The 57,671-nt window shown below is 57.4% G+C and carries 41 protein-coding genes and 8 pseudogenes (2 of these 49 only partly in view); 24 read left to right on the forward strand and 25 right to left on the reverse strand.

All coding sequences use genetic code 11. The annotated features are described in order from the left end of the window. From AU509_RS04000 to AU509_RS04015, 4 genes are all read left to right on the forward strand, one after another. Positions 1-592: the 3' portion of a heme/hemin ABC transporter substrate-binding protein gene (locus AU509_RS04000; protein ID WP_094117702.1), read on the forward strand. It extends 227 nt beyond the left edge of the window; only the last 592 of its 819 coding nucleotides appear in the window; its start codon lies off the left edge, out of view; the stop codon is at positions 590-592. A 14-nt stretch (positions 593-606) separates the two neighbouring features. Continuing rightward, positions 607-1,581, forward strand: coding sequence for a FecCD family ABC transporter permease (locus AU509_RS04005; protein ID WP_167444814.1), 975 nt, complete (start codon positions 607-609; stop codon positions 1,579-1,581). Then, the gene (locus AU509_RS04010; protein ID WP_094117703.1) at positions 1,574-2,365 is read left to right on the forward strand and encodes a heme ABC transporter ATP-binding protein; all 792 of its coding nucleotides are present in this window, start codon (positions 1,574-1,576) and stop codon (positions 2,363-2,365) included. Before AU509_RS04005 ends, AU509_RS04010 begins: the two co-directional genes overlap by 8 nt. A gap of 160 nt (positions 2,366-2,525) precedes the next feature. After that, positions 2,526-4,958, forward strand: a complete 2,433-nt coding sequence (locus tag AU509_RS04015; protein ID WP_094117704.1) for a TonB-dependent receptor domain-containing protein — start codon at positions 2,526-2,528, stop codon at positions 4,956-4,958. A 216-nt stretch (positions 4,959-5,174) separates the two neighbouring features. Here the strand turns inward: AU509_RS04015 and AU509_RS04020 are convergent, their stop codons facing one another. After that, positions 5,175-6,635, reverse strand: coding sequence for an AMP nucleosidase (locus AU509_RS04020; protein ID WP_094117705.1), 1,461 nt, complete (start codon positions 6,633-6,635; stop codon positions 5,175-5,177). A 287-nt stretch (positions 6,636-6,922) separates the two neighbouring features. Here AU509_RS04020 and AU509_RS04025 point away from each other — a divergent pair, with 287 nt between their 5' ends. Both AU509_RS04025 and AU509_RS04030 read left to right on the forward strand, forming a co-directional pair. Then, positions 6,923-8,491 (forward strand): sensor domain-containing diguanylate cyclase, encoded by a 1,569-nt coding sequence (locus AU509_RS04025; protein WP_094117706.1) that lies wholly within the window; start codon positions 6,923-6,925, stop codon positions 8,489-8,491. Between the two features lie 349 nt (positions 8,492-8,840). Next, positions 8,841-10,430 (forward strand): methyl-accepting chemotaxis protein, encoded by a 1,590-nt coding sequence (locus tag AU509_RS04030; RefSeq protein WP_094117707.1) that lies wholly within the window; start codon positions 8,841-8,843, stop codon positions 10,428-10,430. A gap of 136 nt (positions 10,431-10,566) precedes the next feature. Here AU509_RS04030 and AU509_RS04035 read toward each other — a convergent pair whose 3' ends face one another. Next, positions 10,567-11,487: a DMT family transporter gene (locus AU509_RS04035; protein ID WP_094117708.1), complete on the reverse strand. Its 921-nt coding sequence runs from the start codon at positions 11,485-11,487 to the stop codon at positions 10,567-10,569. 273 nt (positions 11,488-11,760) lie between these two features. Between AU509_RS04035 and AU509_RS04040 the strand changes: the two genes are divergently transcribed. After that, positions 11,761-12,258: an Lrp/AsnC family transcriptional regulator gene (locus tag AU509_RS04040; protein WP_085651920.1), complete on the forward strand. Its 498-nt coding sequence runs from the start codon at positions 11,761-11,763 to the stop codon at positions 12,256-12,258. 59 nt (positions 12,259-12,317) lie between these two features. On the opposite strand, the gene AU509_RS04045 is transcribed toward AU509_RS04040, so the two are convergent. The 5 genes and pseudogenes from AU509_RS04045 to AU509_RS04065 all read right to left on the reverse strand — a co-directional run bounded on the left by AU509_RS04045 (position 12,318) and on the right by AU509_RS04065 (position 17,152). After that, positions 12,318-13,097, reverse strand: coding sequence for an acetoin reductase (locus tag AU509_RS04045; RefSeq protein WP_085651919.1), 780 nt, complete (start codon positions 13,095-13,097; stop codon positions 12,318-12,320). A gap of 553 nt (positions 13,098-13,650) precedes the next feature. After that, complete coding sequence (locus AU509_RS04050) at positions 13,651-14,259, reverse strand: PqiC family protein (protein WP_085651918.1); 609 nt, start codon at positions 14,257-14,259, stop codon at positions 13,651-13,653. Further along, positions 14,256-15,910 (reverse strand): annotated as a pseudogene (locus AU509_RS04055) (PqiB family protein). The gene AU509_RS04050 and the pseudogene AU509_RS04055 overlap by 4 nt, the downstream one beginning before the upstream one ends. After that, positions 15,907-16,530 (reverse strand): paraquat-inducible protein A, encoded by a 624-nt coding sequence (locus tag AU509_RS04060; RefSeq protein ID WP_094117709.1) that lies wholly within the window; start codon positions 16,528-16,530, stop codon positions 15,907-15,909. Before AU509_RS04060 ends, AU509_RS04055 begins: the two are co-directional and overlap by 4 nt. Further along, positions 16,523-17,152: a paraquat-inducible protein A gene (locus AU509_RS04065; RefSeq protein ID WP_094117710.1), complete on the reverse strand. Its 630-nt coding sequence runs from the start codon at positions 17,150-17,152 to the stop codon at positions 16,523-16,525. Before AU509_RS04065 ends, AU509_RS04060 begins: the two co-directional genes overlap by 8 nt. 569 nt (positions 17,153-17,721) lie before the next feature. On the opposite strand from AU509_RS04065, the gene AU509_RS04075 reads away from it, so the two are divergent. The 3 genes from AU509_RS04075 (at position 17,722) to AU509_RS04085 (ending at position 21,919) form a co-directional block, all read left to right on the forward strand. Continuing rightward, positions 17,722-18,339, forward strand: a complete 618-nt coding sequence (locus tag AU509_RS04075; protein WP_085651913.1) for a TetR/AcrR family transcriptional regulator — start codon at positions 17,722-17,724, stop codon at positions 18,337-18,339. Positions 18,340-19,709: 1,370 nt separating this feature from the next. Beyond that, the gene (locus AU509_RS04080; protein WP_139824013.1) at positions 19,710-20,300 is read left to right on the forward strand and encodes a helix-turn-helix domain-containing protein; all 591 of its coding nucleotides are present in this window, start codon (positions 19,710-19,712) and stop codon (positions 20,298-20,300) included. A gap of 839 nt (positions 20,301-21,139) precedes the next feature. Next, entirely contained in the window at positions 21,140-21,919 is a 780-nt protein-coding gene (locus tag AU509_RS04085; protein ID WP_085651911.1) for an ABC transporter substrate-binding protein, read from the forward strand. A gap of 64 nt (positions 21,920-21,983) precedes the next feature. Here the strand turns inward: AU509_RS04085 and AU509_RS04090 are convergent, their stop codons facing one another. After that, positions 21,984-23,141 (reverse strand): methionine aminotransferase, encoded by a 1,158-nt coding sequence (locus AU509_RS04090; RefSeq protein ID WP_085651910.1) that lies wholly within the window; start codon positions 23,139-23,141, stop codon positions 21,984-21,986. A gap of 127 nt (positions 23,142-23,268) precedes the next feature. Between AU509_RS04090 and AU509_RS04095 the strand changes: the two genes are divergently transcribed. Further along, positions 23,269-24,195 carry a LysR substrate-binding domain-containing protein gene (locus tag AU509_RS04095; protein ID WP_085651909.1) on the forward strand — a complete coding sequence of 309 codons (927 nt, stop codon included), beginning with the start codon at positions 23,269-23,271 and terminating at the stop codon, positions 24,193-24,195. Here AU509_RS04095 and AU509_RS04100 read toward each other — a convergent pair. Beyond that, positions 24,192-26,123 carry a sigma-54-dependent Fis family transcriptional regulator gene (locus AU509_RS04100; RefSeq protein WP_094117712.1) on the reverse strand — a complete coding sequence of 644 codons (1,932 nt, stop codon included), beginning with the start codon at positions 26,121-26,123 and terminating at the stop codon, positions 24,192-24,194. The genes AU509_RS04095 and AU509_RS04100 overlap by 4 nt on opposite strands. 279 nt (positions 26,124-26,402) lie before the next feature. On the opposite strand from AU509_RS04100, the pseudogene ssuD reads away from it, so the two are divergent. The 9 genes and pseudogenes from ssuD to AU509_RS04145 all read left to right on the forward strand — a co-directional run bounded on the left by ssuD (position 26,403) and on the right by AU509_RS04145 (position 37,054). Continuing rightward, positions 26,403-27,574: pseudogene (ssuD, locus tag AU509_RS04105) on the forward strand (FMNH2-dependent alkanesulfonate monooxygenase). A 15-nt stretch (positions 27,575-27,589) separates the two neighbouring features. Continuing rightward, positions 27,590-28,693: a dimethylsulfone monooxygenase SfnG gene (sfnG, locus tag AU509_RS04110; RefSeq protein ID WP_094117713.1), complete on the forward strand. Its 1,104-nt coding sequence runs from the start codon at positions 27,590-27,592 to the stop codon at positions 28,691-28,693. After that, positions 28,686-30,095 carry an FAD/NAD(P)-binding protein gene (locus AU509_RS04115; RefSeq protein WP_085651905.1) on the forward strand — a complete coding sequence of 470 codons (1,410 nt, stop codon included), beginning with the start codon at positions 28,686-28,688 and terminating at the stop codon, positions 30,093-30,095. Before sfnG ends, AU509_RS04115 begins: the two co-directional genes overlap by 8 nt. A gap of 86 nt (positions 30,096-30,181) precedes the next feature. Then, a complete protein-coding gene (locus tag AU509_RS04120) occupies positions 30,182-31,588 on the forward strand; it encodes an LLM class flavin-dependent oxidoreductase (RefSeq protein ID WP_085651904.1) in 1,407 nt (468 codons plus the stop codon). Further along, positions 31,585-32,604 (forward strand): methionine ABC transporter ATP-binding protein, encoded by a 1,020-nt coding sequence (locus AU509_RS04125; RefSeq protein ID WP_094117714.1) that lies wholly within the window; start codon positions 31,585-31,587, stop codon positions 32,602-32,604. The genes AU509_RS04120 and AU509_RS04125 overlap by 4 nt, the downstream gene beginning before the upstream one ends. Beyond that, positions 32,601-33,307 (forward strand): annotated as a pseudogene (locus tag AU509_RS04130) (methionine ABC transporter permease). The gene AU509_RS04125 and the pseudogene AU509_RS04130 overlap by 4 nt, the downstream one beginning before the upstream one ends. Further along, positions 33,304-34,178 (forward strand): annotated as a pseudogene (locus tag AU509_RS04135) (MetQ/NlpA family ABC transporter substrate-binding protein). Before AU509_RS04130 ends, AU509_RS04135 begins: the two co-directional pseudogenes overlap by 4 nt. 193 nt (positions 34,179-34,371) lie before the next feature. Next, positions 34,372-35,850, forward strand: a complete 1,479-nt coding sequence (locus AU509_RS04140) for an MFS transporter (protein WP_094117715.1) — start codon at positions 34,372-34,374, stop codon at positions 35,848-35,850. Then, positions 35,825-37,054, forward strand: a complete 1,230-nt coding sequence (locus tag AU509_RS04145) for an acyl-CoA dehydrogenase family protein (RefSeq protein WP_094117716.1) — start codon at positions 35,825-35,827, stop codon at positions 37,052-37,054. The genes AU509_RS04140 and AU509_RS04145 overlap by 26 nt, the downstream gene beginning before the upstream one ends. Before the next feature lie 325 nt (positions 37,055-37,379). On the opposite strand, the gene AU509_RS04150 is transcribed toward AU509_RS04145, so the two are convergent. Further along, the gene (locus AU509_RS04150) at positions 37,380-38,327 is read right to left on the reverse strand and encodes an aliphatic sulfonate ABC transporter substrate-binding protein (RefSeq protein WP_085651898.1); all 948 of its coding nucleotides are present in this window, start codon (positions 38,325-38,327) and stop codon (positions 37,380-37,382) included. Positions 38,328-38,528: 201 nt separating this feature from the next. Between AU509_RS04150 and AU509_RS04155 the strand changes: the two genes are divergently transcribed. After that, on the forward strand, positions 38,529-39,257 hold the full coding sequence (locus tag AU509_RS04155) for an IclR family transcriptional regulator (protein WP_085651897.1): 729 nt from the start codon (positions 38,529-38,531) through the stop codon (positions 39,255-39,257). A gap of 248 nt (positions 39,258-39,505) precedes the next feature. After that, positions 39,506-39,670 carry a hypothetical protein gene (locus AU509_RS18100; RefSeq protein ID WP_162896349.1) on the forward strand — a complete coding sequence of 55 codons (165 nt, stop codon included), beginning with the start codon at positions 39,506-39,508 and terminating at the stop codon, positions 39,668-39,670. A 294-nt stretch (positions 39,671-39,964) separates the two neighbouring features. Here the strand turns inward: AU509_RS18100 and AU509_RS04160 are convergent, their stop codons facing one another. The 13 genes and pseudogenes from AU509_RS04160 to AU509_RS04215 form a co-directional block, all read right to left on the reverse strand. Further along, complete coding sequence (locus tag AU509_RS04160) at positions 39,965-40,627, reverse strand: DUF3313 domain-containing protein (RefSeq protein ID WP_094117717.1); 663 nt, start codon at positions 40,625-40,627, stop codon at positions 39,965-39,967. 479 nt (positions 40,628-41,106) lie between these two features. After that, positions 41,107-41,895, reverse strand: coding sequence for a siderophore-interacting protein (locus AU509_RS04165; RefSeq protein ID WP_094117718.1), 789 nt, complete (start codon positions 41,893-41,895; stop codon positions 41,107-41,109). Positions 41,896-41,985: 90 nt separating this feature from the next. After that, positions 41,986-43,376, reverse strand: a pseudogene (locus AU509_RS04170) (efflux transporter outer membrane subunit). 15 nt (positions 43,377-43,391) lie between these two features. Then, on the reverse strand, positions 43,392-46,499 hold the full coding sequence (locus AU509_RS04175) for an efflux RND transporter permease subunit (RefSeq protein ID WP_094117719.1): 3,108 nt from the start codon (positions 46,497-46,499) through the stop codon (positions 43,392-43,394). Next, a complete protein-coding gene (locus AU509_RS04180; RefSeq protein WP_085651892.1) occupies positions 46,499-47,620 on the reverse strand; it encodes an efflux RND transporter periplasmic adaptor subunit in 1,122 nt (373 codons plus the stop codon). The genes AU509_RS04175 and AU509_RS04180 overlap by 1 nt, the downstream gene beginning before the upstream one ends. A 99-nt stretch (positions 47,621-47,719) precedes the next feature. Further along, on the reverse strand, positions 47,720-47,842 hold the full coding sequence (locus AU509_RS18475) for a hypothetical protein (RefSeq protein WP_254901510.1): 123 nt from the start codon (positions 47,840-47,842) through the stop codon (positions 47,720-47,722). Positions 47,843-47,925: 83 nt separating this feature from the next. Then, complete coding sequence (locus AU509_RS04185) at positions 47,926-48,369, reverse strand: O-methyltransferase (RefSeq protein WP_254901511.1); 444 nt, start codon at positions 48,367-48,369, stop codon at positions 47,926-47,928. Positions 48,370-48,413: 44 nt separating this feature from the next. Further along, entirely contained in the window at positions 48,414-48,938 is a 525-nt protein-coding gene (locus tag AU509_RS04190; RefSeq protein ID WP_162896350.1) for a PadR family transcriptional regulator, read from the reverse strand. Positions 48,939-49,187: 249 nt separating this feature from the next. Then, a pseudogene (idi, locus tag AU509_RS04195) lies at positions 49,188-49,753 on the reverse strand (isopentenyl-diphosphate Delta-isomerase). A gap of 52 nt (positions 49,754-49,805) precedes the next feature. Further along, on the reverse strand, positions 49,806-50,237 hold the full coding sequence (locus AU509_RS04200) for a PNPOx family protein (RefSeq protein ID WP_094117720.1): 432 nt from the start codon (positions 50,235-50,237) through the stop codon (positions 49,806-49,808). A gap of 56 nt (positions 50,238-50,293) precedes the next feature. Next, entirely contained in the window at positions 50,294-51,010 is a 717-nt protein-coding gene (locus AU509_RS04205) for a DUF554 domain-containing protein (protein WP_094117721.1), read from the reverse strand. Positions 51,011-51,056: 46 nt separating this feature from the next. Further along, entirely contained in the window at positions 51,057-51,641 is a 585-nt protein-coding gene (locus AU509_RS04210; RefSeq protein WP_094117722.1) for a UbiX family flavin prenyltransferase, read from the reverse strand. Between the two features lie 9 nt (positions 51,642-51,650). After that, positions 51,651-53,146 (reverse strand): annotated as a pseudogene (locus AU509_RS04215) (UbiD family decarboxylase). A 362-nt stretch (positions 53,147-53,508) separates the two neighbouring features. Here AU509_RS04215 and AU509_RS04220 point away from each other — a divergent pair. Beyond that, complete coding sequence (locus AU509_RS04220; protein ID WP_094117723.1) at positions 53,509-54,483, forward strand: LysR family transcriptional regulator; 975 nt, start codon at positions 53,509-53,511, stop codon at positions 54,481-54,483. On the opposite strand, the pseudogene yghX reads toward AU509_RS04220, so the two are convergent. Further along, positions 54,471-55,357 (reverse strand): annotated as a pseudogene (gene yghX, locus AU509_RS04225) (YghX family hydrolase). The gene AU509_RS04220 and the pseudogene yghX sit on opposite strands and share 13 nt — an antisense overlap. A gap of 322 nt (positions 55,358-55,679) precedes the next feature. Between yghX and AU509_RS04230 the strand changes: the two are divergent. Continuing rightward, positions 55,680-56,495, forward strand: coding sequence for a Cof-type HAD-IIB family hydrolase (locus AU509_RS04230; protein WP_085651882.1), 816 nt, complete (start codon positions 55,680-55,682; stop codon positions 56,493-56,495). Positions 56,496-56,519: 24 nt separating this feature from the next. Here the strand turns inward: AU509_RS04230 and umuC are convergent, their stop codons facing one another. Beyond that, positions 56,520-57,671 carry the 3' portion of a translesion error-prone DNA polymerase V subunit UmuC gene (gene umuC / locus AU509_RS04235; RefSeq protein ID WP_085651881.1) on the reverse strand. It continues 117 nt past the right edge of the window, so only the last 1,152 of its 1,269 coding nucleotides appear in the window; its start codon lies beyond the right edge, outside the window; the stop codon is at positions 56,520-56,522.

Raw genomic sequence — 57,671 nt, forward strand, 5'->3', positions numbered from 1 at the left:
GCCGACGTTGGTGCTCGCCAGCGAGCTATCCCAGCCTTCCGCGGCGATGGAGCAGATTGCGAAAAGCGGCGTGAAGGTCGTGAACGTACCCGCTGGACAGGACGTCGCGGGCATCGCCGCCAAGATCTCGGTCATCGCTCAGGCGCTGGGTAAGGAGAAAGAAGGGCAGGCCCTGGTGCGGCAGGTCAATCAGCAACTCGCCGAGCTGCCGACGAAACCGCTGCCCGTCAAAGTGCTGTTTATTCTGAGCCATAGCGGCATGTCAGCGATGGGAGCCGGGCAAAATACGGCGGCGGACGCCGCTATCCGTGCCGCCGGACTGCAAAATGCAATGCAGGGTTTCAACCGTTATCAGCGATTGTCTCAGGAAGGCGTCGTCGCCAGCCAGCCGGACTGGGTGGTCATCAGCCAGCAGGGCGTAAAAACCCTCGGCGGCGAAAATAACATCTGGCAGTTGCCCGGTCTGGCGCTGACGCCGGCGGGTCAACATAAACGTCTGCTGGTCGTCGACGACATGGCGATGTTGGGATTCGATCTGGATACGCCAGCGGCGCTGTTGCGCTTGCGTAACGCGGTGGAAGTGCAGCCGTGAGGCTCAATCCATCGATGACGCTGCTGCTCATGGCGGTGTCCGTAGTGCTGTTAATGGTGATCGCCGCCAACCATGGCGCAATGCCGATTACGTTATCGCAACTGCTGGCGTCGTCGTCGGAGAGCCTGCCGTGGCAGGTCTGGTTGAACATCCGTCTGCCGCGCGTGCTGCTGGCGGTGCTGGTCGGCATTGCATTGGCGCTCTCCGGCGCGGCGATGCAAGGACTCTTCCGCAATCCGCTGGCGGAGCCGGGCCTGCTGGGCGTCAGCAGCGGGGCTGCGATGGGGGTCGCCCTGTCGGTGGTGTTTCCCATCGCATTGCCTGCGATGGTGGCGCTCTACTGGCCGATGCTGGCGGCGTTTGTGGGCAGCGCCGTGATTATGGTCCTGCTGTTCGCGCTGAGCGCCTCCGCCAGCAGCAGTTCGCTTTCTCGTCTGCTGCTGGCAGGGATTGCCATCAACGCCCTGTGTAGCGCGGCGACCGGCGTGCTGTCCTGGATCAGCAATGACCAGCAGCTGCGCCAGCTGTCTCTGTGGGGGATGGGCAGTTTGGGGCAGGCCCAGTGGTCGATGGTCATAATCGTCGCGTCGCTGGTGCTGCCCTGCGCCGGATATTTGCAGCGGCTGGCCCGGCGTCTCAACCTGCTCCAGCTGGGCGACGAAGAAGCGCACTATCTGGGTGTCGATGTCCGCAAGACACGGCGTCAGATGGTGATCTTAAGCGCCATTCTGGTGGGTTCAGCCGTGGCGGTCAGCGGCATTATCAGCTTTGTGGGTCTGGTGATGCCCCATCTTATTCGTATCACGCTGGGCGCGGATCATCGCTGGATGTTGCCCGGTTCGGCGCTGGGCGGCGCGCTCCTGCTGCTGCTGGCCGATACGCTGGCGCGAACGATGGTGGCCCCGGCGGAAATGCCGGTGGGGCTGCTGACCAGTCTGGTGGGCGGCCCGTGGTTTTTATGGCTGATTCTGAGGCATAAACATGGCTGAGATGCGGGAGCTGTGCCTGAGCGCTCACCACGTCAACTACCGGACGGGAGGCCGACAGCTGCTGACCGACGTGTCGCTGACGTTGACGCCGGGCGAATTGACGACCGTTATCGGCCCTAACGGCGCCGGTAAGTCGACGTTGCTGCGCTTGCTGACGGGCTTTTATTCTCCACACGGTGGAGAGTGTAGGCTCAACGGCCGCCCGCTGGCGGAATGGACGCCAAACGTACTCGCCCGTCAGCGGGCGGTCATGCGTCAGGACAGCGTATTACAGGCTCAATTTCGGGTGGAAGACGTTATCGCGATGGGACGTTCGCCCTGGCCAACCGATGCGAATGAGCGCGTATTGGACGAGGTGATGGCGTTGACCGACTGCGAGACGCTGCGCGGTCGGCTTTATCCTCAGCTGTCCGGCGGCGAACAGCAGCGGGTGCGGTTAGCGCGCTCGCTGGCCCAGCTGTGGCGGCCTGACGGCATTGCCGGGTGGCTGTTTCTGGATGAACCGACGTCGGCGCTGGATTTGTATCACCAACAGCAGCTGCTTCGGCTGCTAAAAACGCTGACCTCGACGGGAAAGCTGGCGGTGTGCTGCGTATTACACGATCTGAATCTGGCCTCGTTATGGTCGGATAAGGTTGTGCTGTTGCATGACGGCAGGATCATGGCGGAAGGCGCGCCGGAGCAGGTGATTACCCAACCGGCGATCACGCGTTGGTATCAAGCCGATGTCGTTGTCAGCCCGCACCGTGAAACCGCGGCGCCTCAGGTTTCGCTGCGGCGTTGAATCGGGAAGGGAATATCGTTTGATGGATTGTCGGACGCGATGTCGGCCAAGGCAGAAACGCTGAGCTGACCGCGCCGTTATAACTACAAAAATAATGAATAAATACTGCGAAGCAATGCATGAGCAAGAATATAACGATTTTAACATTTGAGGTTTCAGTATGTTCTTGCATACAAAAGAAAAACATCTCTCAGGTTTGATCCGGATTATCCTGACGGGCGTCTTGACCAGCACCACCTTTAGTGCGCTGGCCGCGCTGTCTGATAACGACGATAAAACGCAGACAGCCAAGAAAGCGCAGACCACATCTGCCACCCAGGCTGCGACGGCTTCCGCCGCCAAGCCGCAGGACGACAATCCGGGCGAGCAGATGACGGTGATTTCCGCGCCCATCGACACCAAGGCCGGGAGTCGCGTCACGTTAGACGCCAGTGAATTACAGAAAAAAGGCGGCAATGATTTCGGCTCCATCATGCGCTATCAGCCGTTGGTCAGCGCTACCAGCTCCAGCGCGGGTTCCAATAACGGCAAAAGCGGATTCGATCGCTCCGGTTACACCGGCTATAACATCCGTGGTCTCGAAAGCAACCGCGTCGCCATCGACGTGGACGGCATTCCATTGCCCAATGCGACCGCGCGCAGCTATGCCGGACGTGCCGGGTTAAATACGTTCGGAATTGGCCGTGACTACATCGACCCATACATGTACGGTTTGGTGACCATCGATCAGGGGGCGACGAGCGTTGAACGCGCCAATAACGCCATTGGCGGCGCGGTCTCCTTCCGCCCTAAATCGCCGGATCAATACCTGTCTCCGTCAAAACACACCTATTTCGGCTATCAGAGCGACTATGACTCGTCCAACCGCAGCTGGCACAACGGCATCACGGCGGCAGGCGGCGATGAGACGCTGCGGGGTATCGTGGTGATCAGCCGTCGCGACGGTCAGGAAACCCAGAACAATAGCGGCGTCTTGTCCGCGTATCCGATGAACTGGCACTCCACCTCCGTGATGACCTCGGGGATCTGGCAGGCGGACGATCAAAACCGTTTCACTGGCACGCTGGAGTACTACACCAAGACATCCCATTCGAACTACGACTCCTGGGATACCTCGGGGAGTTCGATTTTAGGCAACGCGCAGCAGGATAGCGATACCCGCCGCTGGAGCAGCAGCCTGCGTCATAACTGGACGGCGTCCTCCGTGGATTCGTGGATTGACGCTATCGACTCGCGCATCTATTACCAGAACACCAAAACCCAAGACGAAACCTACATGCCGCTGACCGCCCGCAGCATGTATACGGTCAATTCGGACTACAACGTCGATACCTACGGCGCTGAAACCACCATGATGAAAACGTGGGGTATGCATCAGTTCAGCTGGGGCTTTAACGTTCAGCAGTCCGATACCCAGCGTCCGTTTAGCCAGGATCCGGCGCAAACCACGTACTACGCCATCATGCAGCCGGAAGCCGACAGCCGCACGGATACGCTCGGCGGCTTCGTTCAGGATCGCATGGAGATGGATGTTGCTGGCAAAACGCTGTCGATCACGCCCGGAGTGCGCGTCGCGTACCAACGGACCAAACCGCAGAATCTGAGCAGTCTGACCGAAAACAGCACGGCCATCACGACGGAAGATGTCGAGAAGCTCTACGGCACCAACAGCGACACGCAGGTCTTGCCGTCGTTGAGCCTTGAGTATGCGCTGACGCCGCGTCTGACCAGCTACGTCCAGTACAAGCGCGGCGCACAGTTCCCAGATGCCAGCCAGCTGTACGGATCGTGGGGACTGGGTTCTTCCTATGCGGGAGCGTCGCAGTATGCGCTGATCGGCAACAACGAGCTGGAAACGGAGACCAGCAATAACTATGAGCTGGGGTTAAAAGGGGAAATGACCGAAGGGGTGACCTTCCGCTCAGCGCTGTTCTACAACACCTACAAGAACTTTATCGCTTACACGCGCTATACGCGGGCGAATAACCCGGACAAGTTCACCAACGTACCGTCGAATATCGGCATTGCTTACCAGTCAGAAAACCGCGACAAGGCGTTTATCTACGGCGCGGAGTTCAGCAGCAAAGTGCAGTGGGGAACCTGGTTCGACGCGCTTCAGGGGCTGAGTACCACACTGGCGGTCGGCTATAGCGAAGGGCAGTCCAAGTCCAGCTATTCCGGCGACAAGTATGTCGACCTCGATAGCGTCGCGCCGATGAAAGCGGTAGTCGGACTGGGCTGGGATGCGCCGGATAACCTCTATGGGGCGGCGTTGACGGCGACGTTCCAGAAAGGCAAACAGGCGACGGCGACCAACCGTGAAACCTACACCAACACGGGCACGACCATTACTGATTCCACTACCGAGTATATGCGCGTTCCCGGCTATGGTCTGGTGGATCTGACGGCCTATTGGCGTGTGACGCCGACGGTTAAACTCAGCGGCGGCGTTTATAACCTGACCGATCGCAAGTACTGGGATTATCTGAGCAGCCGTCAGCTCACCAGTTCTAACAATCAGGATGCCTATGACCAGCAGCTGGCAGTGATGCCGGGCAGAACGTTCCAACTGGGCGTCAACGTGGACTTCTGATCCACATTGAGTGCTTCTGGCTTCTGTCGCTATCCGCAGACATTGGTCGAAACTTGGTCCTAACCCCCGGCGAAAGCCGGGGGTTTTCTTTTCATGCCATCGACGCCCGTGACGAGAGTGAACGTCGATGAAGCCGGTGAGGCAGAGGGTCAATGTCAACGCGGTGAAATAAAAAGGAGCCGCTGACGGCTCCTAAACGTGAGGTGGGTCTGTGTATCAGCGGAACGGCGGTTCGTCGAACGTACGGAGCTTGCGGGAGTGCAGTTGATCGACCTCCGAACGCAGCAGGTCGACCGCGCAGATGCCAATTTGCAGATGCTCGGAAATCGCGCCTTCATAAAAACGGTTGGCCTGTCCGGGCAGCTTGATCTCGCCGTGCAGCGGTTTGTCGGAGACGCAGAGCAGGGTGCCGTAAGGCACGCGGAAGCGGTAACCCTGTGCGGCGATCGTTGCGCTTTCCATATCTACCGCGACGGCGCGGCTCAGGTTGAAGCGCCGGGCTGAAACGGAATAGCGCAGCTCCCAGTTACGGTCGTCCGTCGTGACGACGGTGCCGGTACGCAGGCGTTGTTTCACCTTCTCGCCGGGCATGCCGCTGACGGTCTTGGTGGCGTCGTAGAGCGCCCGCTGTACTTCGGCGATGCTGGGAATTGGAATGTCCGGCGGAAGAACGGAGTCGAGCACGTGGTCATCGCGCAGATAGGCGTGAGCCAGCACGTAATCACCGATGGACTGACTTTCGCGCAGACCGCCGCAGTGGCCGATCATCAGCCATGCATGGGGACGCAGGACGGCGAGATGATCGCAGATGGTTTTCGCGTTGGAAGGACCGACGCCGATATTCACCAGCGTAATCCCGCGTCCCTGCCGAGAAAGCAGGTGGTATGCGGGCATCTGGTGATTTTTCCAGGCCAGATCGGAGCCCGCCTGCTCGGGATGGCGCGTTTCCGCCGTGGTGTAGCTGCCGCCGGCGCAGGAGAGCGCGTAGTAAGGGCTGTTCTCATCCGCAATCTGTTCGCAGGACCAACGTACAAACTCGTCCACATAACGGGTGTAGTTGGTGAACAAGACGAAAGGCTGGAAGTGCTCGACCGGCGTGCCGGTGTAGTGTCTGAGACGGGCCAGCGAAAAATCGGTTCTCAGCGCATCGAAGTGAGAGAGCGGAAAGTTTTCTTTGGATTGATGAAACAGGCCGTCTGCCGTTTCATCGCCGATCTGCGCCAGTTCGGTCGTCGGGAAATACTGCGCCAGCCCGGCGCTCATCGAGCGGTTCAGCCCCAAATTCGCGCCGTCGATAACGTAGGGATAGGGAATTTCCTGCTGTGAAGGCACGACTTCGATCACGGCGGCGTATTCGTTTTCCAGAATCTCAAGCTGTTCAGACAGATAGCCGCGAAACAGGGCGGGGCGGGTGATGGTGGTGCTGTAACAGCCGCCGTGGGTCAATCGGCCATACGCGCGGGTTTTGTTCTCAGAAGGAGAGCGTCCATCCCAACTGACACGCAGCTCGGGATAAACAAAAAGACCGTTGGCGCGCGCCGTGGCGTCCGGCAGCGTGCCTTCATCGATAAACGCGCTAATGGCGGAGCGCAGCGAGGCGACCGCTGCGTCATACAGGGCTTCCAGTTTGTCGAGCGCTTCGGTGGCCGTGAGGCCGGCAGCGGATGCTTTACTCATCTTTTCTCCTTGGTTTGCCGGGCGCAACGGCGTCCGGCGAAATACGGTGCTGTCATCGTAACGGCAGGTCACGCGGCGCTATGTCATAAACTATGCTAATCATGATGTAGTGAGTCTACACGAGGATCGGCGTCTCTTGTATGCGCACCCGGCTCATGGCCTTGATTCAGGCGCCGTCACAGCGAAATGGCGAGCCATAAGCGTGAGTTGGTACACAACCACGGTGCGATTTAGTAGGATGTGCCCGCATGAACGCCCTCAGGCGATTCATGTTTTCAGGAAAACCTATGCCTTATAAATCTTTTGCTTCGTTCACACCGCGCGGATTGCGTCGTCTCTTAGGGAAAAACAATCCTTCTGCACCGGGAAAAACCATGATTGGTTTCCTGGTAGTGAGTTTCATCGTGTTAGCCACGACCAACGGGTGGAACTTCTGGCAGTCCTACCATCGGCAGGTCCTGGAGGTTGAGCAGGATGTCATCAATCTCTCGGTGATTTTGTCGCGTCAGGCGGAAGATACCTTTGTGCCGATAGAGCTGGCCATTATCGACACGATGCGTGAGATTCACGGCGATATTAATTCGCTGAGTGCCGAAAAGATCACCGCCGTGCTTGAATCTCATCGCGTGCTGCTTCCGCAAATCGTCGGACTGTATCTGTTCGACGATAAAGGCAACCTGATTGCCTCGACCGGGCAGGGCTCTCGCTATGTGTATAACGCGTCCAAGCGCAGCTACTTCATCTGGAACAAGAGCAATACCAGCGAGGACCTGTTCATCGGTCAGCCGCGCATCAGCGTGATCTCGGGGAAATCCGTGATTCCAGTATCGAAGCGCATCAACGGCAAAAACAACGAGTTTAAAGGCATTTTCCTGGCCTCGGTCGATCCTAACTATTTCGGGCGTTTTTACAGCTATTTCAGCCTGAATTACGACTCGATTCTGTCTTTGCTAAATGTCGACGGTTCCCCGCTGTACGTTTATCCGAATGAACAAAAAACGCTGATCGAGAAATACTCCACCGGCGCGTTGGCGGATAAAGCGCTGAAAAGCAGCTCTGTCGGCGTCGGATCCTGGCATACGCCGTTTGATGGTCAGACGCGTGTTGTGGGTTACGTAAAGCTCAAACGATATCCGCTGATCGCGGCTGCCAGCGTGAATAAAAATGAGCTGCAACTGCGCTGGATGGCGGATAATATCGCCGCGATAGCCGTTAACTTTTTGGTCCTGATTTCGCTGGTGTTGCTGGGAACCTTTGTTCTCAAACAGATCCGTATCACGGTGCGTAACAAAGAGATGCTTTCCATGATGCACCGGGAAGTGGAAGACCAGAATCAGGTGCTGCAAGAGCTGGCGCTGGTCGATCCGCTGACTCAGCTGGCGAATCGTCGCCGGTTCGATCTCTATCTGGAACAGTGTCTGACGACGGCGGGCGTCGAGGGCGGCGACGTGGCGCTCGCGATGATCGACGTCGACTTTTTCAAACGTTATAACGACACCTATGGTCACATCGAAGGCGACCGCTGCCTGGCTGAAATCGGGCTAATCCTTCGTTCGCTCCCGCTCCCGGCAGGCGCTCAACCCGCCCGGTACGGTGGGGAAGAGTTTTCGATTATTTTGCCGGGGCTTTCCGGCAGGCAGGCGGAGCTGGTAGGCAACGAGATGGTTGAAGCGATGAGGACGCGCGCTATCAAACATCAGGGGTCTCAGCTGCCGCAGAAAATTGTTACGGTCAGTGTCGGTGTTTATTCCTACACGTCTAAACATCCCTGCGATGCCCAGCGTTTGAAAGAGGGGGCGGATCAGGCCCTGTATCTGGCGAAGAAAAAAGGGCGTAATCAATGTATTCGGCTTTAGCGTTATTCAACCTATAAAAGTAATTTTGTGCGAAATATAGGCGACGCAATCGTTATCACTGAATAAAGTATTATTTTAGTTAGGTGATAATTCCCAGGCTCTCTATTTGGTGCGGCAAATATTTCGTCGCACTTTTTCATTATCCTTTTTCTTTTTCCCATTCGATGATGCGCACACCCAGTTTTGACTTTGCTGGTTTATTATCCTGCTGCTAGTGTTATTGCTAGACGTATAATCCACGAATTTACATTTTGGCGTGATAAGTCTTTTTGTTTTAAAGGCTTGTTAAAGATTTAAACCACCTAGTCGATAGCCCCAAAGAATACTGATAATAACCAAGGATTTTTAAATGTACGAACGAATTAAGATTCGAAGCGGCTTATATGCCGTTATCGCTATATTTTTTATATTATTATCTGCGCTGTGCGGATTTAGTTTGTTTTCTTCTATCCAGAGCAATAGTTCAATTCAAAAAGTGGATACCATTCAGGGCGACCAGGTCATTCCACTGTCTTCTACCTACACCGATTTATTGAGTGCCCGACTCTTGTCGATGAATATCGCCTCATCTATCGAGAAAAAAGATAATACCGAGACCGTCGCGCCTAATTTGAAAAAACTGGGTACGTATGTCGACAAAGCCAAGTTGACGATGACTGACCTGCGTAAAACGCGTGCGTTGACCCCTCAGGGCCGACAGCTGCGTGCGGAACTGGATGCGGCATTCGATGACTATGTGTCTACCGCTATCGACCCGATGGTGATTGCACTAAACCAAGGCAATGTCAGCCAGTTTTATGGCCAAATCGAACCGTTAGCCGCAGAGAAAGGTGAAGTCTTCAGACAGAAACTGATGAATTTCATCGACTTTGCACAAACCGTCGGCGACAGTGAAATCTCACGAGCGGAGAGCTTCTACAAAACCACCCTGACGATCCTTATCGCGGCGTTTGTGGTGGTGCTGTTGTTGAGTATCTGCTCGATTCAGTTTATTCGTACCGTCGTATTGTCGCCGGTTGAACGCGTTCGACACTATTTCGGCATGATGGAAGGCGGCTCGCTGGCGCTGGACATTCCGCCGCAGCACAACACTGAAATGGGTAAACTGCTTCAGTCTCTGAAGGACATGCAGGAAGCTTTCCGCCGAATCGTTGCCGATGTGCGTGACTCTTCGGCGGCCGTGGCCTCCGGCGCGCAGCAGATTTCTGCGGCTAACCGCGACTTCTCCTCCCGTACGGAAGAGCAGGCGGCATCGGTTGAAGAGACCGCTGCCAGCATGGAGCAATTGACGTCCTCGGTCCACGAAAACTCCGCTAACACCCAGCGCGCAATGGCGCTGACGGCGACTGTGGCTGAATTGGCGGAAAAGAATGCCAGCAACTTTGGCAAGCTCATCGCGCGGATCGACGGTATTGCGACCAGCTCGAATAAGATTAACGATATCATCTCGATCATGGATGGCATCTCATTCCAGACCAACATTCTGGCGCTGAACGCCGCTGTGGAAGCCGCGCGTGCCGGCGAAGCAGGCAAAGGCTTCGCCGTGGTGGCGGCTGAGGTACGGAATCTGGCGCAGCGCAGCGCGGGTTCGGCTCGTGAAATCAAAACGCTGATTGAAGAGACCTCTAACGAAGTGTCGATGGGTTCTAAAGTGGCGTCTGACTCGTCGGCCGATATGAATCTGCTGGTGGGTGAAATCAAAAAGGTTAACGAGTTCATGCAGGAAATTTCGCTGGCCTCTTCCGAGCAGGCGAAAGGCATCGAACAGGTGAATGTGGCGATTACTCAGTTGGAGCAGGTCGCGCAGCAAAATGCGGCGTTGGTGGAAGAGTCAGCCTCAGCCAGTGCGTCCCTGAACGACCAGGCGGTCAATCTGGACGAAACGATGGGATTCTTCAAACTGGATAATCACACGGCCGCGCTGGGACATCACCAGTAACGTCATAACGTTCTGCGCCGTAAGTCCCGCGTTGAATAACGTGGGAGCAAGGTTTGCGCTAGCGTGATCACAAAGCCCGCCGACATTGTCGGCGGGCTTTCTTGTTTTTCGGGGAGAACACATGTGCGCGACCTGTTCAGGCCGCGGGGACCTTGAAGTCAGAAGTGCTATGTACGGTGGTCAACGTCACGCCCAACAACACGAGCGTGGTTGCCGCTAAATGGTAGAGGTACAGCTGTTCCTGAAGGAACAGCGAGGACAGCAGAAACGCGTACACCGGCACCAGATACATGGACGTGCTGGCGCGCGCCGCGCCCAGCAAGCTCACAATACGCGAATAGACGCTGTAGGCGGCGATACCCGCCACCAGCGCCAGAAACAGAATGGCGTACAGTAGATGCGCTGAAAGAACCGGTGCTGCCTGCGTGATGCGCCATTCCAGCGGCAGAAAGGGCAGGAGAATGGCGGCGCTGCCCATGGCGATAATCCACAGCTGTACGAAAGCCGATACGGCAATGGGACGCTGGCGTAATAGCGCCGTGTATCCGGCCCAGGCGGTCGCCGCGATAAAGGCGATGATGTCGCCCTGATTGAATTTCAGCTGTAGCAGATGTGAAATATTCCCTTCGAATACCACCACGCAAATACCGAGGAAGGCGATGCTCGCGCCGATGAAGAAGTTGGAGTGCAGCGGGATGCGCCACACCACACGTTCAATGACGGAAACCATGATCGGAGAGAGTGAAAACAGCAGCGCGATATGGCCTGCGCTGGTGTGATGCGCCGCGGCATATTGCGGCGCGACGCTGAGCACGCCGCCCAACAGAACGAGCAACGCGATATCTTTTCCTTGTCGGCGGAGCGTCGGCGCAGCCCGGCGCAAAGGCGACAGAATAAAAGGAAAAATGGCCACAGCGGCGATGAGCCATCTTGCAAAAGCCAGCGTGAGCGGCGGGATTTCAGGGCTGATCCAGCGTGCGACCACCATGTTGCCGGAGAACAACAGCGGCGCGAGTAGGAAGAGCCCGGGAACAGCCAATAGCGATATTTTATTCATGTTCTTTCCCTCTTATCACCTGCGAGCATCAATCTGGACAGTGGGCGCGCTATTCCGTCGTGTCGATAAATCCGTGCCTGAAGGCAACCTTACTTACGGTTTGCCGCGCGGGCCTGAAGAGAGTCAGCCAGTGGATGAACTGGCGGCTTTTTTCAGTATAAAGAGGGTTGTCGCTAATTATTTCCTGCGTTTTTCTTTATTTATACGTTAATTCGGTAAATATTTATGGTGATAATGAAAATCTAAGCATAGCTATGCTGTAGTGGGGAATTGATGGCAAATAAAGATAAAGCGCTGGATATGACCGATAAGCGAATCTTATCGGCATTGCGACGTAATGGTCGCCTGACGGTGGCGGAATTGGCCGAAGAAGTCGGGCTTTCGTCGTCGCCCTGTTGGACGCGACTCAAACGTCTGGAATCGACCAAGGCGATTGAGGGCTATGTGGCGGTCATCAATGCCAAGGCGGTGGGGGCATCGGAAGTCTTCTTCATCGAGATCACGCTGGAGCATCATGACGATCGTATGCTGGAGCAGTTCGGTCAGGCGCTGATGGACATGCCCGAAGTGCTGGAGGCGCATTTGGTCACGGGTGATTATGACTATTTAGTGAAGATCGTGGTGGCCGATGCCGAGCACTACGAGCGGTTTCTGCGTCAGAAGCTCTACCGCGTTAAGGGTATCCGACATACTCGCTCGACGTTTGCATTGCGCACGCTGAAAAGAGAGATCTCCGTCGATCCTTTGTTATTACCCACGGCTACGTCGTAGTCGGTACGACAAAAAAAGGGCGGCCTCATGGCCGCCCGTCCCGGAGTGAGGCGAGAGAATCAGTTGAACAGCAATCCGCCGTCGATCAGCGGCGCTTGTCCGGTCATATAGTCGGAGTCAGGGCTGGCGAGGAAGGAGACAAATGCCGCCACATCTTCGGGCGTTTCCGCGCGACCCAGTGCAATGCCGTCGACATATTTCTTGTAGGTCGCGCCAATCGCCGCACCGGTTTCTTCGGCCATACGTTTGTCGATTTCGATCCACATGTCCGTGCCGACGACGCCGGGGCAATAGGCGTTGACGGTGATGCCGAAGCTGGCCAGCTCTTTAGCGGCGGCCTGTGTCAGCGCACGTACGCTGAATTTGGTCGCTGAATAGACGCCGAGCAGGGCAAACCCTTCATGACCGGCGATGGAGGAGGCGTTGATAATTTTCCCTTTTTGATTACGCGCCTTGAATTTCGTCGCTGCCGCCTGAATGCCCCACAGCGTGCCTTGCACGTTAATCTGGAAAATCTTCTCGACATCATCCTTGGTGACGCTGAGCAAATTTTTGGTCTGGCTGATACCAGCATTGTTGACGATGATGTCGAAGCCGTTCAGCTCTTTCTCTGCAAAATCAACGGCGGCGAACACCTCTTCACGCACGCTGATATCGGCCTTGTAAATGACGGCTTTACGGCCCAATGCGCGGATCTCTTCCGCGACGGATTTGATTTTGTCGTCTTTGACATCGACCAGTGCGATATCCGCACCGTCTTTTGCTAAACGCAGCGCGATCCCTCGGCCAATACCTTGTCCGGCGCCGGTCACCAGCGCGACTTTACCTGATAAAGACATAATCAACTCCTTCGAATGAAATAGTTTTATTACGCTAAGTTTAGCTGCATATCTCCATGGCTTGATATTTTTATAACTAATTGTTATTTAACGATTTTATTTATATTTTATTTTTTGTTGAGATTTTGTGCTGGGATGCGGACATCCAGCGTAATAATGCGCTGGTATTATTTTATTTAAGGATGAAATTGAGGATATTTAGGGGCGTTTTTTGGGGTTGGAGAGGCAAGTGCCGAAGTGTGACTGGCTTCTCTGAATTTGTTTAATATATTGTTTTTAAATATAATCATTCGCCTTTTTCTTAGGGCGTGACTAACGGGCCTAACGTTTTATAAAACTAAGGATCTCACACCCGTCAGCGACGGGTGGTATCTTTTCCTGACCCGTAATGAGCGGATAGAATAACGGCGCATCGCGCGCGGTGACCGACATCTCCGCGAATGAAGGCATGCTTTCCGAAAAGCATCGGGCTCTGGAAGCAGAACCGCAGATGATGAAAGCGGGACGCTTGGCGTTTGCGCACCGCTTCTTCGTTTTTATCCGCGCAAGTGGCTTATCCCGTGCAGGACGCGTTGGGATTGGCGTACCACTGCCGGGCGTGGGTTGAGATCTGCGTAGCCAGATGGGCGAACACACGTTGCTCCGCCGCTACCAGCTGCGGTATTCCGCCTGGCGCATTCTCGGTGAAACGACTGGCGCATACCAGACGGGCCGAACGTTCGGCGCCAGGCTGGCTGAGACTCCAGTCGGCTTCGAGTTGGACACGCTGGCCCGGCCAGGCGTCCAAGCGACGTATTTGCACCAGCACGCGTATGACGGGGTTATCCGCAGGACGCGGCAGCCCGGAGATATCCTGCGTGTTTAACTGGGCTACCAGTCCCGCAGCGAGCGCGGTGCGGACCTCATCGCTGAGCGCGCTGAGCCAGCGCTCATTGTCGAGGACGCCGACGCCGCCTTCACCCTGACGCACAACCAGCTGCGGCAGGTCGATTTGCGGCGGTACGCCAACCGGCAGTACGGCGATCAAAAACGGCGCAGGGGGCGTGGCGTGCGTTGGCGCGGCGGCTGGCACCAGCGTGTGATAATTCATCTGCGGTGATGCGCAGGCGGCCAGCAGCAGGATGATGGCGGTAGCGAAGGAAAAACGGACGTGTGCGATCATTTTGTCGCTCCTGAATGGGGTGAGGGGCTGACCTGAGTGAGTGGCGGATCGTGCGGTCTGCCCTGAAGCAGCGACTCGGGATGACGTTCTATCTGGTCGGCCAGCGTGCGCATTGAACGCAACGCGCGCAGCAGTTCCTGCAGGTTTTGCCCCAGCGTCATCATGATCGGTGAATCTTCCGCCATCAGGCCGTTAGCCGTTTCAGCCGTTTGTCGCATCTGCTTGAGCAACTGCGTGGTTTCCGGCAACGTCTGACCGTTCACCTGACGTAACGTTTTATCCAGGCTTCCCAGCGTCGCGTTCAGGTTGTTGCTGATGGATTCGAGCGGCATCTTGTCGACTTTGCTGACGATACTGGCCAGCTGTTCCTGCAGGCGATCAAACCCTCCACTGGTGGTGGGAAGGCGCAGCGGGTGAGCGTTTAAATCGAACTTCACCTTGGGCGCCTGCGGAATGAAATCCAGAGAAATATAGAGCTGACCGGTCAGGAGATTGCTGGACGCCGCCTGAGCGCGCAGTCCCTGATCGACCAGGTCTCGCGTGAACCTGGCCGTTTCCTGCTCGATGTTGTCCGTGACTTTAGGCAGCTTGTTCAGCACATTGCCCATCCGGTTGGGATACACCTCGATGCCGACGACGGAGGGGAAGCGGTAGCCTGTATGGTTGTAGTCCAGCTCCACCGATACAACCTGACCGATTTTGATGCTGGAAAACTCGACGGGCGCGCCGACCGCGAGGCCGTGTAGCGAGCGTTCGAAACGTAGCTGGAAGAATATCGCTGGTCCGTCCGGCGGCGCCATTGCGCTGTCCTGATCTTTGGCGAGCCGATACGTGATGTCGCTTCCGGCAGCGGGTGAACCGCTATCGCTATCGGGAGTAGCGAAGGCGATACCGCCCGTCACGATGGACGCGATCGTTTGTGTTCTGAGGCGAAAACCGTTGGCGCCGACTGAGACATCCAGACCGCTGGCGTTCCAGAAACGGGTATTGGCGGTCACGAAGCGGTTATAAGGCGCGTCGACAAAGACCTGTAACGCGACGTTTTTGCCGTCCTCTTTTAACCGATAGGACGCAATACGGCCGACCTGGACCCGGCGGTAGTAAACCGGAGAGCCGATATCGAGCGATCCCAAATCGTCCGTCAACACTTCAAACTGACTGCCGGGCATTCCGTTGATGACGGCGGGCGGCGCTTCGAGTCCGGAGAAGGCGCGTTTTGATTCCTCGGACGCGCCTTTATCAACCCCGATATAGGCGCCGGACAACAAGGTATCAATCCCGGTGACGCCGCCCATGCCGACGCGAGGACGGACGACCCAGAAACGGGTATCGGCCCGCGCCAGGTTTTCCGCGCTCTTATCCAGTTGTACGGTGACCCGCACGCGGTCACCGCCGTCGTCGAGCGCAAGGGACGAGACGGTCCCGACCGTCACGTCCTTATACTTGACCGCTGTTTTACCGGCTTCCAGCCTGAGGCTGTCAGAAAGGTAATCGTGATCTCGGGACCCGCCGAGAACCACGTTTTCGCCAGCAAGGCCGCGCCGGTAAATAGCGCAATCGCCGGAATAAGCCACACCAACGAAATGTGCCGGCGTTGGCGTGAGATGTCCGGATCGCCGGGTTCGTTGTGTGGGTCGTTCGTAGCATTCATTTATCATCACCATCCCAAATGAGGCGTGGATCAAAGTTCATTGCGGAAAGCATGGTAAGTATCACCACCAAACCGAAATACAAGATGCCGCTGCGCGGCTCTACATCGCTGAGCATTTGAAATTTGACGAGCGCGGAAACGGCCGCGACGACAAAGACATCAAGCATGGACCAGTAACCGATGAGCTCGGTTAACCGATACAGCTTTGCTCGTTCGAGACGGGCGCCGGCGCTCTGTTTCCGTGCGGAGATCAGCAGCACGCCGAGCGCCAGAAACTTGATGCACGGAATCACCACGCTGGCGGCAAAAATCAGCAGGGCGATACCGTATGAACCGGCGTTCCAGAAGTCGATCACCCCCGCCATGATGGTGCTCTCACTGCCGTTGCCAAACAGACTGGTGTACATCACCGGCAGAACGTTGGCCGGGATATAGAAAATTATCGCAGCCATCAGGAGCGCCCAGGAACGGCTGATGCTGGCGGGGTGTCTCGGGTGAAGGCGCGTATGGCAGCGCGGGCACCGCGCTGGTATAGGCGATGTGCGCTCTGGCTCGCAGACGAGGCGGCATAAAGGACAGCCAATGACGCCGAGCTGTACGGCGCGTATTGGACTACGCATGAGCGGCCTCCCGAGGGGGCGGGGCATCGGTGTAGTCCCACAAGATGAGCACATTCCGATGACTGATCACCACAAGAAGCACCATTAGCGTCGCCATTGCCCAGCAGCCGGGACCGGGAAGCACATCCAAAAATCCCGACAGTTTGATGCCTGCGACCATAAAGCCGAGCATGCCGACTTCAACCATGCTCCACGGACGGATTCGATCCTGAATCTTCATACAGAGAATAAATCCCGGAGCGCGCCGCCGACGCCGGGCGGACAACAGTATCCAGCCAAACAGCAAAATTTGCAGCGCGGGGATGACGATGAGCAGCAGCGCGGTCAATAAAGCCAGCAGCAGCGTCGGCCCCTGAGCGAGCGCGACGGCGGTCTGCCAGAGCGTCGCTGAATTTTGCACGCCGTGGAAACTGACCCGGAGTACCGGAAAAATGTTAGCCAGCACCCAGACGATCGCGGCCGTCAGCGTGATCGCCAGCCACGCGTTAAGATCGATCGGTGCCGCGCGATACAGTACTGCCGAGCAGCGCGCGCAGCGAGCGGATTCGCCATTTTGCAGCAAAGGCTTCTGGTAAACGCTGTCGCACTGCGCGCAGACGGTAAGATGACGGCATGTTTTCATGATAATTCGGGCGATGAACGCCCCTCAAAGGAAGCCGCGGGTGGACGAGGGCTGAGCTCCGCAAGGTAACCCATTGTATATTGACTCTTTAGATATCCGGATGGCGAGCGCCATAGATTCGGGTGGAAAGTGGACGTTGCGATAGAGTGCCACGGGTTTAATTTTTACGCTCATATATTTACGCCAGTCGATTGGGCGGGCGTCACGCGAGGCGAGAGAAACGGCCGACAACGTCACGGCGGGCGGCGGTTGTACGCCACGTTCGACGCTGAATAATGGCCGGTCTTGCGCAGGGGTATTCACGGCCACGCAGAACCCGACAAGCAGAATAACTGACCGCAACATCTTGAGCTGGTTATACATGAGAGGGACTCTGTCAGATTCAAGTGATACCGAAAGCCGCCAAAACCGGCTTGCTGACTGAAGTCGGCCAGCCTTTACAAGGTCAGACCTCGGCGGTACAGTAATGACAATTAGCGAAAATAAACCGTACGGTTCAGTTTTGCACCGATTTTTTTTTGCTGTCAAGAAAATGGTGATATGCCAATCTCGTTATTGCAGGTGAGACAATGAAAGTACGGACTCAGGCCCGTCGTGAATCTATCGTCAGCGCTGCGGCCCAACTCTTCCAGGAGATGGGGTACGAGCGCGCATCGATGAATGAACTGGCGAAGCGTCTCGGAGGCTCCAAAGCTACCCTCTATAGTTATTTCCCGTCCAAAGAAGCGTTGTTCGTCGCCGTGGTGCGAGCCCATGCGACGATGCACTTGTCAGACGCTGTCGCTGAGCTGGCCGATCGCATCGAAACCGGCGTCTCCTTTAATCAAACGCTGATGCGTTTCGGCGAATGCATGTTGTCAGTGCTCACCAATGACAGTAGCGCACTGGCCGTCTATCGTATGGTGGTTGCGGAAGCCGGGCGGTCGAACATCGGTATGCTGTTTTACGAATCCGGTCCCAGCGAGTGCCTGGATGTGCTGTCCAATCTGATGACGACAGCGATGGAACAAGGCGATCTGCGACAGGACGACCCTCGCATTCGCGCGTTGCAATTTCTGGCGCTAGTTACGGCTGAAACAGAGATTCGCATCTTCCAGTGTGAGCCTGAACCGTTTAGCACCGATGAAATCCGTGAGCTGACCCGACGGGCGGTCGATATGTTTCTGGCGGGCGCCGGTCCACGCTAACGGCCTATTTTTCACGTTAATCTCCCTTCTGCCGGGATTCATGATCAGCCATGCTGAGTCCTGGCGCTTTTTATCGCCTCTCTCCCATCCATATTATTCACGAATAGGATATCTCGACGCGATGCGCCATCATTAATGCGCCTTCGCTATAAAGATATACGTAGTTACGCCGTTATTATATTTCTTCGATCGGTATTGGTGTTAATGTTAATCAATATGCTTTAGCTAATTAAATCTCACTTTGTCGACAGTATATTATGAAATAGTATCAAGGCTATGGTAATATCAGCTGCCTGATTACCGATATGGATATCATTGCGCTAACACAGGTCGACCCCAAGAACTTTAACGATCGTGTCATTGATGGCATTATTTTTGTTTATTTTTTTATCTCCTCTTAACTTAATGCGGAGAGGGGGACGTGTACCTGCCGGTAATATTTTGGCCTGTCAAAGTTGCGCAGAACGATGAAACCAAAATAACTAACTGATTCAGGAAAGCCAACATGACATAAATTGAACCCCCCATAATAAATATCAACGTATAAAATATTTTTATCAATGTCTCCTGAGATATAAAAAATAAAAATGCATTAATTCGGTCGGCGCGATACGGTTTTCTCACCACGAAAGGAAAAAAGAGGAAAATCTAATGATCTGAGGGGAATGATGGGTGTTGAGTCGTGCTGGATAAGAAAGCTATTGCCAGCCTGGTGAAAAATTAATAATCAGCGTAAAAATAGAGAGATAGTGTAAATGATTCATCCATCACCTCCCGTTTCTATCTATATTATCTTCACTGTGAAAAAGAGGATGCGTATCTGAAATGTCATAAATTAACTACCGTAATGTTATTATATTTAGATGTAATTCAAGATGAAAGATAAGACATTCTAAATAAAAAACACATGCCTGATTTTAAATCCACGGGAATTAGGTGGTCGTTTACAAGTAATTAACAGGAGTAGGAAAACGATAATCCGCGATCAGAATGGGTTCTGATTCTGAAATCGATATCGCCTGTCGGTGATAAGACGTGATTACCATATGTACTGAGTGGAGCGCATGCATTTTAAGGGGGAGCTTGTATCTGGCTGCGTGAGTGAATGGTGCGATAATCCAGTGTTGGCGGCGCTCTTCGGGATGAGGAGGTGGGGGGTGTGGCGCTTGAAATTGGTCTTAAAAAAGGAGGGGTAAACTTTCTTATTGTTAAGAAAATTCTTGGTAAGGGGTCATTTCTGAAAAAATTCTGAAATAATGTGACTGATGTTCATTCTTTTTATTCGGTGTTATACTTCTTAAAAATCCTACACGAGAGATATAATTTTATGGCATCGCCTCTTTTATGCTAATGGCGATTTATGGCTAGTTGTGACTAAAGTTGGAGGTAATAAAGAAACAATGGATTATGTGTTTTTTCTCGAAGATGAAATAATAACTTATTCGCTTCAAAAAATAATTCGTAGTAAGATTATGACTACAGTCGACATGAGCCATGTCGCGACTGATGTGAGTGATTTGATGCGATATCCCAATAAAGAGGTCAGTAAGGTTTTTTTTATCGGAACTTCAAATGAATGCCCGATAACAGCATCTCTTGTCGACGTGATAAAATTCATCAATAAGGAAAATAGAATTATTCTCTTTAAAAACAACGCATCGTGCTATAACTTAAATTATCAGAAATGCGACTCAGTTATCGGGCTGAAAAGTCCCATTGCTGAGATAGTCTCTTCGATAAAGAAAGCCACCCAATCTCCACTCTATATTAACACCGAGCCGAAACCAAGGAGACTATCATCCAGGGAAATGTTTGTTCTTGAGCAACTCGCCACAGGGAAGTCAAATAAAGAAGTTTCCTCGATGCTGTGTCTGAGTGAGAAAACTATCAGCAGTCATAAGAAAAATATCCTTAGAAAACTTAACGCAAAAAATATTATCGAAGCTGTAAATCGCATATAAACAAATCATCTTCATATCGTATACACACTCAGAACATTATTTCAAAATAGCTGTTTTATTTTTTAATTTAAAAAACTTTTCATTATATTAAATGGTTTTCCCCATTAACAATGGGTGAAATTATTTTCTATACCCTGAAGGAAAAAATTCTATTCACTGAGATAATCTTTTGGCATCAACGCGATGAACCTAACTTGTTTTCGAATGCGATGAATATGTTAAAAATAATTCGTTAAAGGGAATGCGGCATACACTCTCCTGGCTTATTGTTACTAATTGTTTCTTTGCGTAAACGATTGGCGGAGTGATGTAATAACCCGTGATTAAGGTGAAAATTACCGAGCATAGAGGGGGCTATGCTCTATCCTGGTCGTCTTCGATTTCCTCTCTTGACAGAAGAATGTCAACGCCTCTTCTTCCCCCGGTCAGACAAGGTAATTCTCTCGCCATTTCACAGCTATTTCCTCTTTTTGAACTACACCTGCGGCGGCTAACACGACTGGGGGGGAGATGTCTCGCCGACGTCAGTAAAAGGCGCTAAATCGTTCAATCACCCTGGCATAGTGACTAGGACTCTACGCGGTTAATCACTTAACGAGCGTCACCCTGGTAGCCCCGGCAGAGGGGAACTCCCCATCCTCAAAAGGGATTTTTCCGCCTTTGATGGTCTCCGCCATCTTCATTGCCGAACATCGTCGACTATTCCGTTATTCGCGGTATGCTGAATAGGGCGACGGCGCGCGCATTCAAGGCTTCTCGCCGACGCTACGCGTAATTCTCGGGCTGTTAAATCATCAGCGCTATTTCCCTGATAAAAGATAAAAACGGAGACTGTAGCAGTGAAGAAAATGACCTCCATACTTCTGGCTGGATGCCTGTTCACGCTGGGATCCGCCTGGGCGGAACAGACCACGGTGCGTTTCGGGTTGGAAGCCCTGTATCCGCCGTTTGAATATAAAACGCCGGAAGGCGACCTGGCCGGTTTTGACGTGGATCTGGGCAATGCGGTCTGTGAAGCCGCTAAAGTTCGCTGCACCTGGACCGAAGCCTCCTTCGACGGCCTGATACCGGCCCTGCAGGCGCGTAAATTCGACATCATTAACTCGGCCATGAATGTGACTGAAAAACGACGTCAGGCGATTGATTTCACCGATGTGATTTATCACATTCCCAGCTTGCTGATCGCCCGGGCGGACAGCGGACTGCTGCCGACGGTAGCGTCGCTGCGCGGAAAACAGGTCGGGGTATTACAGTCCTCGGTGCAGGAAAGCTATGCCAATGCTCACTGGGCGCCCAAAGGCGTCAATGTGGTCTCTTATCAAGACCAGGATCAGGTTTACCAGGATCTGGAGTCTGGTCGTCTGGACGCCACGTTGGTGATGGCTGCGGCCGGGCAGAGCGGTTTCTTGTCGCAGCCGATGGGTAAAGGCTTCGCCTTCGTGGGCGGCGCGGTGGAAGACGAGAGCATTCTGGGACGCGGTATCGCCTTCGGCTTGCGTAAGGGCGACGACGGGCTTCGCCAGCGTTTGAATACGGCGATTGCTGAAGTGAAAGCCAAAGGCACGATTAACGAACTGTCTAAAAAATATTTCGGCGGATTAGACGTCACCGCGAAGTAACTGGACGACGAGGATCCGGGCGTTCACGCCCGGATTTGATGCGCTTCAGGCAACGTTTCCCACACTACCGCACCTGACACAACCGCCGCGCGCCTTCCCGCAACGTGTCATCATCTTTCGAGAAACTTAAACGGATCAATCCGGTGTCAACGCCTTCGCTATAGAACGCCGACAGCGGGATGGTGGCGACCTTATAGTCCCGAATCAGCTTGAGAACGAAATCGTCATCGCTCAGATCGCTGAACTCCCTGAAACGCGCCAGCACGAAGAAACTACCGCCGCTCGGCAGCAGCTCGAATGGAGAGGGTTGCAGCGCATCCACCAGCAGATCTCGCTTGTGCTGATAGAACTCGGCCAGTCCCAAATAGCTCTGCGGGTCCGCCATCATGGCGGCGAATGCATACTGCATCGGCGTATCCGCCGAAAACACCATAAACTGGTGCACTTTTCTAATTTCATCCATCAACGCTTTCGGCGCCAGACAATAGCCGACGCGCCAGCCGGTAACGTGATAGGTTTTCCCGAACGACGACACGATGACGCTGCGTTCCGCCAGCGCCGGATGACGCGCCATGCCGTGATGGATACCGTCATCAAAGACCATGTGTTCATACACTTCGTCAGACAGGATGGCGATATCGGTGTCGCGCGTCAGAGCGGTGAGTCGTTCGATGTCGTGTTCGTCGAAAACCATCCCGGTGGGGTTATGTGGGCTGTTGACGATAATCATCCGGGTTTTGGGGTTAATGGCCGCGGCCACTTCATCCCAGTCGATGCGCAGATCGCTCAGCGACAGTTTGATCGGGATTGCGGTTGCGCCCTGCAAACGGACAATCGGCGCATAGCTGTCGAACGCGGGTTCGAAATAGATCACTTCATCGCCCGGATGCACCAACGCGCTAATGGCCGAGTAAAGCCCCTCGCTGGCGCTGGCCATGATCGTGATCTCCTCATCGGCATCGTAACGGGCGCCATATAGCCGTTCAGTTTTCTCCGCCAGCGCGTGGCGCAATGCGCTCAGACCAGTCATGGACGCATACTGATTATGTCCGTCGCGCATGGCTTGGGAGACGGCGTCGATCAGCTGAGGCGCACAGGCGAAGTTAGGCGCGCCCTGCGACAGGTTCAGCGCCTGATGCTCGGCGCTCAGTTGGCCAATCACGGTAAAGATGGTAGTGCCGACATCCGGCAGCTTGGAACGGGTGGCGCATGCGCTCTGCATGGATAGCTCCTGTTTGTCATCGGGAATAGGGTCATTAAGTAATAGAAAACCCTGGGCAACAAGGGAAACTTTGTCATACTAGCCATGCACTCAGGACATGGCTTAACCGGCTGCGACGAGGAGTATCATGGTCCAGAACCGCCCTTCGCTGGATGTACTGCACACCTTCGCGGTGGTATCTCAGCATCTCAATTTCACCCATGCGGCACAGGCCCTCTGCCTGACGCAGGGCGCAGTCAGTCGCCAGATTCTGGGGCTGGAGCGTCAACTGGGTTACCCGTTGTTCAAACGTCATGCGCGCGGATTGATTCTGACGCCTCAGGGAGAGCGCTTGCTGACGCCGGTGCGTCAGGCGCTGGCGACCATTGATGAGGCGCTGGTGCGGGCCGCCGCCCGGCCGGGGACGTTGCGCATCAAATGCCCGACCTGCGCCATGCGCTGGGTGTTGCCTCGGGTCATTCGCCTGCAAAACGATATGCCGGACATTCATATCGAGCTGACGTCGTCGATTTCGCATGGGTTGGATTTCGATCACGAACATTTCGATGCGGCGGTGGTGTTTGGCCGTCCCTCGGCGCGTGGGCTGACGTTGCATCCGCTGTTTGACGAAGTGCTGACGCCTGTCTGCGCGCCCTCGCAGCTTCCGATCGGTCGGGCGATGACGCTGGAAGATTTGTCGCAGCACACGCTGTTGCACCCTACGCGGGACCGGCGTGACTGGCTGCTGTGGTTGCGAGCGGCGGGGCGTGATGCGTTGCCGTCCAGCAAGGCGCAACATTTTGATACGCTCGATCTGGCGATGAGCGCCGCGCAGCAGGGATTTGGCATCGCCATCGGCGATCTCTGCCTGCTGGAAGACGACGTGAAAATGCAACGGGTCGTCACGCCTTTCCCGCTCTGCGTGCCAAGCGGCTCCTCCTATTATCTGGCGTATCCGGCGTCTTCAGAGACGACGCCGTCACTCAGCGCGCTGACGGCGCGACTGACGGAAGAGGCGGCGCTCAGCCGGGCGCATGTCTCGTCGTTGATGCGGGCGGAGAGCCACGCCCGCTAGCGGATATTTCCCCGTTGCCAGATCGCATCCCGCACGGTAATCGGGCGGGACAGCAGTCCCAGCGCATAAAAACGGTCGGCGATAATCTGCTGCTCGCGGATCACCGCGATATCCATCGGACGCGTTCGGTGACTGCGTCGCTGCAACGCGCGTTCCAGCGACGCGGTGGCCATGCCCAGCTCGACGGAGAGACTCCGCGCCGCCTCGCTGCGCTGACTGTCGATGTTGTGGCCTGTCTGCGTCAGCAATTCCAGCAGCGGCTCCAGCACATCCTCATGACGAACGACGAAGTCGCGACGCGCCAGATAAAACTGATGGTTAAGCACACGTCTGCGCCCGTCGGCGATGACCCGCAACGCGCCGTCGCGTTCGGCATCGCTTAACAGCGGATCCCACATCATCCACGCATCCACGGCGTGGTAATCACTCGGCGTCAGCGGGTATTTGGGGGGGGAATACACGACGCGGACGTCGTTCAGCGTCAGCCCCTGTTCGTCCAGCATCTGCACCAGCAAATAGTGAACGTTCGAACCTTTGTTGACGGAGATCCGTTTGCCGCGCAAATCCGCCAGCGTATGAATATCGCTGTCCCGAGCGACCAGCATCGCCACGCTCTCCGGCGCGGGCGGTTCATAGGCGACATACACCAACGGCGTACCCGCGGCCTGAGCGAAAATCGGCGGGACTTCTCCCGTGGTGCCAAAGTCGATTTCATCGTTGTGCAGCGCGTGCAACAGCTGCGGCCCCGCGGGGAATTCGCTCCACAAGACGCTGATGCCCTGGCGTGAAAATTTGTTTTCCAGACTCTGGCGCGCTTTCAGTACGCCAAGAATACCGAATTTCTGATAGCCGATGCGCAGTTCGCGCTCCGGATGTCCGGCAGACGATGCCCCGGAGAAGGAAGAAGAGGCCACCGGCGCGGTTTTACGTCGGCCTTTGATTAGCCCCTGATTGGCCAGCAGCGTGCGCAGGGTGTTCCGGCTAACGCCCAGCAGCGCGGCGGCCTGCGTCTGATTGCCGTGGCTCAGTTCGAATGCGTTGCGGATGAGGGCATGCTGGAGTCGGTCATACAGCCGCTCCGCCTCGCTTTCCAGTTGCTGGCGGATAAAACGGTCAATCGCATCGTCGCACGTTGGGACATTCAGATCTGACAGCGTCAGATTAAGGCGCAACTGCGCCGGGGTGATATCGCCGTCTTTGCTCAGCAGCACGGCATTATGCAGGGTATTTTCCAGCTCGCGCACGTTGCCGGGCCAGCTATAGGCCATCAACGTATCCAACGCGTCCTGCGACAGTCGTCGGGTGGGACGGCCCAGACGGCGGGCATATAGCGACAGGAAATGCTGCGCCAGCACCGGAATATCGCCGGTGCGATGGCGCAGCGGCGGCAGGTCGACCACGGCGACGTTAAGACGATAGTAGAGATCTTCCCGAAAACGCCGTTCGCGAATGGCCAGCGCCAAATCGACATGGGTGGCGGCGATCACGCGTACATTCATCTTCACCGGTTTGCGCGATCCCACGCGGGTGATCTCCCGCTCCTGCAAGACCCGCAGCAGCTTGACCTGTAACGGTAAACTCAGCTCGCCGATCTCATCCAATAGCAGCGTGCCGCCCTCCGCGGCTTCAAACCAGCCCTGATGGGTTTGCGTGGCGCCGGTAAACGCGCCTTTCTCATGGCCGAACAGTTCCGCTTCGGCCAGGCTTTCCGTCAGCGCGCCGCAGTTCACCGCCAGAAACGGCTGCTGCCAGCGGGTGCTGTGATGATGCAGATAGCGCGCCACCACCTCTTTCCCCGTTCCGGTTTCCCCCACGATCAGCACCGTGGCGTCCGTCGGCGCCAGCTTGTCCAGCATACTTTGGAAGGCGAGAGAGGCGGGATCGATTAGCACTGGCGTATCGGCGGCGAAAGGCTGGGGGTTTTTCATCGATGGCGTTCACGGCTGAGAACTGGATGGCCTGAGCTTATCCCAGCGCCAGCAGTGATACGAGAGGACCATTGAGGCCCATTGCTGCAAACGCAGCAGTTGGTGATACCTATTTGCTGCAAATGCACCATTTTTACCGTCGGCTGGAGAGGTGTAATGCCATGATTTTATTAGATAAAAAATCACGTACTTCATGGCACGGATCCTGCTTTGATTTTTATAACTAAATTGGATCATTGTTTGTATAAATAATGAATATAGTTATATAGGAATCGAATAATGGCTGAGTCTGACAACGGCAATATCAAGGTTTTCTGGTTCCTGCCCACGCATGGCGATGGGCGTTATCTGGGGACGTCTCACGGCGGCCGCCCGGTGGATCTGGCGTATTTGCAGCAAGTGGCGCTGGCGGCGGATAACCTCGGTTACTACGGCGTCCTCATTCCTACCGGCAAGAGCTGTGAAGATTCTTGGCTGGTGGCCTCGGCGCTGGCGCCTATCACCCGTAAGCTGCGCTATCTGGTGGCCGTCCGTCCGGGCCTGCAACCGCCGACGCTGGCGGCCCGCATGGCGGCCACGCTCGACCGGTTGTCGGAGGGTCGGTTGCTGATCAACGTGGTGACGGGCGGCGATCCGGTGGAAAACAAAGGCGACGGCATCTTTTTGAGTCACGCCGAACGCTATGAGGTTACCGAAGAGTTCCTGCACGTGTATACCCGGCTGTTGAAGGGCGAGAAAGTGGATTTCGCCGGTAAGCATATTCAGGTCGAAGGGGCGGAAGTGCTGTTTCCGCCGGTGCAGGAAAATGGCCCGCCGCTCTATTTCGGCGGCTCTTCGCCGGAGGCCATCGACGTGGCGGCGGAACAGATTGATACCTATCTCACCTGGGGTGAACCGCTGGCGCAGGTTGAGGAGAAATTGCGGGTGGTGCGCGAGCGCGCCGACGCCAACGGACGGACGCTGAACTACGGCATCCGCCTGCATGTCATCGTTCGTGAAACCGAGGAAGAGGCCTGGGCGGCGGCCGATCGTCTAATCGCCCATCTGGATGACGACACCATCGCGCAGGCGCAGAAAATCTTCGCCCGTATGGATTCGACCGGACAGGCGCGGATGAGCGCGTTGCATCGCGGCTCGCGGGAATCTTTGCGGATCGGCCCGAATCTGTGGGCGGGCGTCGGTCTGGTGCGCGGCGGCGCGGGTACGGCGCTGGTGGGCAGTCCGCAGCAGGTCGCGGATCGCCTGCGTGAATATCAGGCGCTGGGCATCGAAAACTTCATTTTGTCCGGCTATCCCCATCTGGAGGAGGCCCATCGCTTCGCCGAGCTGGTGATGCCGCTGCTGCCGTTGGCGCCGTCGTCCCGCCAGCGTCGCGCGCCGTCAATACCGGCCCCTTTGGTGAAACCATCGGCGGCGACCGCCGACCGGTCAAACAGGTCAGCGCCAGCTAATCACGGGAGATCGCTATGCCTCATCAGGAAACTCGCCGCCCCATCCAGTTCGCCTACTGGGTGCCGAATGTCTCCGGCGGACTGGTCGTCAGCAAAATACCCCAGCGCACGCAGTGGGATCATCACTACAACCGCAAGCTGGCGCAGATCGCCGAGCACGCCGGTTTTGATTACGCCCTGACGCAGATTCGCTTCACCGCGGGTTACGGCGCCGACAACCAGCACGAATCAGTCACTTTTTCGCAGGACCTGCTGGCCGCCACGGAGCGTCTGACGGTGATCGCCGCGCTGTTGCCCGGTCCGTGGAATCCTGCGCTGGCGGCGAAGCAAATCGCCACCATCAGCCAGATTTACGGGCCGCGTATCGCCGTCAATATCGTGAGCGGCTGGTTTCGCGGCGAGTTCAAAGCCATAGGCGAGCCATGGTTGGATCACGAAGAGCGCTACCTGCGCTCGGAAGAGTTTATCCGCTGCCTGCGGGGCATTTGGCGCGAGCCGAGCTTTACCTTCGCGGGCGACTTTTACCGCTTCCGTGATTACGTTTTCAAACCCAAACCGCTCGACCCGCTGCCGGAAATTTTTCAGGGGGGCAGTTCACGGGCGGCGCGGGATATGGCGGCGCAGGTGTCGGACTGGTACTTCACCAATGGCAACACCGTAGAGGGCATTCGGCGGCAGGTGGAGGACATCCAGCACAAGGCGCAGTCGCATCAACGCCGGGTGAACATCGGCGTCAACGGCTTCGTGATTGCGCGGGACACTGAGGAAGAGGCGCGGCAGCAGCTACAGGCGATTTTGGATCAGGCCGATCCGGCAGCGGTGAAAGGTTTTCATCACGAAGTACAAAATGCGGGCAATGCGTCGCCGGAAAAAGAGGGCAACTGGGCGCAGTCCACACTGGACGATCTGGTGCAGTACAACGACGGATTCAAAACCAACCTGATAGGCACGCCTCAGCAGATTGCGGAGCGCATTATCGACTACAAACATGCGGGTGTGGACCTGATGCTGTTGGGCTTTCTGCACTTTCAGGAAGAGGTGGAGTATTTCGGGCGGGAAATCATACCGCGGGTGAGGAAAATGGAGCAACAAACGGCAAAGGAGCAGAACGATGACTGAACCTCATATTGTCATTATTGGCGGCGGCGTGAGCGGCGCGGCGTTGGCGATCCATCTGGCGCGGACCGTGGACAGCGCACTGCGCGTCACCGTGGTGGAACCTCGGGAGCGGCTGGGACTTGGCGTCGCCTATTCCACCCGAGAGCCTGCGCATCGCATCAATGTCCCCGCAGCGCGGATGTCTCTGTTTAGCGAAGACAAAACCCACTTCGAACGCTGGTTGAAGCGCCAGTCCGAGTTCCGCGAGGACAGCGCTGCGCTATGGCCTGACGGCAATGCCTACCCGCAGCGGGGACTCTTTGGCCGCTACATCGAAGGCCTGTTCGCTGACGTTGCCAAGTCCGGTCCTGTCCGGCTTCGTCACGTATGGGATCGGGCAATCGACCTGCAGGATCATATCGTGACGACGGCGAGCGGTCTGTCGTTACGCGCCGATGCGGTGGTATTGGCCATCAGTCATCCGCCGCCGGCGCTCCCCGAGAAACTGCGCCCCTGGCAGACGCACCCGGCGTTGGTCGCCAACCCGTGGCTGTCGGGCGTGTTGGACACGGTGGCGCCGACTCATCGCGTCGGCATCGTGGGGACGGCGCTCACGATGGCCGATGTGGTGGCTTCACTGCATACGCGCGGCCACCGTGGGCCTGTCGTCGCCTTTTCGCGGCACGGTCTGTTGTCCCGCAGTAATTTGAGCGTTGACGCGCCGCCGCCGCCCTGGTCGCTGTCGTCCGACTGGCCGACGACGGCGCGCGGCGCGCTGGCGCAAGCGCGGCGAGAAGTGGCCGACGCCGCTGAACAGGGGATTCCCTGGCAGGCGGTCATGGACGAGATCCGCGCTAACGGGCAGACCTTGTGGCAGACGCTGGCGCTGAAAGAACAGCAGCGTTTCCTGCGTCATCTGCGCAGTTGGTGGGATGTCCATCGTTATCGTACCGCGCCGCAGGTGGCTCAGGTGATCGCGGCGCGGCGGGAAGCCGGTGAGCTGCGCGTGCTGGCGGCGCGACTGCGCGGCGTCGGGGCTGACGAAACCACGCTGACGCTGCAACTCCAGCCGCGTCTGGGCGAAACCGAATCGGTGACGGTCGATAAGCTGATTGTGACCACCGGTCCGGCGCATGCGTCGCTTACCGAAAGTCAGCCGTTATTGCATTCGCTGTCGCAGCGCGGCGTGCTGCAACCCGATCCGCTGGGACTGGGCATTTTGGTCAATGAACGCTCGGAAACGCTGGATGCTCACGGTCAGGCCAATGCGCGCCTGCTGGTGGTGGGGCCAGCCGCACGCGGCCGTTTCGGCGAACTGATGGGGTTGCCGCAGGTGTCGCAGCATGCGGAAAGCGTGGCGCGATACCTGATGACCTCGGTGATCCCCGCTGCCGCCTCGGCGCGATGTCCCGTCTCTTCCTGAACCTTCACGACTCACTGACTCAACGAATCATCAATCGAGATTCCGGCCGAACGTCGTTCGGCTGTGGAAGCTCTATGGAGAGCGCTATGCCATCGCAACGTGAAATTCGCCTTAATGCGTTTGATATGAACTGTGTCGGCCATCAGTCGCCGGGCCTGTGGGCGCATCCGCGCGACCGCTCCTGGCAGTACAAGGATTTGGAGTATTGGGTCGATTTGGCGCGGCTGCTGGAACGCGGCAAATTCGACGGTCTATTTATTGCCGACGTGCTGGGTGTCTATGACGTGCTGCACGGCAGCAGCGATGCCGCGATTCGTCAGGCGACGCAGGTGCCGGTGAACGATCCGCTGGCGTTGGTGACGCCGATGGCGCTGGTCACGGAGCATTTGGGATTTGGGCTGACGGCGTCGCTGTCGTTCGAACATCCGTATCCCTTCGCGCGCAGGCTGTCGACGTTGGATCACCTGACCAAAGGCCGCGTCGGCTGGAATATCGTCACCTCGTATCTGGAGAGCGGCGCCCGCAATATCGGGCAGAAGGCGCTCACCGATCATGACGCGCGCTATGACTATGCCGACGAATATCTGGAGGTGGTGTACAAGCTGCTGGAAGGCAGCTGGGAAGAGGGCGCGGTGCTGCGGGATCGCGAGCGGCGGATATTCAGCGATCCGACCAAAATTCATCCTATTCATCACCACGGCGAGTTCTTCAACGTCCCCGGGATCCACCTGTGCGAGCCGTCGCCGCAGCGGACGCCGGTGCTTTATCAGGCGGGCGCGTCAAGCCGCGGCAAACAGTTCGCCGCCGAACATGCCGAGTGCGTCTTCGTGGCGTCGCCGTCCAAGGTCTTGCTGAAGAAAACGGTGGCGGATATCCGGCGGCGGGCGGCGGAGGCCGGGCGCGATCCGCGCAGCATACTGATTTTTAATCTCCAGACGGTAATTGTGGGTGAAACCGACCGCGAGGCGCAGGCGAAATGGCGGGAATACGCCTCCTGGGTGAGCTATGAAGGGGCGCTGGCGCTGATCTCCGGCTGGACGGGCATCGACTTCGGCCAATACTCGCCGGATCAGGTGCTGAAACACCTGCACACCAACGCCATCCAGTCGGCAGTGGAAACCTTTTCGACCGCCGATCCGAACCGGCAGTGGACGGTGCAGGGGCTGGCGGACTGGGTCGGCATTGGTGGCTTTGGGCCGCTGCTGGTCGGCAGCGCGGAAACCGTCGCCGACGAGCTGCAAAGCTGGGTGGAAGAGACGGACGTGGACGGCTTCAATCTCGCCTATGCCTTGACCCATGAAACCTTCACCGATGTGGTCGAGCGGCTGATCCCCGAGTTGCAAAAGCGCGGCGTCTTCAAACGCGACTATGCGCCGGGCACGCTGCGGGAAAAATTGTTCCACGCGGGACCGCGGCTGGCCGCGCCGCACCCGGCGGCGGGCTATCGGGATCTCGCTGCATCCGCAACGCGTGTACGGGAGCGGGTGTCATGATCGAAATCGAACACCTGTACAAAAGCTACCTCGGGAAGCACGGGCGTCGAACGGAGGTTCTGAAAGACGTCTCGTTGCAGGTGCCGGCGAGCACCATTACGGCGGTCGTCGGGCCGAGCGGCGCAGGAAAATCCACGCTGGCGCGCTGCATCAGTCTGCTCGAAAAACCGGATCGCGGCACGCTGCGGGTCAACGGCCACGATCTCTCACTGCTGACCGGCGAGGCGCTGCGCCGGGAACGCCGGGCGATTGGTACGGTTTTTCAGTCGTCAGCCCTGCTACAGCGTAAAACCGCCTGGGAGAACATCGCGCTGCCACTGGAGTTTCTGGGCGTGGTGAAGCGAGACATCCACCAGCGCGTCGGCACGTTGCTGGACAGCGTGGGGCTGAGCCACAAGGCCCACAGCTACCCGGCGCAGCTCTCCGGCGGACAGCGTCAGCGTATCGGCATCGCCCGGGCTCTGGCGCTCAATCCGACGGTGTTGCTGGCGGATGAGGCCACGTCCGGTCTCGATCCCGAGGCGACGGACGCCGTGCTGCAACTGCTCAAACAGCTGCGGGATGAATTTGGTCTCGCCATCGTATTAATCACTCATGAAATGGATGTGGTGCGCACGGCTGCCGATGCGGTGGCGGAGATCCGCGACGGGGTCATCGTCCAGCAGGGCCGGGTGCGGGATCTGCTGGCGCAGCCGGACTCGTCGCTGGGTGAGCGTCTGTTCCCGGTGATAGCGCGGCCGGGACGCGGCGACCTGTTGCTGCGAGTCAGCTACAGCGCGAACAGGACGGTGGCGCCGGACTGGATCAGTCGGCTCTCCAGGCAGTTCGCCTTGCAGATCGATGTGCTGGGCGGCCACGTCGAGTGGGTCAATCAGCAACTGGCGGGACGGCTGGAGATTGCGGTGCATTTTCACGGCGACCGCCTCTCCACGACTCAGCTCATCGGGCTGCTCGACGCGCAAGGCGTCGTCGCGGAAATCCTGGCGACAACCCCGGCGCTAAGGGAGGCGATATGACGACATCCACGTCAGTCATGGGTCAGGACACGCCCTGGCGCGAGATCCACACGTTATTGCTGCCCGCTTACGGCGAAACCTGGCTCATGGTCGCCATCGTCATGGTGTTCGTGGTGAGCTTGGCGGCGTGGTCGGCGTTGTGCTGTTCAACACGTCGCGCCGGGGACTGTTTCCTCATCCTGCGCTAAACCGGACGTTGAACTGGCTGGTGAATATGGGGCGCTCCCTGCCGTTTCTGGTGCTGATGGCGGCGATTATCCCGGTGACCTACTGGCTGACCGGCACCACCATTGGGATCCCGGCGGCGGTCGTTCCGATGGTGATCGCGGGCATCCCATTCTTCGCCCGACTATTGGAAAACGCGCTGCGGGAACTGCCGGACGACGTGACGTCGGTCGGTCTGGTGTCCGGCGGCTCCGTCGGCCAGATCATCGTGTCGGCGCAGCTGAGCGAAGCGCTGCCCGCTATCGTCTCCGCCGTCACGCTCAATCTGATCTCCATGATCGAATACTCCGCCATCGCGGGAACCATCGGCGCGGGCGGTATCGGTTATCTCGCCGTGGTCTACGGCTACCAGCGTTTCGATCACCACATCATGATCGCCACCATTGTGGTGCTGATCGCCACGATACAACTGATTCAATTCGCCGGCGACCGACTGGTCGCGGCATTGCGTCATTCACAGGGAGCGCAGTCAGCATGAGTACACCGCAGTTCGAACTTCGTCAAAAGCGGCGCTGGCCGTGGTGGGTCGCGGTCATCGTCCTCGTCGCCGCCGCGTCTGGCGCGTGGTACTGGCAGACGCAACGCCCACACACGGTGACGTTTGGTACGACGCTGGACATCCATTTTGAACCGGCGATGGCGGGGGAGGAGCGGGTGATTCAATACGTCGGCGAACATATCGCCCCCGACTACGGCCTGACGCTAAGGGCCGTCGGATTACAGGACCCGGTACAGGCGGACCGGTCGGTGGCGGATGGCGTCTATGCGGCCACGGTGTACCAGCATCAGTGGTGGTTAAAGCAGGTGGTGGACGCCAACGGCTTTAAGCTGACGCCGACGGTGCCGGTGTTTCAGTGGGCGTTTGGCATTTACTCAGATCGCTACCCGTCGGTCGAGGCGTTGCCGGAGCAGGCGACGATCGTCGTGCCGAATGATGGCGCGAATCAAGGCAGGCGCTGTGGCTGCTGCAACACATCGGGCTGATCCGCCTGAATCCGGTGGTCGAGCCGCGCACGGCGAAGCTGAAGGATATTCAGGACAATCCCAAACGCTTTGTATTCAAAGAGCTGGACCTGCTGACCATGCCGCGCGCGCTGAATTCGGTCGATGCCGCCATCGGCTATGTCTCCCAGTTTGATGCCGGGAAGATCCCGCGTGAAAAGGGGATTCTGTTCCCTCCGGCCCCGGCCACCTTCGCCTCACAGTTGGTGATCGGCACGCCGTACCTTGCCGAAGAATCCATCGTCAAATTGCAACAGGCGTTTTCCGACCCGCGTCTTCAACAGTGGCTGAAAGAGACGGATGACCCGTTAGTCAGGGGCGTTTTAGTGCCGGTGTCGGCTGAATAGCCGTCTTCATTGTTTTCATTTCATCGTCTAGAACGGGCCGCTGTAAAGCGGTTCGGTTGTCGTGGTTTTTTGTGTCTATCTTATTGTTATTTAATGAATTTCAAAGACATAAATGTTGTTTGTGAACGCAAAATCTTCGTCTTATAACCGTAGTTTCACCTGCACATAAAAGAATAGCGAGGATGCCAAAAGTATGAGTACGTTACCGATTGACACCGACATCAGAGGGTCTGCATCAGGGTCCATTCCCATCAGCTCGGTGAGCGACGTGGCGAGGTTGATCAACACCCGCAGCGAGAAAAACAGCTACGCCAGAATGATCATCTTTCTGGCGTTGGGCGGGGTATTTCTCGACGCCTACGATCTGACTACGCTGTCTTACGGGATTGATGATGTCGTTAAAGAGTTTCAACTCACGCCGGTGCTGACCGGGCTGGTCACGTCATCCATCATGATCGGCACTATCATCGGCAATCTGATCGGCGGCTGGCTGACGGATAAATATGGCCGCTACTCCGTCTTCATGGCGGACATGCTGTTTTTCGTCGTTTCAGCGATTGCCGCCGGGTTGGCGCCGAACGTATGGGTGCTAATTGGCGCGCGTTTCCTGATGGGGATCGGCGTCGGGATCGACCTGCCGGTGGCGATGTCCTATCTGGCCGAATTCTCGAGGTTCGCCGGCAAGGGCAATAAGGCGGCCCGGTTGGCGGCGTGGTGCCCAATGTGGTACGCGGCGTCGTCGGCCTGCTTCCTGATCATCTTCGGCCTCTACTTCCTGCTGCCCGAACAGCATCTCGACTGGCTGTGGCGCGCCTCGCTGCTGTTTGGCGCGGTCCCGGCCCTGCTGATTATCGCGGTACGCCGCAAGTTTATGAATGAGTCTCCCCTGTGGGCGGCGAATCAGGGCGATCTCAAGGGCGCGGCGCGAATTCTGCGCGACTCCTATGGCATTGCCGCCCACGAAGCTGTGGATAAGACGTCGCGCAAGGCGGCCCATCAGCCGAAGGTCAGCTTCCGGGTGCTGTTTCAGAAACCGTATCGTGAACGCACCATCGTCGCCGGGGTGATGAACGTCTGTATTTCCTTCGAATACACCGCCATCGCCTTCTTCCTGCCGTCCATTTTGGCGCAATTTTTGGGGGCGGGTGTGTTTGAAACTATCTCGGCCTCGCTGGGGCTGAATGCGCTGTTTGCCTTCACCGGCGGCCTGCTGGGGATGCGGCTGGCCTGGAAATACCCTTCGCGCCATGTGGCCATAGCGGGCTTTGCCCTGCAGTTCATCGCGCTTATCGCGCTGGCGCTGATTGGTCAACCTCAGGCGACGATCGGCGTGGTCATCGCCATCCTGATGCTGGGACTGTGGCTGTTTGCGGAAGGTTTCGGTCCGGGCGCGCAGCTGATGATCTATCCGGCGCTGTCTTACCCGACCTCTATCCGCGCCACCGGCGTTGGCTTTAGCCGCTCGCTGTCCGGCATCGGCAGCGCGCTGGCGCTGTTTATCCTGCCGCTGCTCCAGGCGGCCTACGGCACCAACATGTTTTGGATTGTCTCGCTGAGCGCCATTATCCCCATCTTCTTCCTGCTCGCGGTTCGTCACGAACCGACCCGTCAGGACATTGACGATCATCACGATCAAGGAGCACATCATGACCTTACTGTCGACCGGGACTGACTACGACACCTTGGCGGCGCGATTCCGCCCTATTTTCGCCCGCATTGCCGATGGCGCCACCGACCGCGAGCGGCGGCGGGAGCTACCCCATGAGCCTATCCGCTGGTTAAAGGAGGCGGGATTCGGCGCGGTGCGGATTCCCAAAGAGAAGGGCGGACAGAGCGCGTCGCTGCCTCAGCTGTTTCGCCTGCTGACGGAGCTGGCGGAGGCCGATTCTAACCTGCCGCAGGCGCTGCGAGCCCATTTCGCCTTCGTGGAAGATCGCCTCAATGCACCGGACACGCCGGAGCGCGACCGCTGGTTCCAGCGCTTTCTGGATGGTGAGCTGGTGGGCAGCGGCTGGACGGAGATCGGCAACATCAAACTGGGCGATGTCATTACACACGTTGAGCCTGCGTCGTATGGCTGGACGCTGAACGGCGAGAAGTTTTACAGCACCGGCGCGCTGTTCGCCGACTGGATCGATGTGTATGCCCGCCGCAGCGATAACGGGCGGGATGTGATTGCCATCGTCAGTACGCATCAGGACGGCGTGCTGCGGGAGGACGACTGGGATGGCTTTGGTCAGCGGCTGACCGGCAGCGGCACGACCCGCTTTACGCAGGCGCAGGTCGACGCCGGGCACGTGTACGATTTTGCGGACCGCTTCCTGTATCAGACGGCGTTTTATCAGCACATGCTGTTAGCGACGCTGGCCGGTATCGGTCGGGCGATTGCGCGTGACGCCGCTGAGGGCGTTCGGCAGCGCAAACGCATTTATAGCCACAGCAATGCTTCGCTGCCGAAAGAGGATGTGCAGGTATTGCAGGTCGTCGGTCAGGTTTCCAGTTGGGCCTATGCCACGGAGGCGGCGGTGATCGCGGCGACGCACTCGTTGCAGCAGGCGTACGAAGTCCACGTTTCGGACGATGATGCCCTCAAGCTACGCGTCAACAGCCTCGCGGAAGTGGAGGCGGCGCAGGCGCAGGTGATCGCCAGCGAGCTGGTGCCGCGAGCGGCGACCGAGCTGTTCAACGCGCTCGGCGCTTCCGACACGCGAGTCAGCAAGGCGTTGGATCGCCACTGGCGCAACGCGCGCACGCTGGCGTCCCACAATCCGGTGATTTACAAGGCCCGCAATATCGGTGACTGGCTGGTTAACGGTCACGCGCCGACCTTTATCTGGCAGGTCGGCAACGGGGAGCCGAAGCAGAAAACCGCTTAATTGCGAGGAACAGCCATAAGGCGGGCCCGAGCGCCCGCCTTTTTTCTGTCCGCCTGACGCTGATTGAGAACCGAGATGGGTTCCCGTGGGATGGCGGTTCGAAGAAAGTGGCCGTCGTGATTGCTAGATATCACCCGTGTTCAGGCGTGGGAGCAGGGACGCGGTTTTTATTGGAACCGCGCAGCCCGAACACGATTAAGGTGGGCATGGCAGGCGGAGAGACGACGGGGGCTTGAGCGATCACGACGCAAGGCCACGTCATGAAACGTGGCCTTTTACTGTGAGTCGCTCCGGAGGATTGGACGACCGCGCGGTTAAAACCCTATCACTTTTTATCTAATGACCAGGTCGCGCTGGCGACGTTGACCTGGGTCGGCAGTAGGCCGATCTGCGTAAATTTATCCGCCAGCGCCTGTTGTTGGCGGAAGACTTCCGGCGTCATCCGCTCAGCGCCGTATGGCATTCTTGCCAGCGCTTGACTCCAAATGGCGCGATCCAGCCCGGTTGACTGCGACAGGATCGCGGCGGCGTCCGTCGGGTTGTTGTTGGCCCACTGGCTCAGCGACGCCAGTTCATTGACAACCTGTTCCGCCGTCTGCGGCCAGGTTTCGGCGAATTTACGGCTGGCGAGGTAGAACGTGTAGTGCGGAACCAGACCTTCGGCATTGCGAATCTGCCTGGCGCCTGCGTTGCTTTCTACCTCGGCCAGGAACGGATCCCAGATCACCCAGGCATCCACCGCGCCGCGCTGAAACGCCGCGCGCGCATCGCTGGGCGTCAGATAAACGGGCGTGATATCGCGATAGCTCAGACCGGCGTCTTCCAGCGCTTTCACCAGCAGGTAATTGACGTCCGAGCCTTTGTTCAACGCTACGCGTTTTCCTTTGAGATCCGCCACCGATTTGATGGGGGAGTCACCCGGTACGACGATAGCTTCCGTTTTCGGGTTGGCGGGGGAGTGCGCCAGATATATCAGGTCGGCCTGCGCCGCTTGCGCAAAAGCGGGCGGGGCATCGCCGGTTGCCGCAAGATCGATACTGCCGACGTTCAATCCTTCCAGCATCTGCGGCCCGGCGGGGAACTCGATCCAGCGCACCTGAATACCCTGTTGTTTAAATTTCTCATCCAAGGTCCCCCGGTATTTCAGCAGCGCAAAAATATTGGCTTTCTGATACCCAATGTTGATCGCTTCAGGCTGGGAGGCGGCGGCCGCAGAGGCGGACACCCCCGCCAACAGCAGCGCGAGAGCGGTATGACGTAGGGAGATTTTCATGATGGCGTCGTCTCTTAAGGCAAATTAAGGAAAAACCTTATCAGAGAGAATTTATAACTTTAAAATAATGAAATATTTTTTAATATTCCTATTAGTTTTAACCGGCCGACGGGCGTGAGACGTAAACCCCATACGATGTTATCTTTCCTGACTCTACCTTGAAGAGACGGATTGCCGCAGTCGCGGTTTGAGAGGGAAAGGATGATCGACGATAACCGAAGGATCCAGTCTGTTGAGCGGGCGATGGCGTTGTTGGAAGCGATTGCCGCAGCCGGGGGGGAATCCCGTCTGGTAGACCTGACGACGCAACTGGGGCTTAACAAAAGTACGCTGCACGGCCTGCTGAATACGCTGGCGGCCATGGGCTACGTCACGCGTAACGGCACGCGTTACGCGCTAGGGTTGCGCCTGCGCGAGTTGGCTCAGCCGCTGACCGATGAAGACTCCGCGCTGCGCGCCACGTTTGGACCGGTGCTGCGGCGCTTCGCCGAAATCAGCGGCGAAACCTGCTATCTTGCCGTCCCTTGCGGCACGAGCGAGTATCTCTGTATCGATTCCGTGGAGTGCGATGGCAGCCTGTTGCGGGCAACCTGTCCCTGCGGTAACCGTGAGGGGCTGACGACTTCCGCCATTGGTAAAATCCTTCTGGCTAACGATGTCGGACTGATGCGGAGTCTGCGGCGAGCGGGGAAAGTGTCGACGTCGTTGGGCGTCGAGCTGAAGGCGATCGCCATACAAGGTTTTGCACTCGATCTGGAACAGGTTGAGCCGGGCCTGTGCTGCGTTGCCATGCCGCTTTATCAGCAAGGCCGGGTTGTGGCAGCCTTGGGAATGAGCGGTCCGTCCTGCCGTTGGTCGTCTTCGGCGCTGCAAGAGCTCGTCCATCGCATGTTGCAGGAAAAGTTCGGCAATACGAAAAATCACGACTGATCTCGTCAATATCATTCTCTCGCACTCCTGGCATGGTCACTATTTTGTATTAAGACAACCGCCAGGAGTTTCTTGCGGGTTGAATCATGTTCTCCATAACTTGTGCAATCCGCTCAGATTCTGGCGTGAGGTCAGAGGCGTGCCATGGGTCTTAGTGTGGTCGATAATGGCGAACGACGTGCTATCGACCCCTTCCGCAGCCTCACTGTGCGCGTAAAGCTTTCTAAGGGACAAGGCGGATGACGTCGATGACGAAGATTGAAGAAGAGCAAATGCGTCAGAAGAAGGAATTTGTCGTCAATCTGTATGATTCGCGACGGGAGGTGAAACGCGGGCGGCGAGGTTATCGCCGCCCGCGTTTGTCTTCGTTAGCGGTAATCTCGTCCGCGATGATGATCGCGATCGCCGTATGAACGATTGTCGTCATAGTCCGGACGAGGATGACGATCCCGGTGGTGACCGTCGACAACGATACATCCGTTCAGCAGAAGCGTCGCTGCGAGGCACGTGAGTAAGAGTCGTATTTTCATCGTAGGGCTCCTGTCGTTGGTGTTCCCTGGTGTTGAACGCAATGCAGAGGCGGCCGATGATGTGCCGATAACCTGCTCCGTTTCGCATGCTGCAAACACTTTTCACTGGACTGCAAGGTCCGGCATCCGGACGCCGGACGGAGATCCGTCTGGCGTACCTTCCTCCGGCGGTACGGATTACTTCAGCATATCGACCAGTTCATCCGCCCCTTTATCCAGGCCGACTTCCGCCGCGCTCAGCGAACCGAAGGTGGCGCCGATGTTCATGGCGTTTGGATACTGTTTGGCGACATAGGCGTTCAGCAACTGGTTGCTGGCGGCATCGTGTATCTCCACCGCATAGCTGACGGAACCGCTCAGCATGCCTTCTTTACCGCGAATGGACTGAACGATGTTGTAAGGCCCGCCCGCGAGATCAAATTTCGTTACCGTACCGACGACCTGAGTGGTGGTTTCAGCCCCGGTCAGCGTCAGTTTGACCCTGATGGCGCCCGGAGTGGGAGCGGTGGCTTCGGTAAAACGGCTTCTCAGGCTTTCGCTAAAACGATCCTGCATGTATTTCGCCAATGCCTGGCGATCTTCCTGATCCATATCGCCAAACTGGTTATCGCTACCCTGATAAACGGTTACGGGGTCGATGATGACATGCGAATATTTTTTCCAGTCGACCGGCGCGGCATAGCGGAATGGGATGCGATCGGATTCATCACCGGTGTTGGGCTGCAGCTGAGAGGCCGAGTCAATACCCGCGTAACGGGCCGGTTGTGTGCCAGCGCAACCCGCTAAGGCCATGGCAACGATCAAAACTGCGGGGCGGTACACCTTGGTCAATGTGCTCATTCGTAAAACCTTCTAAAAGATCACCAATGTCGGTCGGAAAGCGTCGTGCGAGTGACGCCGTTTTTTCGCTAAGTCAGCAGCTTTGAGAAATCGGGCCGTCGTCGATAAGGACATTCAGCATGCTGCGCTCAAAACCATACTGTACGGTTCAGTTTTGCACTAAGCGGATCAAGTTGTCAATAAAATGTACACATGTGTTCAGTTATGTTTTAGATAGCCTCACCAAACGATCACGATCGTCGAAGATGTCCGACATCGGGCGGCGTCAACGCGGGCGGGGATTTCTGATGAGAGCACGGACAGGAGGGACGTGAGGAGAGGACGGAAAGGAAAATTCCTAAATGCTTGCTGACCGAACGTCCCCGTCGGGAGACGCGCGCGAAAAGACGCAATGAGGTCAATACTGGCGAGAAAAAGCGATGAAGCGCGCCGTATCGCGCGCTTGCATTCTGTCTATCGGCGAAGAAAGGGGCTTGAGGTTATTCGGCCGCTTGCTTCCAGTAAGCCACGACGCGCACATAGTCCTCGTCGAGCCCCAGAGGACCGGTCAGATAGTTTTTGAACGTGAACATTTTGTGGTTCTCGCCGGTGGCCCAGACAAAGTAGTCGTCTTTGGGGAGCGACAATCGATCCACCGCGGCGATGAATTTCTGGGCATCCTCATTGCCGTCCCGCGTCATCCATTCCAGCGTCATGCCGCTTTTAACCGGAATAGAGGGACGCGCCTGATTCTCTTCGCTCTCGATAAATACCGCGCCGCGCGTGGCATCCGGCAGTTCCTGAAGTCGACGCAGAAGCGCCGGGATGCCGGTTTCATCGCAGATCAGCAGTTGCCAGGCATAGTCCGCCGGGATCTGAATCGAGCCGCGCGGACCGCCCAGGCCGATCACGTCTCCCGCTTTTGCCGCCCGTGCCCACTCGGAGGCGACGCCGTTGGCGTGCAGATAGAAGTCGATGGTGAGCTCACGCGCCGCGGCATCGAACTTGAGCGGCGTGTAGTCGCGGTTGGCCGGGCGCACATCGCCCCAGATCGGGCCGTCAGGACCGTTCTTCGGAAGATGAAGCTCGCCGGTGACGCGGTCGGGGAAGAACAGCTTTACGTGGTCGTCGAATCCGGGGCTATTGAAACCGTCGAGGTCATCGCCGGTGAAGACGATACGCTGGAACGGACCGGGAAGGCATGAGGTGGTTTTCACCGTCAGTTTACGAAACACCAGCGGCAGGCGTACACGGGTAGGCAGCCGGGATGTCGAGGATTCTGTTGTCATGGTTTACCCTGCGTTCAATCAATGGATAACAGACCGGGCGTCGCGCCCGATCGTGAACGGATAGGGCGACGGAGACCGTCGCCTCAGGTGTTACTGTTCCGTGGTAGGGCTGACGCCGCCGCCCAGCGACTCCCACAGCGTGATGCGGTTATTGAAGTCGGTTTGACGCAGTGCGATCAGCTCCAGCTGGGACGACCACAGCGTGCGTTGCGCCGTCAGGACGTTCAAATAATCGCCCACGCCGGACTGATAGCTTCGCTGCGCCAGCGTGAAACTGCGCTGCGCCGCCGCCACATACTGCTGCTGAGCGTCCAGCTGTTCCGACAGCGTCTGACGACGCGCCAACGCATCGGCCACATCTTTAAAGGCGCTTTGGATCGCTTTCTCATAGGAAGCGATGAGCCTTTTTTCTCTGCTTCAGCATACCGCAGTTGCGCCAGATTGCTGCCCCCGGTAAACAGCGGCAGGGTCACGCTGGGCGCAAACGACCAGATATTGGCGCCGTGGCTGAACAGATTGGACAGCGAATTGCTGCCAACGCCCGCGCTGGCGGTCAGCGACACCGTAGGGAAGAAGTTGGCGCGCGCGGCGCCGATATCCGCGTTGGCGCTCTTCAGACTGTATTCCGCTTCCTGTACGTCCGGTCGGCGTAACAGCACGCTGGAGGAGACGCCGGCCGGCACCAGCGCGATGGCGCCGTCGTTGAGCTGGTCAAGCGGCACGGGTTGCAGGTTCTCCGGCACGGTCTCGCCCACCAGCAGGTTCAGGGCGTTGATGTCCTGTGCGACCAGCGTCTGATAGCTGGCGACGCTGGCGCGCGCCGACTGATAGACGGTCATTGCATCGCTGACGTCGGTCGCCGCGGCGACGCCCGCCGCCATCCGCCGCTCGGTGATGTGCAGGGAGTTGGCCGCGCTCTCCATCGTATCTTTGGCGAGCTGCAGGTTGCTCTTATCCGCCGCCAGCGTGATCCACGCCGTGGTGGTTTCGCCAATCAGCGTCAGCCGCGTATTCTGCGCGGTGGCCTCGCTGGCCAGCCAGGTTTCCCGTGCTGCCCGCGAGAGACTGCGATTGCGGCCGAACAGGTCGATTTCAAAGCTGCTGACCGCGCCTTGCGCTTCGCTGCTGCTACTCACGCCGGAGTCGATCGTTCGGCTACGGGTGTGGCTCAGTTCGGCATTCAGCGTCGGGAACAGACTGGCGCGCTCCTCGCCGTAGAGCGCTCTGGCGGCTTCAATATCCGCTATGGCTTTTTGCAAATCGCGGTTGCTGGCTAACGCCCGTTCCACGACGGTTTTGAGACGGGCGTCGTTCATGACGTGCTGCCAGTCGGTCAGCACCGCTTCGGGGGAGGCGGCGGCTTGACCGGTCTGCGTCGTGGCGCCCGGCCAGGTCGTGGGGACCGGCGCGGCGGGCCGCTGATAGTCCGGGTCGAGAGAAATACAGCCCGCGAGCAGCAGGGACAGTGAGAGAAGACTCATTCGATAAAACATGAATTACTCCTGAACGTCATGGCGACGGGTGAAATAATGTTTCACCAGGACGAAGAACAACGGCACGAAGAAGATCGCCAGCAGCGTGGCCGTCAGCGTTCCGCCAATAATCCCGGTCCCGATCGCGATACGACTGTTGGCCCCGGCGCCGGTGGCCAGCGCCAGCGGAATGACCCCGGCGATAAATGCCAACGACGTCATGATGATCGGCCGCAGACGTGTTTTGGCTGCCGACAGTACCGCGGCGCTCAGGGAACTGCCTTGCCGGACCGCCAATTCCGCAAACTCCACTATCAAGATGGCGTTCTTCGACGACAGCCCGATGGTGGTCAACAGCGCCACCTGGAAGTAAACGTCGTTGCTCAAGCCGCGTAGCAGGGCGGCCAGCGCGGCGCCGCAGATCCCGAGCGGAATGATCATGATGACGGAGAACGGCACCGACCAGCTTTCATACAGCGCCGCCAGACACAGGAACACCACCATAATGGAAATGGCGTACAGACCCAGCGCCTGACCGCTCGCCAGTTTCTCTTGCAGAGAGAGTCCGCTCCAGGCCCAGGTTGACCCCGAGGGCAGCTGCGAGGCAATGGCTTCAATCTTGTTCATCGCGTCGCCGGAGCTGACGCCATCGGCGTTTTCCCCGGTGATCTCGAACGAGGCGGAACCGTTATAGCGCGTCAGGGTTTCCGGACCGTAGGTCCAACTCGTCGAGGCGAAAGCGGAGAACGGGGCCATGCTGTCGTCGCTGCTGCGGACATACCACTTATTCAAGTCCGACGGTTTAGAACGGAACGGACTGTCGGCCTGGATGTAGACTTTTTTGACGCGGCCGCGGTCAATGAAGTCGTTGACGTACGTCCCGCCCCAGGCGCTGCTCAGCGTATCGGTCACGTCACTCAGCGTCAGTCCCAGCGCGACGGCCTTGCTATTGTCGATATCCACCTGCAACTGCGGCATCTGCGGCAGGTCGTTGGCGCGGACCGACTTCAGTTCCGCGCTGGCGCCCGCCTGCTTCAGCAGCTGACTGCGCAGCTCCATCAGTTTGGCGCGTTCGGTGCTGCCGTCGGCCAGCAGCTCAAACGTAAAGCCGCTGGTCTGGCCCATCCCCTGTACCGACGGCGGCGTGGAGGCGAAGATGCGGGCGTCGCGTTCGGTGGACAGCGCTTTCATCGCGCGGTTGGCGATCGCCTGTGCGGTATTTCTCGAACCGGGGCGTTCGTCCCAGTTTTTCAGCGCGACGAAGGCCATCCCGGCGTTCTGACCGCTCCCGCTGAAGTTAAAGCCGGTGATGGTATAGATGACGCTCACGTTGTCTTTTTCCTCTTTGAGGAACCAGTCGGTGATGCGTTTGTTGACGGCGTTGGTCCGGTTAACCGTCGCCCCCGCCGGCAGGGTGTACTGCACCATGATCTGTCCCTGATCCTCGTTCGGCAGGAAGCTGCTGGGTAAGCGCCAGAGGAACAAGATCATCAGCGCGACGATGGCGGCGAACGCGATCAGCATGACCAGCGGACGGCGGAGCACGGAGACCACGCGATGGCTGTAGCCCTTTTGCGTGCGGGCGTAGAACCGGTTGAAGCCGCCGAAGAAGCCTTTCTTATGTGGTTTGCTGTGTTTCAGCAGCAGGCCGCACAGGGCGGGCGTCAGCGTCAACGCGACCACGACGGACAGCGCCATGGCGGAGATGATGGTGACGGAGAACTGGCGGTAGATCACCCCGGTCGAACCGCCGAAGAAGGTCATCGGCAGGAACACGGCGGAAAGCACCAGCGCGATGGCGATCAGCGCGCCGGATATCTCGCCCATCGATTTTTCGGTGGCCGCGCGGGCGGGGAGCCCCTCGTCGCGCATGATGCGCTCGACGTTTTCCACCACCACGATGGCGTCATCCACCAAGAGGCCGATGGCGAGCACCATCGCGAATAGCGTCAGGGTGTTGATCGAGTAGCCGAACAGCGCCAGAACGCCAAACGTCCCCAGCAGCACCACCGGCACCGCCAGCGCCGGGATCAGCGTGGCCCGCAGGTTTTGCAGGAACAGGTACATGACGATAATGACCAGCACGATCGCTTCGATCAGCGTCTTGACCACATCCTCGACGGAAATCTTGATGAAGTCGGTACTGTCCTTCGGATAGGCGATCTCGTAGCCTTCCGGCATGCTGTGGCTATATTCGTTGATTTTGGCTTTTACTAACTCTGCGGTATCCAGCGCGTTGGCGCCCGGCGCCAGCATGACGGCGATACCGGCGGAAGGATGGCCGTTGAGTCGGGAGGACGACGTGTAGTCTTCGCTGCCCATTTCGACGCGGGCGACGTCGCTGATACGTACGACGGCGCCGTTAGACTCGCTTTTGACGATGATATTGCGGAATTGCTCCGGCGTTTGCAGGCGCGACTGCGCGCGCACCGTCGCCGTCAACTGCTGATCGGCGGAGGAGGGCTCCGCGCCGATTTTCCCGGCGGACAGCTGGATATTCTGCGCTTCAATCGCCGACTCGACGTCCGACGGCATCAGGCTGTAGGACGCCAGTTTATTGGGGTCCATCCAGATGCGAATGGCGTATTCGGAACCGAACACCCTCAGGCTGCCGACGCCGCTGACGCGCGCCAGCGGGTCCTGCATGTTGCTGACCAGCCAGTCGGCGATATCCGAACTGGTGGCTTTGTCGGTCTTATCATACAGCGCCATGATCAGCAGGAAGTTGGACTGGGACTTGGTGACGGTGATCCCGGCGGACTGCACCTCAGACGGTAGCCGAGACTCCGCCTGCTGCACCTTGTTCTGGACCTGCACCTGCGCGGTGTCGGCGTTGGTGCCCTGAGCGAAGGTCACCTGAATTTCGACTTCGCCGTCCGAACTGCTGGTGGAGGTGAAGTAGAGCAGGTTGTCCAGCCCGGTCAGCTGCTGTTCGATGATTTGGGTGACGCTGTTTTCCAGCGTTTGCGCGGAAGCGCCGGTGTAGGTCGCTTTGATGCGCACGGAAGGCGGAGCCACGTCGGGATACTGCGCCACCGGCAACGTCCGGATCGACATCAGCCCCGCCATCATGATGAGTATCGCGATCACCCAGGCGAAGACCGGGCGTCGCACAAAGAAGCGGGAGAACATCAGTTAGCGCCTCCCGTCAGTTGCACTTCGACGGGGTTAACCGTACTGCCTACCGCGACCTTGTCGCTGCCTTCCACCAACAGGCGATCACCGCTTTTCAAACCGCTGGTAATCAACCAATCGCTGCCGGTGGCTTCCGCCGTCACGACGGCGCGACGTTCCACCTTGTTGTCGGCCGTCACGACCAACGCCGTCGCGTTGCCTTTCACGTCGCGGGTAATGCCCTGCTGGGGCGCCAGTATGGCGTCCTGCATCACGCCTTCATCCACTTTCGCGCGGACAAACATGCCGGGAAGCAGCACGTGGTCAGGGTTGGGGAACACGGAGCGCAGCGTAACGGATCCGGTGGATTCGTCGACGGCGACTTCCGTCAGCTCCAGACGCCCTTTATGCGGGTAGACCGTTCCGTCTTCCAGCGTCAGGGTCACGTTCAGCGTATCGCTGTTGGTCGCCAGCGCCTGTTTGCGCAGGCGCAGCAGGTCGGCGCTGGAACGGGTCAGATCCAAATACATCGTGTTCAGCGCACGGATCGTGGTGAGCGCGGTAGACTGCTGCGCGGTCACCAACGCCCCCGGCGTAACGCTGGAAATACCGATGCGTCCGGCGATAGGCGCCGTCACCGTGGTCCACTGCACGTTGATGCGGGCGCTTTCCAGCGCGGCATTTTTCTCCAGTACGCTGGCCTTGTCCTGCTCACAGGTGGAACGGGCATCATCCGCATCCTGCTGCGACACGCCCTGTTCTTTGACCAGCCCGGCGTAGCGTTTGGCTTTCAGACAGTCGGACAAAACCAGCGCCTTGGCGCTCTGCAACGCGGCGGCGGCCTGATCGTAGGTCGCCTTATAGCTGGAGGGGTCGATCTGATACAGCGGCTGACCGGCTTTCACCTCATCGCCTTCGGTAAACAGACGCTTTTGAATAATGCCGCCGACCTGAGGGATGACGTCAGACGTCAGTGTCGCGGCGGTGCGGCCGGTTAATTCGCTTTCCAGCGTAAACGTGGTGGGTTTCAACGTCACGATGCCGACTTCGGTCGGCGCGGCGCTTTCGGTTTGCGTTTGACTGTTGTCGCAACCGCTCAAACCTATCAATGTCAAAAGGCATAACATGCGTAACTGCATAGCGTTTCCCCGTATTTCGGCGAGATGAATTCGGTGATGGCAAAGTCTTAAAAGAAATTTAGGTTTCGGGTTGTCGACGCGGTTTGGGCGACGACAACGTTAACGGACCTTCAGCGCCAGCTCGGTGTTGCCCTTGATGGGCAGGCTGACGGAGATAAATCCATTGCTGGGATTTCGGATATAGTCGAGAAAGTCCGGCTCGGCGTTATCGTTAAGCACCATGCCGCCGACCCGCAGCTGCGGCGCGACGACTTCGATGATGTCGCGCGCCAGCGAAACGCCGCGCGTAGAGGGCCAACCGTCGATCAGGCGAAATCGACATCGCCGCCCAGATCCCGGAGCGTTTCCCGCGCGTCGCCGACACGGATATCGGCGTAGTCGGACAATCCGGCTTCGGCCAGATGTCGCTGCGCGGTGGCCGCTTTTTCCGGCACCAGTTCAGCGCCGATGACTTTGCCGTGACCGTTATCTTTCATGGCGGCCGCAAAGTAGAGCGCGGACATGCCGATAGAGGTGGCGAAGTCGACAACGCGTGTCGCCCGCAGTGAACGGCAGAGTAGATAGATCAGTTCCCCCTGCGTGGGGTGAATGGAGAAACCGTAGTCGGTGAAGTCTTCCGGTGCGTTGGCCATCGTGGCTGGCGAGGTGTCGGCTGAAGGGAAAGCCCGGTTGCGGTTCAGTCTGTCAATGACGGCAAGGATTTTGGGGTCGCTAATCGTATTGACGTGGTTGAATGAGTCTAATGTCATACCTGTAGGCCTGTGTCATTCGCTAAGTTAAAAGCAGCTCGGCATCAACGTGAGTCAATCGTCCGCGCTGCGGTTTCAATGGCATCCCTTATTTGTTTAACTTCATCCGAGCTCAGGTCTCTGTGGTGTAATTTTTTTCTTATACAGCTCTTCAAATTTTCAAGCGCATCGTCGATGCTCTGAATCCTCTGGGGATTATGAGTTAAAACCAGCGCTTTTAACTTTCCTAGCGTTGTCAGCAAATTCACATTTTGCTTATCAAGATATTTCTTACCTTTCAGCGTGATGGCGAACTGTTTCTTGCCGTTATCTGCTTCATGCACGGTGGCCAGTCCTTCCGCCTCCAGCGAGGACAAAAGCGGATATATCACCCCCGGGCTGGGGACATAGGCGCCCTGGGAGTAGTCCTCCATCGAACGAATAATTTCATAGCCATGAGTCGGGTTAATACGGGTCAGATATAAAATTAGCAGAATCAGCTCCTGCCGATTGAACACCTTCGTTCGTTTACATGATCGTTGCGGGCGTTTCTCGCTGACACCGTCTTGGTGAGACGTCGAATTTTTCATGCTCATTTTGCGCGAAAATTATTCAGTTTTTGCTGTCTTGCTAAGATATATCTTGGGGGAAATAAGCGTCAATACGCGCCGTGACATCGGGGCGTAATGAAGTGAAAGCGGCGTGTTTGTTTGTATGTCCAATCGTTTCTTTGCCCCGGCGAGCGCGTATTTATCGCTTGTAAAACGCGCTGCCGCAGGACGATAACCCAAACGCGAGTGTCGACAAATCGCCTTTCACTCACGCTGTGCTGACGGTGATTATGCCGGCGTCGTCAGCGAAGCGACGAACGCCAACAGGCGGCGTCGAATCGCCGGATGCGCGAGCTGTTGCACCATCCACGGGCTGAACGCCACGGGGTTTTGGTCGCGGCGTCGATCAGGTCGCTCAGATCCACCCAGCGGTAGTCGAGCACTTCATCGGCGCGCGGCGCGAGGTCGCTGGCGAGAACCGCCATAAACACCGGGCAATACTCATTCTCCACAATGCCGGAGGCGCTGGTGACGCAGTAGCTGAATTCGTCATCCACCAACGTGATCCGCGCCACGTCCGCGCCCAGCTCGTAGCGACAGCGGCGACTGACCGCATCTTCCCGTTTTTCATTCAACTGAGGATGACCGCACACCGAGTTGGTCCAGACGCCGGGCCACGCCTTTTTACCCAAGGCGCGGCGTGTGGTCAGAAACTTGCCGTCGGAGGTGAACAAATAGCTGGAAAAGCCCAGATGCAGGGGCGTGTTATGGGTATGCACCACGCTTTTGTCCATCGTACCGATGGGATTTCTGTCGGCGTCCAGCAACACGACGTGTTCCGGTGGGGTAGTCATAGGCTTCCTCAAGACTTCTGGTATTCATACTGTCGGCGGTCAGGCGGCGGGGTCATTCCCGCGACCAATGCTCCTTCGCGCCAAACAGGGTAGCATTGTCGGTAAACTTTATCGTCTGCAGCGCCAGCCGCCAAACTTCCGTCAGGGGTTTCAGGCGGGCAATGGGATGGCGGGCCACGTAGAGGCTGAGCGCGTCGCGCCGTTCGCTCCCGGAGAGTAGGCTGACCGAGGCCAGATATTGAATGCCGCAGATGTCGCGAATTTTTTCAGGCTGGCCGCTGATGGTGCCGCTGACCTGTCCGCCGGACGCCATCGCGCCGCCGTGGCGCGTACTGCTGCTGGACAGGACGATCAGGCTGGCATTGGCGGCATCGAACGCATAGAAACAGCTGGCGCTCCACAGGCCGTCTTCGTCCAGCGTCGTCAGCGACAACACATGATGATGTTCAATAAACGTCGCGGCGGAAGTCGGTAATGGTTGCATCTTTCGTCTCTTTATTCGTGGACCCGGTCATCGACACCGGGCCCGCAGGTCATACATCAGGCGATGTAGGTAGACCATAGATGGGAGAGCGGCATGACCAGAAACAGTCCCGGTAGCATATTGGCGACGGGAAACAGCTTGATGCCGCTGATCCTTAACCCGGTTGCCAGCATGATGAGCCCGCCGGCGGCGGAGAAGTCCGCCATCATATCGGGCGTTGTCAGCGGCAGGATCATCGCGGCTAGCATCGCCAGCCCAAGCTGAATGAGCAGCTGCGGGATCGCGATAGTGATGACAGCATACCCCAATAGCGTAGCGAAGATGGCCGAAGTAAACAGATCCAGCGCCGTCTTGATGTACAGAATCGATGGGTCGCCGGTCATGCCTTCGTGCATGGCGCCGAAAATCCCGGTGCCGCTGGCGCAGAACAGCACCAGGATCGCGACGAATTTATCCGTGAATTCGGTGTGGGAGATGCCTTCCACGGCGGGGAAAATGCGGTCGATCAGCCCACGCGTGGTGCCCGCCGCTTTCCCAATGCCTTTTTCGATGTACAACAGCTCGCCCAGAATGGCGCCGAGGATCATGGCCAGCACGACGGCGGGCATGAATTTCACCTTGATGATCAGCATGATCCCAAGGCCCACGGAGCACAGGCCGAACGTCAGGGGCAAGGCGGTTCTAATTCTCTCGGGAAGCCGCGTGCTGATGAGCGCGCCGAGCAGGCCGCCGACCACGATAGCCGCGCCGTTCACATAAGGTCCGATTAGCATTTCTCGTTATCCTTGTTATTTTTTTCAGTTTTATGCCGTAGCACGTCTACGGCCTGGTGTTGACTGAATTGTCTCCCCAGCGGGGCAATGTGTTGACCTCAAGACCAAACAAATCGAGCGCGCGTCCCACGCTGTGGGTGATGATGTCATCCGGCGTCTGCGGGCGTTGGTACAGCGCCGGGACGGGCGGAAAGATAATGCCGCCCATTTCCGTCACCTGCTGCATATTGCGCAGGTGCCCCAGATTCAGGGGCGTTTCCCGCGCCATCAGCACCAGCTGACGGCGCTCTTTGAGCACGACGTCCGCGGCGCGCGTCAGCAGATTATCCGTCAGACAGTGGGCAATGGCGGCCAGCGATCGCATGGAGCAGGGCGCGACCAGCATGCCCAGCGTCTTGAACGATCCGCTGGAAATCGACGCGCCGAGATTTTTACACTCGTGTACCACATCTGCCAGCGCAATCACCGCTTCTATCCTGTAGTCAGTTTCCAGGGCGCAGGTTTTTTCTGCGCCCGCGGAGACCACCAGATGAACCTCCACATCCTGTGCTTTCAACAGCTCAAGCGCCTTCACGCCATATTGAAAGCCCGATGCGCCGCTGATGCCTACGATAATACGTCGGGTGGTCATCTTGCCCCCTTATTCGAAGTCTGGCAGGAAGCGTTTAACGTCGACCTCTTGGAACTTCGAACGCTCGAAGTGCGGTTTGAGGGCGAACGGCACGGTACAGTCGAAAATGGTCTTACAGGACATGCCTTCCTGCAAAATCGACGGGCTGTATTCGGGCACCTGCGACGGGTCCAGCGGATGGCAGCGTACGCCGGGGATGAAGACGGTATCGACATCGCCTGATAGCGGGTCTGCATCGCCCACATCACATCGTCGCTGTCGAAGATATCGACGTCTTCGTCCACCAGAATCACGTGCTTCAATTCCGGAAACGCGGAAAATGCCAGCAGCGCAGCCTGACGCTGGCGACCTTCGTCCACCGGCGAGGATTTTTTGAACTGCATCACCGCCAGCAGCTTGCCGCCGCCCGCCGAGTGAGCGAACACATTCAGCAGCTTGCCCGGCATCGCCCGGTTGACCATGTCCAGAATGCTGGCTTCGGTAGGAATCCCCGCCATGTTGACGTGTTCTTCGCCGGGACCGACGGTGGTGCGCCAGATCGGATGGTGACGATGGGTGACGGCTTTCACCTTAATCACCGGCAGCGCGGCTTTGGCCCCGCCGGTGTAGCCTGGGAATTCCGGCATGGCTTTCCCGGTGTCGGTATTCTGGTCTTCACGGACGCGCACATCCGGCAGCAGCTCGCCTTCGATGACGATTTCGGCGTGGCCGATAGCGTATTCGTTGATGGTTTTACATTTCACCAGCTCGACGGCATGGCCGCGCAGCGCCCCGGCGACGCTCAGTTCGTCAAAGCCGAGCGGCGTTGTCGGCGGCTCGAAGCAGGCGGCGATTTCAATGGCTGGATCGACGCCGATGCTGACGGAGATGGGCAACGGCTTGCCCGCCGCTTCCGCTTTCTGGCGGAAGGCATCGATATGACGGCCGGGCGTCAGCCACATGGATAGCTCGTCGCGGCTCTGCACGCAGAGGCGGTGAATGGTAATGTCGGATTCGCCGGTATCGGGATCGGAGGCGTAGCACAGTCCCATGGTGACGTAAGGACCGGCGTCTTCGGCGGTGTTGGTCGGCGCGGGAAGCAGGGTGCGCAGGTCAAAACCGGCGTCGCTCGCCAGATGAACCACTTCCTGACACACAGCGTTGTCATCATGGACTCTGACCGGTGAAATGGGATGCTGGACCGAGTCTTTCAGCAGGTGTCCCAAACGTTCCGGCTCGCAACCGAGGAAGTGACCGACGCGTTTGCGGGAGCCGTTGAGGCCGATCGCTACGCTGACATTATCGAACCCTTTAATGTTGTTGAAGATCATGACCGGGCCGTTTTTGCGCGTCGGCCGCATACAGGTGCCGCCCGCGCCAACATAGCGATAAACGCCGGACAGTTCGGCCTGAGGATCGACTTCTACGTCGGTAGAGACCAGTTCGCCCGGCAGCGTTTTCAGTAACGCCAGCGCGGAACGCAGATCGTGGACCTGATTTTCCGGCTTATTTTTAACGTGAGACATAATGACGCTCCTTATGGAAAGGCAATCTATTGGCTGGGAAAAATATATGACTGCGTTACCGTCCCGACAAATACCATTTAAGTAGTAGCGCTCATATCAAAGCGATCTACCTCACTCACGCTCAATATTTATTTGCCGGATGAATTCGAAGTGTGATGTCAATAATACGGACATCAGGCAAGCAGGAATATCTTCATTTGATGCGATGTAACATGCCGGCAACAATTAAATCACGGCTATCCGAGCGGCCTTATCTATTCATGACAATTGCGATCCCGCTACAAAATCGAACGATTCCATTTATGATAAGCTGAACTCTATGGTCGCATGGTCGGTATTCCTGTCCGTATGAAGAGGCTAGTATGGATCTGAAAAGACTCAAGTATTTTTGTAAGGTGGTGGAAGAGGGTTCCATTAGCCAGGCCGCGAGGCAGCTCAATATGGCGCAGCCGCCGTTAAGCAAACGGATTCATGAACTGGAAGAGGAATTAAACGTCTCCCTTTTTGTACGGACGGCAAAAAAAATTGAGCCCACGGAAGCCGGCTTTTATCTGTATAAAAAATCCTGCGAAATATTGCGATTGATTGAAAATACCTCGCGTGAAACCATTTCCATTGCCAATAAAGAAAATAAAGTATTAAAGATCGGTCTGTCGCATTTGTTTCAATGTTATTTCAAACCGCTGTTTTTAGAATTACATCGACGTAATCCGGCGGTGATATTAAATATTTCCGTTTCAGATTCCAGTCATCTCGAACAGTCGCTTAACGACGGCTTAATTGATATTGCGCTGATCCAAAAACCTTATCACTGCAAAGGATTCGCCTGCCTGGCGTTTGACCCCGTGCGGCTGGTAGCGGTCGTCAACAAGGCGCTGCTACCGGAAAAACCAGAGGGGCCTTTCCCTTATCTCGATGTGGGCCGCTGGCCGCTGCTGTTATTGCATCGGGCGCGCGATCCCGGCACCTATGAAAGCCTGCTGGATCACTTTCGCAAGGGCGGCGTCGATCCGGAGGTGATGATGCATGTGACTCAACCCGGCGTCATTCTCGACTGGCTGGAATCCGGTCTGGAAGCCGCGACGCTGTTGCCCTCATCGGAAGTGGACCGCGACCGGCTGCGGCACTGCCACGTCATCGACGTTTTTCCGTCGCCGCAGGTTTTTTTCCCCGCGATGGTCAAAATGTCCGCCACGCCTCATATGCAGGAACTGATGGAGATTATTCAGGACGGTTATCCGTTCACTGAGGGGGGCTGGGCCCGCGAGGAAATGCGTTGGGAAGAAAGCGTCGACGCCGTATCACCGACGTCGACGGACAACACTCAGGCTAGATAACGGCGGAACCAGGTAAGGGTTCTCTCCCAGGCGAGATCGGCTGCGGCCTTGTCGTAGCGCGGCGTGGAGTCATTATGGAAACCGTGATTAACTCCGGGATAGATGTGGCCTTCATAGGTTTTATTATTCGCCTTGAGCGCTTCCTCATAGGCGGGCCACCCCTCGTTGATCCGCGTATCCAGCTCGGCGTAGTGGATCAGCAGCGGCGCTTTGATGCGGGGCACGTCTTCGACTTTCGGCTGGCGGCCGTAAAAAGGCACGGCTGCCGCCAGCTCCGGGTAGGCCACGGCGGCGGCATTCGCCACGCCACCGCCATAGCAGAAGCCGGTGATCCCGACCTTGCCGGTAGTGCGCTCGTCCTCTAGCAGAAATTCCACGGCGGCGAAGAAGTCGTTCATCAGCTTGGTCGGGTCGACCTGCTGCTGGAGTTCGCGACCCTTGTCGTCGTTGCCGGGATAGCCGCCGACGGAGCTGAGTCCATCCGGCGCCAGCGCGATAAAGCCCGCCTTGGCGACGCGACGTGCGACATCTTCGATATACGGGTTCAGACCGCGGTTTTCATGGGCGACCACCACGGCCGGCAGCTTGCCTTTCGCTCCCGCAGGGAGAACCAGATAGCCGCGCACTTTGCCGTGACCATTGGGAGAAGGGTAGGTGATATAGGACGGGGAAATGGTCGGATCGGTAAACTCCACCTGCTGTGCCAGCGCATAGTTGGGGCTCATCAAACCAAGCAAGGCGACCGCCGTTAGGCGCCGACGGTGTATTTCGCGGCTTTCTCCAGGAACTGGCGTTTGGTGATCTTGCCGTGTGCATAGTAGTCATACAGTTCGAGCAGCTCCGGCGGAAAATCTTTTGCGGTAAGACGGGTCATTCATGCGCTCCTTCTGTCCATGTTTTGAACTTTAATTTAACAGAAGGTTAACGGATGTCGAGAGTGCCGACGCCGCGCTTTTTCTTCGTCAAATCACGCTTCAACCCCTCACCAAGCCCGGTATCCAAGGGGAACGACGCGCGGCGACTCCTGGTTAACAAGGTGTAAAGATTTGAAAAGCTTTTTCACCGTTCAGTCGTGCCTGTCACCCCTTCAACAGGCCGTCGCGTCCGGTTCTGCACCCTGTCTGGCCGATTGCGTGTAGAGGGGTTTTGTATACACTAAACCCGCAGTGATACCTTTCTATCCGGGGACGTGATGTATGATAAAAATGATTGCAGTTGATATGGACGGTACGTTTCTCAACAACGATAAGCAGTTCAACAAAACCCGATTTTCCAGGCAGTACGCGCAGCTGAAACAAGACGACATTCGGTTCGTCGTCGCCAGCGGTAATCAGTACTATCAGCTCCTCTCTTTCTTCCCCGACATTCGCGACGAAATTGCCTTCGTGGCCGAAAACGGCGCGTATGTGGTCACCGACGGCCAACCGATTTTCTGCGGCGAACTCGCGCCTGCGGATGTACGTAAGGTGATTGAGGTGCTGTCCGCGATCCCCTACATCCAGTTCGTGGTTTGCGGCAAAGACAGCGCCTATGTTTATGCGTCTTCCACCGATGATTTCCTGCAACTGATTGGCAAACACTATTACCGCATCGAACAGCGTGACGACTTTGACGGCCTGACGGACACGATCTTCAAGTTCTCGCTTAGCGTGCCGGACGATCAGATCCCCGCGTTGATGGAGCACATTGGACATGCGTTGGACGGCATCGTCAAACCGGTGTCCAGCGGATTCGGTTTTGTCGATCTGATTATTCCTGGCGTCCATAAAGCCCATGGGATCGCGCTGTTGCAGCAACGCTGGCAGATCGGGAATGACGAAGTGGTGGCGATCGGCGACAGCGGCAACGACGAGGAAATGCTACGGCAGGCGGGATTCGGCGTGGCGATGGCGAATGCTCAGCCTAAAATCCGCGAAGTGGCGAAGTACCATACCGAAAGCAACCAAGAAGAAGGCGCGCTCAATGTCATCGAACGGGTATTAACCCGCAGCGCGCCGTTCGACCCGCAGTAATCGCTTCCCTGTGAAGAAGCCCGTCTAGGCAATTTTGGCGACGGGCAGCTCACTCCAGCGCGTCGTGTAGGCGGGAGACAGCATCTCTCTTTTCATCTGCCACGTCGGAGAGATGCCCTGACCGGCAAACCAGACTTTGCTCGATCCTTCGTGGTTAATTTTATCGATAACGTTCATCAGCGCCGTGCTGTTGGCCCGGGGCGGATTGTCATCAAAGAGATGCAGCTGGGTGCGGTGCAGCGGTGAGAAATCGTTGAGCATGACGCCGGCTTTCATGTAACGGGGCCCGTCCTTCCAGATTCTTTCCAGACCGCGCACGGCGGCGGCCACGATATCCCGCGTATCTTGCGTGCCCGACAGCAGCTGTTCGCTGGCGCTGTTGGCATAGAAGATCTCATTGTGCGCGTGGGGCGACGACCGTATGAAGATGGCGACCTGCCGGCAGAGTTGTTTCTCCGCGCGCAGCTTTTCCGCGGCGCGTTCCGCATAGCGGCAGACGGCCTGATGCATCTCCTCCTGACGGGTGATGCGGACGCCAAAAGAGCGGCTGCAGACAATGTGCTCTTTCGTCGGCGTCTCCTCCTCAAACTCAATGCAGGGTTCGCCGCGCAGTTCTCGGACGGTACGTTCCATCACTACGCTGAAGTGCTTGCGGATAAACGACGTCGGCGAGCGTGCCAGATCGAGCGCGGTCGTGATACCCAGCGTATGCAGCCGGCGCGTTGTTCTTCTGCCGACGCCCCAGACATCTTCCACCGGCGTGAGCGACATCAGTTTTTGTAGCCGAATCGGGTGTGTGAGCGCGACGATGCCGCCGGTCGCGGGGTAGCGCTTGGCGGCATGGTTGCACAGCTTGGCCAGCGTTTTCGTTTTCGCCATGCCCACGCCGACGGTCAGGCCCGTGGTGGCGTAGACGGCTTCTCTGACCTGTCGGCCGAACTGTTCAAACGACAAGGTGACATCAATCCCCGTGATATCCATCCACGCTTCATCGATGCTGTAGATCTCGACGCGCGGCGCCAGCGCTTCGAGCGTGGTCATGACTCTGGCGCTGAGATCGGCATAGAGCGCATAGTTCGAGGTGAAGACGGCGACCTGCTGTTCCCGGAGCCGCTGACGCATCTGGAAGTAGGGCATCGCCATCGGAATTCCCAGCCGCTTGGCTTCCGCGTTGCG

The sequence above is a fragment of the Lonsdalea britannica genome (assembly GCF_002111595.1).
Taxonomy (GTDB): domain Bacteria; phylum Pseudomonadota; class Gammaproteobacteria; order Enterobacterales; family Enterobacteriaceae; genus Lonsdalea; species Lonsdalea britannica.

Bases quoted from the DNA above. Each gene is read 5' to 3' on its own strand.
- AU509_RS04005 (WP_167444814.1), top strand. From the start codon at position 607: ATGACGCTGCTGCTCATGGCGGTGTCCGTAGTGCTGTTAATGGTGATC.
- AU509_RS04010 (WP_094117703.1), top strand. From the start codon at position 1,574: ATGGCTGAGATGCGGGAGCTGTGCCTGAGCGCTCACCACGTCAACTAC.
- AU509_RS04015 (WP_094117704.1), top strand. From the start codon at position 2,526: ATGTTCTTGCATACAAAAGAAAAACATCTCTCAGGTTTGATCCGGATT.
- AU509_RS04020 (WP_094117705.1), bottom strand. From the start codon at position 6,635: ATGAGTAAAGCATCCGCTGCCGGCCTCACGGCCACCGAAGCGCTCGAC.
- AU509_RS04025 (WP_094117706.1), top strand. From the start codon at position 6,923: ATGCCTTATAAATCTTTTGCTTCGTTCACACCGCGCGGATTGCGTCGT.
- AU509_RS04030 (WP_094117707.1), top strand. From the start codon at position 8,841: ATGTACGAACGAATTAAGATTCGAAGCGGCTTATATGCCGTTATCGCT.
- AU509_RS04035 (WP_094117708.1), bottom strand. From the start codon at position 11,487: ATGAATAAAATATCGCTATTGGCTGTTCCCGGGCTCTTCCTACTCGCG.
- AU509_RS04040 (WP_085651920.1), top strand. From the start codon at position 11,761: ATGGCAAATAAAGATAAAGCGCTGGATATGACCGATAAGCGAATCTTA.
- AU509_RS04045 (WP_085651919.1), bottom strand. From the start codon at position 13,097: ATGTCTTTATCAGGTAAAGTCGCGCTGGTGACCGGCGCCGGACAAGGT.
- AU509_RS04050 (WP_085651918.1), bottom strand. From the start codon at position 14,259: ATGATCGCACACGTCCGTTTTTCCTTCGCTACCGCCATCATCCTGCTG.
- AU509_RS04060 (WP_094117709.1), bottom strand. From the start codon at position 16,530: ATGCGTAGTCCAATACGCGCCGTACAGCTCGGCGTCATTGGCTGTCCT.
- AU509_RS04065 (WP_094117710.1), bottom strand. From the start codon at position 17,152: ATGAAAACATGCCGTCATCTTACCGTCTGCGCGCAGTGCGACAGCGTT.
- AU509_RS04075 (WP_085651913.1), top strand. From the start codon at position 17,722: ATGAAAGTACGGACTCAGGCCCGTCGTGAATCTATCGTCAGCGCTGCG.
- AU509_RS04090 (WP_085651910.1), bottom strand. From the start codon at position 23,141: ATGCAGAGCGCATGCGCCACCCGTTCCAAGCTGCCGGATGTCGGCACT.
- AU509_RS04095 (WP_085651909.1), top strand. From the start codon at position 23,269: ATGGTCCAGAACCGCCCTTCGCTGGATGTACTGCACACCTTCGCGGTG.
- AU509_RS04100 (WP_094117712.1), bottom strand. From the start codon at position 26,123: ATGAAAAACCCCCAGCCTTTCGCCGCCGATACGCCAGTGCTAATCGAT.
- sfnG (WP_094117713.1), top strand. From the start codon at position 27,590: ATGCCTCATCAGGAAACTCGCCGCCCCATCCAGTTCGCCTACTGGGTG.
- AU509_RS04115 (WP_085651905.1), top strand. From the start codon at position 28,686: ATGACTGAACCTCATATTGTCATTATTGGCGGCGGCGTGAGCGGCGCG.
- AU509_RS04120 (WP_085651904.1), top strand. From the start codon at position 30,182: ATGCCATCGCAACGTGAAATTCGCCTTAATGCGTTTGATATGAACTGT.
- AU509_RS04125 (WP_094117714.1), top strand. From the start codon at position 31,585: ATGATCGAAATCGAACACCTGTACAAAAGCTACCTCGGGAAGCACGGG.
- AU509_RS04140 (WP_094117715.1), top strand. From the start codon at position 34,372: ATGAGTACGTTACCGATTGACACCGACATCAGAGGGTCTGCATCAGGG.
- AU509_RS04145 (WP_094117716.1), top strand. From the start codon at position 35,825: ATGACCTTACTGTCGACCGGGACTGACTACGACACCTTGGCGGCGCGA.
- AU509_RS04150 (WP_085651898.1), bottom strand. From the start codon at position 38,327: ATGAAAATCTCCCTACGTCATACCGCTCTCGCGCTGCTGTTGGCGGGG.
- AU509_RS04155 (WP_085651897.1), top strand. From the start codon at position 38,529: ATGATCGACGATAACCGAAGGATCCAGTCTGTTGAGCGGGCGATGGCG.
- AU509_RS18100 (WP_162896349.1), top strand. From the start codon at position 39,506: ATGACGAAGATTGAAGAAGAGCAAATGCGTCAGAAGAAGGAATTTGTC.
- AU509_RS04160 (WP_094117717.1), bottom strand. From the start codon at position 40,627: ATGAGCACATTGACCAAGGTGTACCGCCCCGCAGTTTTGATCGTTGCC.
- AU509_RS04165 (WP_094117718.1), bottom strand. From the start codon at position 41,895: ATGACAACAGAATCCTCGACATCCCGGCTGCCTACCCGTGTACGCCTG.
- AU509_RS04175 (WP_094117719.1), bottom strand. From the start codon at position 46,499: ATGTTCTCCCGCTTCTTTGTGCGACGCCCGGTCTTCGCCTGGGTGATC.
- AU509_RS04180 (WP_085651892.1), bottom strand. From the start codon at position 47,620: ATGCAGTTACGCATGTTATGCCTTTTGACATTGATAGGTTTGAGCGGT.
- AU509_RS18475 (WP_254901510.1), bottom strand. From the start codon at position 47,842: ATGGTGCTTAACGATAACGCCGAGCCGGACTTTCTCGACTATATCCGA.
- AU509_RS04185 (WP_254901511.1), bottom strand. From the start codon at position 48,369: ATGACATTAGACTCATTCAACCACGTCAATACGATTAGCGACCCCAAA.
- AU509_RS04190 (WP_162896350.1), bottom strand. From the start codon at position 48,938: ATGAAAAATTCGACGTCTCACCAAGACGGTGTCAGCGAGAAACGCCCG.
- AU509_RS04200 (WP_094117720.1), bottom strand. From the start codon at position 50,237: ATGCAACCATTACCGACTTCCGCCGCGACGTTTATTGAACATCATCAT.
- AU509_RS04205 (WP_094117721.1), bottom strand. From the start codon at position 51,010: ATGCTAATCGGACCTTATGTGAACGGCGCGGCTATCGTGGTCGGCGGC.
- AU509_RS04210 (WP_094117722.1), bottom strand. From the start codon at position 51,641: ATGACCACCCGACGTATTATCGTAGGCATCAGCGGCGCATCGGGCTTT.
- AU509_RS04220 (WP_094117723.1), top strand. From the start codon at position 53,509: ATGGATCTGAAAAGACTCAAGTATTTTTGTAAGGTGGTGGAAGAGGGT.
- AU509_RS04230 (WP_085651882.1), top strand. From the start codon at position 55,680: ATGATAAAAATGATTGCAGTTGATATGGACGGTACGTTTCTCAACAAC.